Annotated in this window: 53 protein-coding genes and 1 tRNA gene (2 of these 54 running past the window's edge); 31 read left to right on the forward strand and 23 right to left on the reverse strand. The window is 63.9% G+C overall.

All coding sequences use genetic code 11. From position 1 onward, the window contains the following. The 5 genes from trmD to HRU92_RS13460 all read left to right on the forward strand — a co-directional run. Positions 1–347, forward strand: the 3' portion of a protein-coding gene (gene trmD / locus HRU92_RS13440; RefSeq protein ID WP_172121564.1) for a tRNA (guanosine(37)-N1)-methyltransferase TrmD. The gene continues 334 nt to the left of window position 1, outside the view; 347 of the gene's 681 nt are visible here — the last part of the coding sequence; its start codon lies off the left edge, out of view; its stop codon occupies positions 345–347. Between the two features lie 194 nt (positions 348–541). After that, positions 542–1,087 carry a 50S ribosomal protein L19 gene (rplS, locus tag HRU92_RS13445; RefSeq protein WP_173088316.1) on the forward strand — a complete coding sequence of 182 codons (546 nt, stop codon included), beginning with the start codon at positions 542–544 and terminating at the stop codon, positions 1,085–1,087. Between the two features lie 123 nt (positions 1,088–1,210). Then, a complete protein-coding gene (locus HRU92_RS13450; RefSeq protein ID WP_172121566.1) occupies positions 1,211–2,113 on the forward strand; it encodes a polyprenyl synthetase family protein in 903 nt (300 codons plus the stop codon). Between the two features lie 3 nt (positions 2,114–2,116). Next, a complete protein-coding gene (locus HRU92_RS13455) occupies positions 2,117–2,752 on the forward strand; it encodes an MOSC domain-containing protein (protein ID WP_172121567.1) in 636 nt (211 codons plus the stop codon). A 7-nt stretch (positions 2,753–2,759) separates the two neighbouring features. After that, positions 2,760–3,239 (forward strand): YbaK/EbsC family protein, encoded by a 480-nt coding sequence (locus HRU92_RS13460; RefSeq protein ID WP_172121568.1) that lies wholly within the window; start codon positions 2,760–2,762, stop codon positions 3,237–3,239. Here the strand turns inward: HRU92_RS13460 and HRU92_RS13465 are convergent. Together HRU92_RS13465 and ispG are read right to left on the reverse strand one after the other, a co-directional pair. Continuing rightward, entirely contained in the window at positions 3,236–3,373 is a 138-nt protein-coding gene (locus HRU92_RS13465; RefSeq protein WP_164854910.1) for a hypothetical protein, read from the reverse strand. The two genes, HRU92_RS13460 and HRU92_RS13465, sit on opposite strands and share 4 nt — an antisense overlap. Beyond that, entirely contained in the window at positions 3,370–4,611 is a 1,242-nt protein-coding gene (gene ispG / locus HRU92_RS13470; protein ID WP_173088318.1) for a flavodoxin-dependent (E)-4-hydroxy-3-methylbut-2-enyl-diphosphate synthase, read from the reverse strand. The genes HRU92_RS13465 and ispG overlap by 4 nt, the downstream gene beginning before the upstream one ends. Positions 4,612–4,726: 115 nt before the next feature. On the opposite strand from ispG, the gene HRU92_RS20380 reads away from it, so the two are divergent. Then, positions 4,727–5,083, forward strand: coding sequence for a YkvA family protein (locus HRU92_RS20380; RefSeq protein ID WP_206524657.1), 357 nt, complete (start codon positions 4,727–4,729; stop codon positions 5,081–5,083). 70 nt (positions 5,084–5,153) lie between these two features. On the opposite strand, the gene pyc is transcribed toward HRU92_RS20380, so the two are convergent. The 3 genes from pyc to HRU92_RS13490 form a co-directional block, all read right to left on the reverse strand. Beyond that, positions 5,154–8,594 (reverse strand): pyruvate carboxylase, encoded by a 3,441-nt coding sequence (gene pyc, locus HRU92_RS13480; RefSeq protein ID WP_173088320.1) that lies wholly within the window; start codon positions 8,592–8,594, stop codon positions 5,154–5,156. A gap of 93 nt (positions 8,595–8,687) precedes the next feature. Beyond that, entirely contained in the window at positions 8,688–9,104 is a 417-nt protein-coding gene (locus tag HRU92_RS13485; protein ID WP_127754766.1) for a TIGR01244 family sulfur transferase, read from the reverse strand. A gap of 147 nt (positions 9,105–9,251) precedes the next feature. Continuing rightward, positions 9,252–10,277, reverse strand: coding sequence for a glycine betaine ABC transporter substrate-binding protein (locus HRU92_RS13490; protein ID WP_172121571.1), 1,026 nt, complete (start codon positions 10,275–10,277; stop codon positions 9,252–9,254). A gap of 225 nt (positions 10,278–10,502) precedes the next feature. Between HRU92_RS13490 and HRU92_RS13495 the strand changes: the two genes are divergently transcribed. Both HRU92_RS13495 and HRU92_RS13500 read left to right on the forward strand, forming a co-directional pair. Beyond that, on the forward strand, positions 10,503–11,708 hold the full coding sequence (locus tag HRU92_RS13495) for an ABC transporter substrate-binding protein (protein ID WP_127754768.1): 1,206 nt from the start codon (positions 10,503–10,505) through the stop codon (positions 11,706–11,708). A gap of 134 nt (positions 11,709–11,842) precedes the next feature. After that, the gene (locus tag HRU92_RS13500) at positions 11,843–12,772 is read left to right on the forward strand and encodes an oxidoreductase (protein WP_172121572.1); all 930 of its coding nucleotides are present in this window, start codon (positions 11,843–11,845) and stop codon (positions 12,770–12,772) included. Between the two features lie 11 nt (positions 12,773–12,783). Here the strand turns inward: HRU92_RS13500 and HRU92_RS13505 are convergent, their stop codons facing one another. The 6 genes from HRU92_RS13505 to HRU92_RS13530 form a co-directional block, all read right to left on the reverse strand. Next, positions 12,784–13,665, reverse strand: coding sequence for an EamA family transporter (locus HRU92_RS13505; protein ID WP_172121573.1), 882 nt, complete (start codon positions 13,663–13,665; stop codon positions 12,784–12,786). 29 nt (positions 13,666–13,694) lie between these two features. Next, on the reverse strand, positions 13,695–14,981 hold the full coding sequence (locus HRU92_RS13510; protein WP_172121574.1) for a branched-chain amino acid ABC transporter permease: 1,287 nt from the start codon (positions 14,979–14,981) through the stop codon (positions 13,695–13,697). After that, positions 14,978–15,982: a branched-chain amino acid ABC transporter permease gene (locus HRU92_RS13515; RefSeq protein WP_172121575.1), complete on the reverse strand. Its 1,005-nt coding sequence runs from the start codon at positions 15,980–15,982 to the stop codon at positions 14,978–14,980. The genes HRU92_RS13510 and HRU92_RS13515 overlap by 4 nt, the downstream gene beginning before the upstream one ends. A gap of 66 nt (positions 15,983–16,048) precedes the next feature. Beyond that, positions 16,049–16,753, reverse strand: coding sequence for an ABC transporter ATP-binding protein (locus HRU92_RS13520; protein ID WP_172121576.1), 705 nt, complete (start codon positions 16,751–16,753; stop codon positions 16,049–16,051). A 53-nt stretch (positions 16,754–16,806) separates the two neighbouring features. After that, complete coding sequence (locus tag HRU92_RS13525; RefSeq protein WP_172121577.1) at positions 16,807–17,589, reverse strand: ABC transporter ATP-binding protein; 783 nt, start codon at positions 17,587–17,589, stop codon at positions 16,807–16,809. A 106-nt stretch (positions 17,590–17,695) separates the two neighbouring features. Beyond that, complete coding sequence (locus HRU92_RS13530) at positions 17,696–18,058, reverse strand: methylglyoxal synthase (protein WP_172121578.1); 363 nt, start codon at positions 18,056–18,058, stop codon at positions 17,696–17,698. A gap of 145 nt (positions 18,059–18,203) precedes the next feature. Between HRU92_RS13530 and HRU92_RS13535 the strand changes: the two genes are divergently transcribed. Continuing rightward, a complete protein-coding gene (locus HRU92_RS13535; protein ID WP_172121579.1) occupies positions 18,204–19,520 on the forward strand; it encodes an NAD(P)H-dependent oxidoreductase in 1,317 nt (438 codons plus the stop codon). Here HRU92_RS13535 and HRU92_RS13540 read toward each other — a convergent pair. After that, positions 19,517–20,485: a zinc-binding dehydrogenase gene (locus HRU92_RS13540; protein WP_172121580.1), complete on the reverse strand. Its 969-nt coding sequence runs from the start codon at positions 20,483–20,485 to the stop codon at positions 19,517–19,519. The genes HRU92_RS13535 and HRU92_RS13540 overlap by 4 nt on opposite strands. A 120-nt stretch (positions 20,486–20,605) precedes the next feature. On the opposite strand from HRU92_RS13540, the gene HRU92_RS13545 reads away from it, so the two are divergent. Together HRU92_RS13545 and HRU92_RS13550 are read left to right on the forward strand one after the other, a co-directional pair. Then, positions 20,606–21,421: a siderophore-interacting protein gene (locus HRU92_RS13545; protein ID WP_248307144.1), complete on the forward strand. Its 816-nt coding sequence runs from the start codon at positions 20,606–20,608 to the stop codon at positions 21,419–21,421. A gap of 69 nt (positions 21,422–21,490) precedes the next feature. Beyond that, positions 21,491–21,566 (forward strand) — tRNA-Ala (locus tag HRU92_RS13550). Positions 21,567–21,931: 365 nt separating this feature from the next. Here HRU92_RS13550 and HRU92_RS13555 read toward each other — a convergent pair. After that, on the reverse strand, positions 21,932–22,993 hold the full coding sequence (locus HRU92_RS13555) for an SDR family oxidoreductase (protein WP_172121582.1): 1,062 nt from the start codon (positions 22,991–22,993) through the stop codon (positions 21,932–21,934). A 693-nt stretch (positions 22,994–23,686) separates the two neighbouring features. On the opposite strand from HRU92_RS13555, the gene HRU92_RS13560 reads away from it, so the two are divergent. From HRU92_RS13560 to HRU92_RS13575, 4 genes are all read left to right on the forward strand, one after another. Beyond that, on the forward strand, positions 23,687–24,724 hold the full coding sequence (locus HRU92_RS13560; protein WP_172124705.1) for a methionine ABC transporter ATP-binding protein: 1,038 nt from the start codon (positions 23,687–23,689) through the stop codon (positions 24,722–24,724). Beyond that, positions 24,714–25,391 (forward strand): methionine ABC transporter permease, encoded by a 678-nt coding sequence (locus HRU92_RS13565; protein ID WP_172121583.1) that lies wholly within the window; start codon positions 24,714–24,716, stop codon positions 25,389–25,391. Before HRU92_RS13560 ends, HRU92_RS13565 begins: the two co-directional genes overlap by 11 nt. A 20-nt stretch (positions 25,392–25,411) precedes the next feature. Continuing rightward, positions 25,412–26,194, forward strand: a complete 783-nt coding sequence (locus HRU92_RS13570) for a MetQ/NlpA family ABC transporter substrate-binding protein (protein ID WP_172121584.1) — start codon at positions 25,412–25,414, stop codon at positions 26,192–26,194. A 128-nt stretch (positions 26,195–26,322) separates the two neighbouring features. After that, positions 26,323–27,480, forward strand: a complete 1,158-nt coding sequence (locus tag HRU92_RS13575; RefSeq protein ID WP_172121585.1) for an aminotransferase — start codon at positions 26,323–26,325, stop codon at positions 27,478–27,480. Positions 27,481–27,579: 99 nt separating this feature from the next. Here the strand turns inward: HRU92_RS13575 and HRU92_RS13580 are convergent, their stop codons facing one another. Further along, a complete protein-coding gene (locus HRU92_RS13580; RefSeq protein WP_210258475.1) occupies positions 27,580–28,284 on the reverse strand; it encodes a hypothetical protein in 705 nt (234 codons plus the stop codon). A gap of 300 nt (positions 28,285–28,584) precedes the next feature. After that, on the reverse strand, positions 28,585–28,986 hold the full coding sequence (locus HRU92_RS13585; RefSeq protein WP_172121586.1) for a host attachment protein: 402 nt from the start codon (positions 28,984–28,986) through the stop codon (positions 28,585–28,587). Between the two features lie 176 nt (positions 28,987–29,162). On the opposite strand from HRU92_RS13585, the gene HRU92_RS13590 reads away from it, so the two are divergent. Beyond that, on the forward strand, positions 29,163–29,570 hold the full coding sequence (locus HRU92_RS13590) for a VOC family protein (protein WP_172121587.1): 408 nt from the start codon (positions 29,163–29,165) through the stop codon (positions 29,568–29,570). 34 nt (positions 29,571–29,604) lie between these two features. On the opposite strand, the gene HRU92_RS13595 is transcribed toward HRU92_RS13590, so the two are convergent. After that, the gene (locus tag HRU92_RS13595; protein WP_172121588.1) at positions 29,605–30,588 is read right to left on the reverse strand and encodes a linear amide C-N hydrolase; all 984 of its coding nucleotides are present in this window, start codon (positions 30,586–30,588) and stop codon (positions 29,605–29,607) included. 326 nt (positions 30,589–30,914) lie between these two features. Here HRU92_RS13595 and HRU92_RS13600 point away from each other — a divergent pair, with 326 nt between their 5' ends. Beyond that, complete coding sequence (locus HRU92_RS13600; protein WP_173088322.1) at positions 30,915–33,383, forward strand: GGDEF and EAL domain-containing protein; 2,469 nt, start codon at positions 30,915–30,917, stop codon at positions 33,381–33,383. A gap of 60 nt (positions 33,384–33,443) precedes the next feature. Here HRU92_RS13600 and HRU92_RS13605 read toward each other — a convergent pair whose 3' ends face one another. Further along, on the reverse strand, positions 33,444–33,995 hold the full coding sequence (locus tag HRU92_RS13605; RefSeq protein ID WP_173088324.1) for a GXWXG domain-containing protein: 552 nt from the start codon (positions 33,993–33,995) through the stop codon (positions 33,444–33,446). A gap of 260 nt (positions 33,996–34,255) precedes the next feature. On the opposite strand from HRU92_RS13605, the gene HRU92_RS13610 reads away from it, so the two are divergent. The 8 genes from HRU92_RS13610 (at position 34,256) to HRU92_RS13645 (ending at position 42,211) form a co-directional block, all read left to right on the forward strand. Further along, on the forward strand, positions 34,256–35,851 hold the full coding sequence (locus HRU92_RS13610) for a TIGR04028 family ABC transporter substrate-binding protein (protein ID WP_349236650.1): 1,596 nt from the start codon (positions 34,256–34,258) through the stop codon (positions 35,849–35,851). Positions 35,852–35,915: 64 nt separating this feature from the next. Then, complete coding sequence (locus tag HRU92_RS13615) at positions 35,916–36,860, forward strand: ABC transporter permease (RefSeq protein ID WP_173088328.1); 945 nt, start codon at positions 35,916–35,918, stop codon at positions 36,858–36,860. Next, entirely contained in the window at positions 36,857–37,702 is an 846-nt protein-coding gene (locus HRU92_RS13620; RefSeq protein WP_173088330.1) for an ABC transporter permease, read from the forward strand. Before HRU92_RS13615 ends, HRU92_RS13620 begins: the two co-directional genes overlap by 4 nt. Then, positions 37,699–39,360: an ABC transporter ATP-binding protein gene (locus tag HRU92_RS13625; protein ID WP_173088332.1), complete on the forward strand. Its 1,662-nt coding sequence runs from the start codon at positions 37,699–37,701 to the stop codon at positions 39,358–39,360. The genes HRU92_RS13620 and HRU92_RS13625 overlap by 4 nt, the downstream gene beginning before the upstream one ends. Next, entirely contained in the window at positions 39,357–40,391 is a 1,035-nt protein-coding gene (locus HRU92_RS13630) for a putative FMN-dependent luciferase-like monooxygenase (protein WP_173088334.1), read from the forward strand. Before HRU92_RS13625 ends, HRU92_RS13630 begins: the two co-directional genes overlap by 4 nt. 20 nt (positions 40,392–40,411) lie before the next feature. Beyond that, positions 40,412–41,083, forward strand: coding sequence for a CMD domain protein (locus tag HRU92_RS13635; RefSeq protein ID WP_173088336.1), 672 nt, complete (start codon positions 40,412–40,414; stop codon positions 41,081–41,083). Positions 41,084–41,090: 7 nt separating this feature from the next. Continuing rightward, complete coding sequence (locus HRU92_RS13640) at positions 41,091–41,702, forward strand: alkylhydroperoxidase domain protein (protein WP_173088338.1); 612 nt, start codon at positions 41,091–41,093, stop codon at positions 41,700–41,702. Continuing rightward, complete coding sequence (locus HRU92_RS13645; RefSeq protein ID WP_173088340.1) at positions 41,702–42,211, forward strand: flavin reductase family protein; 510 nt, start codon at positions 41,702–41,704, stop codon at positions 42,209–42,211. Before HRU92_RS13640 ends, HRU92_RS13645 begins: the two co-directional genes overlap by 1 nt. A 41-nt stretch (positions 42,212–42,252) precedes the next feature. Here the strand turns inward: HRU92_RS13645 and HRU92_RS13650 are convergent, their stop codons facing one another. Continuing rightward, positions 42,253–43,332 (reverse strand): AI-2E family transporter, encoded by a 1,080-nt coding sequence (locus HRU92_RS13650; RefSeq protein WP_173088342.1) that lies wholly within the window; start codon positions 43,330–43,332, stop codon positions 42,253–42,255. Between the two features lie 189 nt (positions 43,333–43,521). Here HRU92_RS13650 and HRU92_RS13655 point away from each other — a divergent pair, with 189 nt between their 5' ends. Next, positions 43,522–44,100 carry an alpha-ketoglutarate-dependent dioxygenase AlkB gene (locus HRU92_RS13655; protein WP_173088344.1) on the forward strand — a complete coding sequence of 193 codons (579 nt, stop codon included), beginning with the start codon at positions 43,522–43,524 and terminating at the stop codon, positions 44,098–44,100. 49 nt (positions 44,101–44,149) lie between these two features. On the opposite strand, the gene HRU92_RS13660 is transcribed toward HRU92_RS13655, so the two are convergent. Genes HRU92_RS13660 through HRU92_RS13670 form a run of 3 tightly spaced genes read right to left on the reverse strand, consistent with a single transcriptional unit; the run spans position 44,150 to position 49,102 of the window. After that, complete coding sequence (locus tag HRU92_RS13660; RefSeq protein WP_172121601.1) at positions 44,150–47,308, reverse strand: efflux RND transporter permease subunit; 3,159 nt, start codon at positions 47,306–47,308, stop codon at positions 44,150–44,152. A gap of 8 nt (positions 47,309–47,316) precedes the next feature. Next, positions 47,317–48,498 carry an efflux RND transporter periplasmic adaptor subunit gene (locus HRU92_RS13665; RefSeq protein WP_164854919.1) on the reverse strand — a complete coding sequence of 394 codons (1,182 nt, stop codon included), beginning with the start codon at positions 48,496–48,498 and terminating at the stop codon, positions 47,317–47,319. Between the two features lie 40 nt (positions 48,499–48,538). After that, complete coding sequence (locus tag HRU92_RS13670) at positions 48,539–49,102, reverse strand: TetR/AcrR family transcriptional regulator (protein WP_127754854.1); 564 nt, start codon at positions 49,100–49,102, stop codon at positions 48,539–48,541. 339 nt (positions 49,103–49,441) lie between these two features. Between HRU92_RS13670 and HRU92_RS13675 the strand changes: the two genes are divergently transcribed. The 5 genes from HRU92_RS13675 (at position 49,442) to HRU92_RS13695 (ending at position 55,287) form a co-directional block, all read left to right on the forward strand. Continuing rightward, a complete protein-coding gene (locus tag HRU92_RS13675; RefSeq protein WP_349236651.1) occupies positions 49,442–49,636 on the forward strand; it encodes a YtcA family lipoprotein in 195 nt (64 codons plus the stop codon). Beyond that, complete coding sequence (mdtN, locus tag HRU92_RS13680; RefSeq protein WP_172121602.1) at positions 49,636–50,682, forward strand: multidrug transporter subunit MdtN; 1,047 nt, start codon at positions 49,636–49,638, stop codon at positions 50,680–50,682. The genes HRU92_RS13675 and mdtN overlap by 1 nt, the downstream gene beginning before the upstream one ends. After that, on the forward strand, positions 50,663–52,663 hold the full coding sequence (locus tag HRU92_RS13685; protein ID WP_172121603.1) for an FUSC family protein: 2,001 nt from the start codon (positions 50,663–50,665) through the stop codon (positions 52,661–52,663). Before mdtN ends, HRU92_RS13685 begins: the two co-directional genes overlap by 20 nt. Further along, entirely contained in the window at positions 52,663–54,195 is a 1,533-nt protein-coding gene (locus HRU92_RS13690) for a TolC family protein (protein ID WP_172121604.1), read from the forward strand. Before HRU92_RS13685 ends, HRU92_RS13690 begins: the two co-directional genes overlap by 1 nt. Positions 54,196–54,354: 159 nt before the next feature. Beyond that, positions 54,355–55,287, forward strand: coding sequence for a manganese catalase family protein (locus HRU92_RS13695; RefSeq protein ID WP_127754859.1), 933 nt, complete (start codon positions 54,355–54,357; stop codon positions 55,285–55,287). A 39-nt stretch (positions 55,288–55,326) separates the two neighbouring features. Here HRU92_RS13695 and HRU92_RS13700 read toward each other — a convergent pair whose 3' ends face one another. Continuing rightward, entirely contained in the window at positions 55,327–56,028 is a 702-nt protein-coding gene (locus HRU92_RS13700; RefSeq protein WP_172121605.1) for a glutathione S-transferase, read from the reverse strand. A 73-nt stretch (positions 56,029–56,101) separates the two neighbouring features. After that, positions 56,102–56,200, reverse strand: partial view of a LysR family transcriptional regulator gene (locus HRU92_RS13705; protein WP_172121606.1) — the end only. 804 nt of this gene lie beyond the right edge of the window; the window shows 99 of its 903 coding nt (coding positions 805–903); its start codon lies off the right edge, out of view; its stop codon occupies positions 56,102–56,104.

The following is a 56,200-nucleotide window of genomic DNA, read 5'->3' on the forward strand; positions in this document are numbered from 1 at the left end:
TTTGCGGTCGCTTCGAGGGGATCGACCAACGCGTGATCGAGCATCGTCAGCTCGAGGAAATCTCCATCGGCGATTATGTTCTCGCGGGCGGGGAAGTTGCGGCCATGGTGCTGCTCGAAGCCGTGGTGCGCCTGATCCCAGGCGTGCTCGGCGGGGCGGACAGTCATGCCGAGGAAAGCTTTGAAAACGGGCTCCTCGAATATCCCCAATATACCCGCCCGCAGAGCTGGGAAGGATCCGAAATCCCATCCGTTCTGCTGTCGGGCGACCACAAGCGCATTCGCGAATGGCGGCACGCGCAAAGCCTGGAGCTGACCCGGGCGCGGCGCCCGGACCTGCTGGATTGAACGGGGTGCCGGATGTGCCCGGGACGACTGGACTTTGTGGCAAAAATCCCCTATAGCGCCGCCACGACTGGACGGTGGGCTATCGGACCCGCTGCCGACGACAACAAGAAGACCAAACTCTCCGTTGTAACCAAGACCGGGCATCGCGCCGCAAGGCTCGAACAACTGCCCCAGTGAAAAGATCAGGACGGATCATGAATATCATCCAGCAGCTCAATGCTGAGCATGTTGAGCAGCTCGCCGCCAAGCGCACTCTTCCCGAATTCACCCATGGCGATACCGTCAAGGTGTGGGTCAAGATCCGCGAAGGCGAAAAAGAGCGTCTGCAGGCCTACGAAGGCGTCGTTATCGCTCTCAACGGTGGCGGCCTGACCGCCAGCTTCACCGTGCGCAAGATTTCCTATGGTGAAGGCGTGGAACGCGTGTTCCCGCTTTATTCGCCCAATATCGCTTCGGTTGAAGTGCTCAAGCGCGGCAAGGTGCGTCGCGCCAAGCTTTATTACCTGCGCGATCGTCGCGGCAAGTCGGCCCGTATTTTCGAATCGACCAACGCCCGCACCAAGAAGATCGAGGCTGAAGAGCGTACGGCGGCCCAGGCTGCTCGCGATGCGCGTGACGCCGAAAAGGTCGCCGCTGCCGAGGCTTTTGCCGCCGAGCAGGCTGCCAAGGACGCGGAAGCTGCAGCCGCTGCTGCTGCTGCCGAGCAGGAAGCCGCTGCTGCCGAGACCAAGAGCGAATAAGCTCACGACCTCCTCCCCATTTCTGCAAAGGCCCGGCCACCAGCCGGGCCTTTGTTTTGCCGGGTGCGCCTCGCATCCCCCGCCCCCTTGCCGCTTGGGCGGCGAACGGCTAGCAACAAACCCATGTACGATTTTGCCGCCGACATTGCCGATTGTGCGCTTGCCGTGGAAACCGCGCTGGATCGGGCGCTCGGTGCGACCCGCCTTTCGGGCCCCGGCCCGGCTCCCGAGCGCTTGATCGCTGCCATGCGCCACGGCAGCCTCGCCGGCGGCAAGCGGCTGCGGCCCCTGCTCGTGCGCCAGGCCTCGGCGGTGTTCAATGTGCCACCTGCCCAATCGCTGATGGCGGGCCTCGCGGTGGAACTGGTGCATTGCTATTCCCTGGTGCATGACGATCTTCCAGCCATGGATGACGATGATCTGCGCCGCGGCCGCCCCACCGTGCACAAGGCCTATGACGACGCCACCGCGATCCTTGCGGGAGATGCGCTCCTCACCCATGCTTTTGGGCTCCTTTCCAGCCCCGAATGCCATCCCGATCCTGCGGTGCGCATTGCCCTGGTTGGGGAGCTCGTTGCCGGGAGCGGCGCTGGGGGCATGGTTGGGGGGCAAATGCGCGACATTGCCGGCGAAGGCGCTTCCCTGACCCCTACCGAAATTGCCACTATGCAGGCGATGAAAACCGGCGCCCTGATCCGCGCCAGCGTGCGGATCGGAGCCCTGCTCGGCACGACCGATGGCCGCGCCCTTTCGGCCCTCACCGCTTATGCCGAAGCGGCCGGTCGCGCCTTCCAGCTCGCCGACGATATTCTCGATGTCACCGCCTCGCCCGAAATCATGGGCAAGGCCACCGGCAAGGATGCCGAGGCGGGCAAGCAGACCCTTGTGGCCTCGCTTGGACTTGATGGGGCTCGCACGGCCCTGTCGCGCACCGTCAACGAGGCTTTGCTGGCCCTGCGCACCTTCGGCCCCAAAGCCGACGGCTTGCGCGCCACGGCCCGCTATTTCGCCAGCCGGGAGCATTAGCGGGTGCCCCAGTTGCTTGCCGTCTGCTGCGGAACGCCCCAGCCGATCCCGGGCAAGAAGGCCAAGACCGGCATCTTCAAGACCGCGGTGGAGGACCCTGTCGCCATCGACACGCTCGGCTTGGCCGGCGATGCGGTGATGGACCGCAAGCATCATGGTGGCGTCGATCAGGCGGTCTACCTTTATTTCGCCGACGATTATCGCTGGTGGGCCGGAGAACTGGGCGATGAGCCCCTGCCCGGTACCTTCGGCGAAAACCTGCTGCTCGAGGGCTTCGAAGGTCGCGCCATCGCCGTCGGTGATCGCTTCGGCCTCGGGGCGGTGGAGCTCGAAGTCACCTCCCACCGCACGCCCTGCCTGACCTTCAGCGCCCGCATGGGCGATCCGCGCTGGGCCAAGCGCTTTCATCGCGCCAACCGCCCCGGCGCCTATTGCCGCGTGCTGGCGACTGGCGAAGTCGCCGCGGGAATGGCGGTCACCTACACCCCCTTTGCCGGGGCCCGCATCACCGTCGCCGAACTGATGGCGCTGGACGGGGTGCGCGATCCCAATCCATCCATCCTGCGCCGCGCGCTTGCGGCGCCCCTGCACCACAAGCTGCGCGACGATTTCGCCTCGCGGCTCGCCCGCCTGTTCTGAGGATTTCATGACCCTGCAATCTGTCCGCGCCGACCTGGCGCTGCGTGCCCCCGACCTGCCCATCATCGAAACGACCGAGGCGACCTCAACGGTCGATCTGGCGGCGGCGGTGCATGGCTGCGCGCCCGGACAGATCGCCAAGACGCTGTGCATCCGGGTGAGGGGGGAAGTGCTGCTACTCGTGACGCGTGGCGATGCGCGGCTCGACAACACCAAGGCCAAAACCGCGCTCGGCGGCCGCCCCCGCATGCTGGGAGCCGAGGAGGTGGAGCAGCTCACGAGCCACAAGGTGGGCGGCGTTTGCCCCTTCGGCCTGCCCCAGCCGCTGCCGATTTTCCTCGATCAATCGCTCAAGATCTATGACGAAGTCATTCCGGCCGGCGGGGACACCCATTCCTCGGTGCGCCTCAGCGTCGAGCGGCTGGCCGAACTCTGCGGCAACCAATGGGTGGATGCCTGCCTTGTCCCCGAGGCGGTCACGCCCTAGTCGAGCACTCCCAGCGCCTTGAGCACGAGCAGCGCCACGATCAGGGCACCGATATAGATCCAGCGCCGCTTGTTGCCATAAAGCAGCTGCAGGGCGCTGCGGCGCCCTTGCCGCTCCTCAGACTCTTCAGTCATTCCGCCGCCGTTTGCTGGCCGGCACCGAATTTGCGCTCGATATAATCGGCCACCATCACCTTGAACTGGTCGGCGACATCGGCTCCGCGCAGCGTCGCAACCTTCTGGCCATCGACGAAGACGGGCGCCGCCGGGGTTTCCCCGGTGCCGGGCAGCGAGATGCCGATATTGGCGTGCTTGGATTCACCCGGGCCATTGACGATGCAGCCCATCACCGCGACCGACATGGTTTCAACGCCGGGATAGCGTTCCTTCCATTCGGGCATGGAGGCGGAGAGGTGATCCTGGATGTCCTTGGCCAGCGTTTGGAACGTGGTGGAGGTGGTGCGCCCGCAGCCCGGGCACGCAGCCACCACCGGCAGAAACTGGCGGAACCCCATGGTCTGCAGCAGCTCCTGGGCCACCTTGACCTCGGTGGTGCGATCCCCACCCGGCTCGGGGGTCAGCGAAATGCGGATCGTGTCGCCAATCCCCTGCTGGAGGAGAATGCCAAGCGCGGCCGAGGAGGCCACAATGCCCTTGGAGCCCATGCCTGCCTCGGTCAGCCCGAGATGGAGCGCATAATCGCAGCGTGCCGCCAGATCCTGATAGACGGCGATCAGATGCTGCACATCACTGACTTTGGTGGAGAGGATGATCTTGTCGCGCCCGAGCCCAATTTCCTCGGCGCGGCGCGCCGACAGCAGGGCCGACTGGATAATCGCCTCGCGCTGCACGGCGGCGGCCGAAATCGGCGCCGCTGAAATCGCGTTTTCGTCCATCAGCCGCGTGAGCAGCTCTTCATCGAGCGAGCCCCAATTGACCCCGATCCGCACCGGCTTGTTGTAGCGAATGGCGAGCTCGATCAGCGTCGAGAACTGCGTGTCGCGCTTGGCCTTGAAGCCCACATTGCCCGGATTGATGCGGTATTTCGCCAGCGCCTCGGCGCAGGCCGGGTGATCCGTAAGAAGCTTGTGGCCGATATAGTGGAAGTCACCCACCAGCGGCACGTCATAGCCCATGAAGGCCAGGCGGTCGCGAATATGCGGTACGGCCGCCGCCGACTCGTCGCGGTCCACGGTGATCCGAACGATTTCGGAGCCCGCTCGCGCCAGCTGCATCACCTGCCGCACGGTCGCATCGATATCGGCGGTATCGGTATTGGTCATGGATTGCACCACGACCGGTGCGCCCCCGCCGACCAGGACCCCGCCAACATTGACTCCAACCGATTGCCTGCGCAGTGCCGGGCCCGACATGAAACACCTCTTTGCTGAGCCACAAATAAGGCGAGCAGCCTACAAGCGCAATCCGACGCTTACGTGAACGGGGAGGTCTTGAACTAAAGCGAGCCAGGGCCATTTAAGAGCTATGATGAAAAACCTCTTCTCGCCCCTCAATTTGCTCGGTCGCTTCACCGTGGGCCGGTTCTTTATCTTCCGCAAGGAACTGCTGCTGCTTTGGCGCGGCTTCCGGCACGCGGAAACGCCGCTGGCGCTCAAATTCGCCATGCTGCTGGTGCCGCTGTACCTGATCAGTCCGGTCGACCTGATCCCCGACGTGCTGCCCTTCCTTGGCATCGTCGATGACATGGTCATCGTGCCCCTGCTGGTAAGCTGGATCGTCGGTATGCTGCCGCTCGAAGTGCGCGGCGAAAAGGCCCGGGCCGGTGCCCGCGCCGCTCGTCCTACTCAGGGCAATGTCATCGACGGCAAGGCCCGCCGGCTTTGACCCACTGGCCCGGTTCAAGCCGGGACAGCGGCAGAAGTAGCTCCATCGAGCCGCGGGATCGCTTCCGCGGCTACTCCATGCGCACCAGCAGGTCCTTGGCGTCGATCTGATCTCCCGGCTTGACCAGCACTTCGGCGACGACGCCATCGGCTTCGGCATGAATGGCGGTTTCCATCTTCATGGCTTCGATGGAACACAGCACATCCCCGGCAAACACCGACTGCCCTTCCTTGACCGCGAGGGTCGAGATCACCCCGGGCATGGGCGCACCGACCTGCTTGCTATCCCCCAGCGCCGCCTTGGCGCGCAGCTTGACCTCGCCGGCCTTGAGGCGATCGGGCACGGTGATGGTGCGCGGCTGACCATTGAGGTCAAAGAACACCCGCACTTCGCCCTTCTCGTTGGTTTCCGCGCGGCCGAGATAGTTGACCACCAGCGTCTTGCCCTTTTCGATGTCGACGAGCAGTTCCTGGCCCTCAACCAGCCCATAGAAGTACACCGGGGTGGGCAGCACTGCGGTGGGACCGTAGCGGTCCTGGGTCTTGGCGAAGTCGGCAAAGACTTTCGGATACATCAGCGCTGACGCCAGGCGATAATCATCGACCTCGTGCCCCACTTCCTCGGCAATGCGGGTCCGCTCGGCTTCCAGATCCACCGGGGGCAGATAGGAGCCCGGCCGTTCGGTCAGCGGCTCGCGGCCCTTCAGCACCTTTTTCTGCAAGGCAGGCGGAAAGCCGCCGGGCGGCTGGCCGAGATCGCCGGCAAAGAACCCCACCACCGAATCGGGGAAGGCGATGTCGCGCCTGGGGTCTTCCACCTCGGCGCGCGTGAGGCCGGCCGAGACCATGGCAAGAGCCATGTCGCCCACGACCTTGGAGCTGGGCGTGACCTTGACGATATCGCCGAACATCTGGTTGACGTCGGCATAGGTCTGGGCGACCTCGTGCCAGCGGGTTTCGAGGCCAAGTGAGCGGGCCTGTTCCTTGAGATTGGTGAACTGCCCGCCCGGCATTTCATGCAGATAGACTTCCGAAGCCCCCGCGCGCAGATCGCTTTCAAAGGCACGATACTGCGTGCGCACGGCTTCCCAGTAAAACGAGATCTGCCGGATGGCCTTGGCGTCGAGCTCGCTGTCGCGCTCGCCATCCGCCAGCGCTGCCGCGAGCGAGCCGAGTGTGGGCTGCGAGGTCGTGCCACTCAGGGCATCCATCGCCGCATCCACCGCATCAACGCCTGCTTCCACCGCCGCCAGCACCGTCGCGGCGGCTGCACCGGAGGTGTCGTGGGTGTGGAGGTGAATGGGCAGACCCACTTCGTCCTTCAGAGTTGCCACGAGCTTGCGCGCGGCGGCGGGCTTGAGCACGCCAGCCATGTCCTTGATGCCCAGCACATGGCTGCCGGCCGCTTCCAATTCCTTGGCCAGCGCCACATAGTATTTGAGGTCATATTTGGACCGGTCGGGGTCCAGCATGTCCCCGGTATAGCAGAGCACGCCTTCGCAGACCTTGTCGGCCTCGAGCACCGCGTCCATGGCGACGCGCATATTGTCGACCCAGTTGAGGCAATCAAAGACGCGGAACACATCCACGCCCCCCTTGGCGGCCTGCTGCACAAAGAAGCGCACCACATTGTCGGGGTAATTGGTGTAGCCCACGCCGTTGGAGCCGCGCAGCAGCATCTGCGTCAGGATTTTGGGGGCGCCATCGCGCACTTGCGCCAGCCGCTCCCAGGGGTCTTCATTGAGGAAGCGCATGGCGACATCAAAGGTCGCCCCGCCCCAGCACTCCAGCGAAAACAGGTTCGGCAGCCCATTGGCATAGGCCTGCGCCACCCGCGTGATGTCGAACGAGCGCATCCGCGTGGCGAGCAGGCTTTGATGCGCATCGCGCATCGTGGTGTCGGTGAAGAGGACGCGTTTCTGCCCTTTCATCCACTCGGCAAGGCCCTTTGGCCCTTCGCGCTCCAGCACCTGGCGGCTGCCTTCGGCTGCGGCAGGCGGCGCGAACTGCGGCACGACAGGGGCCGCTGCATCGGCGGGCGGACGCGGGCGGTCGCGCACTTCGGGATGCCCGTTGATCGTCACATCGGCGATGTAGCTGAGGAGCTTGGTCGCCCGGTCCTTGCGGCGGGCAATGTCGAACAGCGCCGGCGTCGTGTCGATGAAGCGCGTCGTATAGCGGTTCTCGACGAAATCTGGGTGGGTGATGATGTTTTCGAGAAAGGCCAGGTTAGTCGATACGCCCCGGATACGGAACTCGCGCAGGGCGCGATGCATGCGGGCAATGGCTTCCTTGGGCGTCGGGGCCCAGCAGGTGACCTTTTCCAGCAGCGGGTCGTAGTAGCGGGTGATCACCGCCCCCGCATAAGCCGTGCCGCCATCGAGGCGCACGCCAAAGCCGGTGGCACCGCGATAAGCGGTGATCCGGCCATAATCGGGAATGAAGTTCTGCTCGGGATCTTCCGTCGTCACCCGGCACTGGATGGCATTGCCATGCAGCTTGATGTCGGCCTGGAGGGGCACGCCTGATTCCGGGGTGCCGATCACCGCCCCGTCGAGCAGCTTGATCTGCGCCTTGACGATGTCGATGCCCGTCACTTCCTCGGTGACCGTATGCTCCACCTGGATGCGGGGATTGACCTCGATGAAGTAGAACTCATCGGTGTCGGCATCCATCAGGAACTCGACCGTGCCCGCGCCGCGATAGCGAGCGGCATTGCCCAGCCGCAGCGCCGCATCGGTGAGCTTGGTGCGCACCTCTTCCGATAGGTACGGGGCGGGCGCGCGCTCCACCACTTTCTGGTTGCGCCGCTGCACCGAGCAGTCGCGCTCGAAAAGATGCACGAGATTGCCGTGATCATCCCCCACGAGTTGCACCTCGACATGGCGGGCCCGTTCGACGAGCTTTTCAAGATACATCTCGTCCTTGCCAAAGGCCGCCTTGGCTTCGCGCTTGCCTTCCGAGACCTCGGCCAGCAGCGTTGATTCATCCATGATCCGGCGCATGCCGCGCCCGCCCCCGCCCCAGCTGGCTTTCAGCATCAGCGGATAACCGATCTCGGCCGCTATGGCCTTGATTGCACCGAGGTCGTCGGGCAGCGCGTCGGTGGCCGGCACCACCGGCACTCCGGCGGCGATCGCCATGTTGCGGGCGGCAACCTTGTTGCCGAGATCACGCATGGTCTGCGCCTTGGGGCCGATGAAAACGATCCCGGCCGCCTCGCAGGCATCGGCGAATTCCGGGCTTTCCGAGAGGAGCCCATAGCCGGGGTGGATGGCATCGGCGCCCGACAGGCGCGCCACCCGGATATATTCGTCGATCTGCAGATAGGCCTCGACGGGCCCCTTGCCCACCCCGATCAGATAGGCCTCGTCGGCCTTGAAGCGATGCAGCGCCAGTTTGTCTTCTTCGGCAAACACCGCAACGGTCTTGAGCCCGAGTTCATTGGCGGCCCGGAACACGCGAATGGCGATCTCGCTGCGATTGGCAACAAGGATTTTCTTGATTGGCATCGATTTAAATTCCCGGCCAGAGGGGATTGGGGCGCAACAACGCGGCTCAGAAATGCAAAGGGGCCCCGGTTGAACCGGGACCCCAATGCGCAATCACTTGCTGTTCAGATGTCCGGCGAGGTGGGACATGTCATAGCCCGCTTCCCCGGCCTGGCGGATGATCTCGCCCGCATCCTGTTGACCGGCTTGGGACAGCGCCCACAGCGTCGTCGAACGCGTGCCCGAGCGGCAAAAGGCGAAAACGGGACCGGGGCTGGCGGCAATCGCGGCCTGGGTCTGTTCCACCATGTCGGGCGACACGCCTTCGCGCCCAAGGGGAATGGCGTGATAGACGAGGCCGGCAGCCTCGGCGGCGGCGGCGATGGCGGCGCCTTCCGGCTGGTCGGGCGATTCCCCATCCGGGCGGTTATTGATGATGGTGGTGAACCCCGCGGCCTTGAGCGCTGCTACATCTTCGGGATTGATCTGGCCCGATACGGTAATGCGATCGTTGATCCGCTTCAAATCCAAGGCTCTGCTCCTGCTGGCGCCCGACTAGGGGCATGGGCGAACTATATCCGCCCCGGCAAGCCATGCAACCAAGACGGAAGGATAAGGGCCATGCACCGCGCTGGGGGGTGGGGCAGGCCCAGCGCCGGGGCGCGGGCGGGCCCAGCGCTAGGGCGCGGGCGGCGTGCCAACCCAATCGCGCCACAGCTCGCCTCGCTCGGCCACAAACCGGTCGGCCACCGCTTCTACCGTGGCGCCGGGTTCGTTGATCTGGGCGAGGAGAGTGTTCATCTCCGACACCGGCATGCTGGCCCGACTGAAATAGGCGGCAATCTGGGGTGCTTCGGTGAACACCCATTCGGCCAGAGCTCCCACCACGACGTCAGGCACGAAGGCCGACGGCTTGGGTTCGGGGCACTGGAGTCGCGCCAGGCATTGCGCCGCCGCCTCGTCATAGGCGCCCATGTCGAGCCCGGCGAAGTCAAACTGCGCCAAAACGGCATTGGGCTGCCAATAATAGAATACGAAGGGCTCCTTGGCGCTCACCGCCGAGGCGATCAGGGTATCCATTTCGAACCGGTTGGCCGGCTCGACCACTTCGAGCAGGTCCTCGAGGCCCAGCGCCCGGATCAAATTGCGGTTGATCAGGGCACAGGCCCAGTCGGCTGGACAGGAGATAAACTTGACCGGACCATCGCCCCCCAAGGCAGGCAGCGCTTCGGCGAGGCCCGCCGCACTTTCCAGCTCAGGACGGCTCGCAGCCACGTAATCTGGGATGAACCAGCCCTCGAACGCTTCCTCCCCATAGGTGTCACCGGCGGCGCGCAGCTTTTGCGCTTCCAATCCGGTGTTCCACACTTCGGCGATGCGCGTGACCCACATCTCGGGCGCAATGGCCGGCTGCCCGGTTGAACCCATGGACGAGCCCACATTGGCCATGTCGCCGGGCAGCACCTGGCTTTGGCAGCCAAAGGCGTCGCGCAACACCCGCGCATGGATCTCGGCCAGCAGCGCCGCCGAAGGCCAGCTCATGCGGGCAATCGTCATGGGCTGGCTGCCGCAGGTGGATGGCGCCGGTGCCTGGGCGGATGCGGTCCCGCCCGGGGTCTCAAGCGTTGTGACCTGCGCTAATGCGGGATTGGTGCCCAACACCACCGTCGCCGCCAGGAGCGCACTCGTCCACCACTGTTTCATGCTGCTGTTTCTCCTGCGGCGCCCGCTTTTCTATGCGCAAGGGCCGCGCGTTAAGCAACACTTCGCAGGGGCTTGCCGCTTCACCAATTGCGGATGACTCGGGGCGGGCAGATGTGCAACAGTCGCGCCCGAGGGGCATGCTTTGTGCCCCCGATTGTCGTTGTTCCACCACAAAAAGCCGCCACCAAGGCTGCTGGGCGGCGCAACCCAAGCAGAGGGATCACAATGCAGAATTTCAAGAAGACCCTGACCCTGGCCGTGGCCGCTTCGACGCTCCTCGTTGCAGCGCCCGCCATTGCTCAGGAAACCGGCGCCAAGATCGGTTTCGTCGGCGGGTTCACGGGACCCATCGAAAGCCTGACCCCGCCAATTTTTGCCGGCGCCGAACTCGTGGTCAAGCAGGTCAACGAACAAGGCGGCATCCTGGACGGTGAACTGTCCCTCGTTTCGGCGGACGGCGCTTGCGACGCCACCGCTGCTGCCGGCGCCGCCGACCGCCTGATCAACACGGAAAACGTCGTTGGTGTCGTGGGCGCGTTGTGCACCGGCGAAACCATCGGCGCCTTCAATGGCTCGGGCCTGTCGGGCAATGTCGTGTTTATCTCGCCCGCGTCTTCCGCGCCGGCGCTGACCACGCTCGAGGACAACGACCTCGTGTTCCGCACCACCCCGTCGGACGCCATGCAGGGCGTCAAGATGGCCGACCTGCTGATCAGCAAGGGCATCAACGACATCGCCATCACCTATGTGAACAATGACTACGGCAAGGGCCTGGCCGACGCGCTTGCGGCCGCCTATACCGCCGCGGGCGGCACCGTTGCTGCCAACCTCGCCCATGAAGAAGGCAAGGCCGACTATCGCGCCGAGCTGGGCAATCTCGTCGCCTCGCAGAACCTGGTCGTGCTGGCCTATGCCAATGCCTCGGGCAACACCATCCTGCGCCAGGCCGTGGAATCGGGCAACTTCACCCTCTTCGTGGGCGGCGACGGCATGGTCGGCGACGACCTGCTGACCGGCATAGATGCCGGCTCGGTCGAGGGCATGATCGCCACCCGCGCCGGTGCTCCGGCTGGCGAAGCCACCACGACCTATGTGGACCTGGCGACCGCGGCGGGCCTCGAAGCCAACGCCACCTATGCTCCCCAGGCCTATGATGCCGCCTTCCTTTTGGCGCTCGCCATCGAAAAGAACGGCTCCACCGACCGCGAAGGCCTCGTGGGCGCGCTGCGCGAAGTGGCCTCCGCTCCTGGCGAAAAGATCCTCCCCGGCGAATGGGAAAAGGCCAAGGCGCTGATCGCCGAAGGCAAGGACATCGATTACGAGGGCGCCGGCGGCGCGCTCGACTTTGATGAAGCTGGCGACGTGGACGGCATCATCGTGGAACTGGCGGTGGAAAACGGCGCTTTCGTTGAAAAGGGCGAGATCGAGTAAGCTCGGTTTTCAGCGCTCCTTCCGAAGGCCCGGGATCACCCCGGGCCTTTTTCTTTGGGAACCTGCCGACATCAAGCGGTTTCCTGTTGGCGAGACTGGCGCGCCCTTGCCGCCCTGACCCCGGAGCACTCACCATGCAGATCAGCAGCGAAGCCGATATTCCCAGCCAAACCGGCAAGGTCGCCCTTGTCACCGGCGCCACGGGCGGTCTGGGGCTCGAAACCGCACGCATGCTGGCCGGTGCCGGCGCGACAGTGATCATCGCGGGCCGCAACGGCGAAAAAGGCGCCGCGGCCATCCGCACCATCGCTGCTACGTCCCCCCGCGGCAAACTCGATTTCGAGCAGCTGGATCTGGCGGACCTTGCCAGCGTTGCCGCCTGCGCGGCACGGGTGCTAGCCCAATATGCCCGGCTCGATATTCTCATCAACAATGCCGGGGTGATGATGCCGCCCGAGCGGCAGACCACGGTGGACGGATTCGAACTGCAGTTCGGCACCAATCACCTCGGCCATTTCGCGCTGACCGGTCACCTGCTGCCGCTGTTGCTGAAAACCGATGGTGCGCGGGTGGTGGCAGTGTCCAGCAATGCCGCCCGGCACGCCAAGATGAACTTCGATGACCTGCAAAGCGACCAGAACTACCAGCCCATGGCTGCTTACGGGCAATCCAAGTTGGCCAACCTCCTGTGGGCGCGCCATCTGCAAAAGCTGAGCGATAGCGAGAGCTGGAACTTGCGCGTTACGGTGGCCCATCCTGGCTTTGCCAATACCGGCCTCTTCGCCAATATCACGGGCAAACGCGGCATCGGTCGGGTCACGGGCCTTTTTACTGGCATCTTGAGCCAATCGGCGGCCGCCGGTGCGCTGCCCAGCGTGGCCGCCGCGGTGGAAGACGATCTGCCGCCCTTGGCCTTTGTGGGCCCGGCGGGGCTGGGCGGCTGGCGCGGCAAGCCGGCGCTGGTGCAATGGCCCAAGCTTGGCGAAGACGAAGAAGCGGCCGAGCGCCTATGGGCTGAATCGCAGAACGCCACCAATGTGGTCTATGGCTCGGGCACGCTCTAGGCGCTAGCGCCCTAGCTGTTGAGCAGCAACAGCAGCAGCCCCACGACCAGCACCGCCATGCCCAAGAGGTCGCGCCGCTCAGGCACCGCCCGGCTGGTGACCCAGGCAAAAGCCTGCGCAAACAGGATCTCGACCAGCGCCAGGGTGCGCACATTGGCGGCGCTCGTCAGCGCAAAGCCGATAAACCAGAATTGGGAAGCGGCGGCACCGGCAAAACCGGCCGGCAGCGACTGGCGCCAGGCACCCGCGACCTTGCGCAGGGTAGCGCGATCCAACAGCAGCATCCAGCCCACCAGCAGCGCCGATTGCAGCCCGAGGCCCAGCACCAGCACGACGCTCGAACGCAGCACCGGGGAGCCCGATGGCAGCTCAAGGATCGCGGCACGGAACCCCACGGCGGAAAGCGCAAAGAATGCAGCGGCCAAAATCCCGGTCAGCACCGATTTGGGTCCCGCCGCTTGCGCCCCACCCAGCCGCGACAACAGCAGCACGCCGAGCGTCGCGACGACAATCCCGAACAGGGCCAGGGGCGGCAGCACTTCGCCCAGGAGCAGCAGGCCCGCCAGCGCCACCAGCACCGGTTCGGTCTTGATGATGGCGGTGGTAACGGCAAAGGAGCGGCTTTTCATCGTCCACAGCATCAGTGCCGTGGCGAGGATCTGCGACAGCCCCGCGCCGAGGGCAAACAGCACGGCCCAGCCGCCGATGGCAGGGAGCGGCTCGCCGCTACCCAGTGCCACGAGGAGGAGGAACAGGATGGCAAAGGGCAGGCCATAAAGGAAGCGCACATAGGTGGCGCCCATCGTGCCCAGCGTGCCGGTCAGGCCCCGCTGCACGCCATTGCGCACGGTCTGCAGGGCCGCAGCCGTCAGCGTCGCCGCAATCCAGAACACCGCGCTTCTCCCCTTGTCGCCGCGCCCGCCTAGGCGTCGCGGCGCACGGTTTCGGGGATCAGGCCCTTGGGCGCAAAGCGCAGGGCAATGGTGATCACAAGGCCAAGCACGAAGACGCGCATCTGCGCCGAACGCGACTCGATATCGGGAATGGCGCCCCAGCCGACCGAGCTCGACCAATAGCTGACAAAGTCGAACACGGCGCGCGCCAGGGGTTCGCTCACCACCCAGATGAGCCAGATCAGCACGGCGCCAAACAGCGCCCCCCAATTGTTGCCGGCGCCACCGACGATCACCATCACCCAGATCAGGAAAGTGTGGTTGATGGGCTGGTAGGAGGAGGGATCAAAAATCTGCACGAAGGAAACGAGCATGGCCCCGCCAATGCCCATCAGCACCGAGCCGAGGATAAAGATCTCGAGCTGGCGCCCGGTGACATCCTTGCCCATGGAAGCCGCGGCAATATAGTTGTCGCGGATGGCGCGCATCATCCGGCCCCAGGGCCCCGCGTAAGCGCGCGACACCAGCCACATGACGACTGCGAGCACAAGGATCGCCAGCAGCAGGAAGCCGCCGCGCGCCAGCAGCAGCGCCGACGTACCGTCCCAGCCCTCAGCCTGGTAATATTGCGGCAGCGGCACCGGCCATGGAATGGGAGAGACGGTCAACGTGCCGCGCGTCAGCCAGTCCATGTTCTTGATCAGCGCACGGATGATTTCGGAAATGCCGATCGTGGCGATGGCCAGGTAATCCGAGCGCAGGCCAAGGCAGATCTTGCCGATGACAAAGGCCACGCCCGCTGCCAGCACACCGCCAAAAGCCCAGCCCAGCACGGGATGGAGCCCCAGCCCACCGACAAAGCCATTGCCGGTCGCCTCGATATAGGCGGCGGCCGGATCGATCTGGCTGCGGTAAACGCAATAGGCCACAAACCAGGCAAGAACGATCAGCACCATCTTGGCACGACCGCGCACGCCCAGATGATGGGACTGCTGCGCCCCGATCACCAGCAGCGCGCCCGCGGCAAAGGCGAGGAGCGCGCGCCCCAGCAGCATCGGCCCTTCGGAGGCCCAGAACGCCGGGTCATGGGGATAGGAGATAAAGGTGACGGCCGCGCCCCCCAGCATCAAAAAGCCCATGATGCCGAAATTGAACAGACCGCCATAGCCCCACTGGATGTTGAGCCCGAGCGCGATCAGCGCATAGGCGGCCGCCTCCACGAGGCGGCTCGAGGTGAAGGGCGCGCCGAGCACCCAGCCCACCAGCAGGATGAGGACAAAGAGGCCGCCAAACAGCGCAGCCGAACGCGCGATCATGAGGAAGCTCCCTTGAAGATACCGGTGGGGCGCACCAGCAGCGTAACCACGAGGATCACGAAGGCCACGGTCAGCTTGTATTCGGTGGGCACCAGCGCCAGCGTGGCGGGCAGCTGCAGCCAGTCGGGCAGGATGGCGTTGAGCGGGCGCAGCACCATGGTCCAGTTGAAAACGGCGAGCGTTTCGGCAAAGCCGATCAGGAGGCCCCCGGCAATGGCGCCATAAGCCTGACCCAGCCCGCCCACAATGGCGGCGGCAAAGATGGGCAGGATGATGTTGAAGGCGAGGTCGGGCTTGAGCGTCACATCGAGCGCCAGCATGGTGCCGGCCATGGTCGCCAGCGCCCCTGCGATCACCCAGGTCACCCGGACGACCAGCGCGGTGTTGATGCCCGAAACCTGCGCGAGATCCGCATTGTCGGCCATGGCGCGCATCGCCTTGCCGAGGCGCGAGCGGGTGAGGAACAGGTGCAGCGCAATCACCGAAATGGCGGTGACGACAATCATCAGCGCCTGCGGCTCGGTGATCACCAGCGGCCGCGTCGAGCCCAAGGCCGACATGTCGATGCGGAACACTTCCTTGGTTTCGGTTTCAAAAAAGGAATAGGAGCCGGCGCCGAAAAACAGCCGGATCAGGCCCTGCACCATCAGCGTCACACCGATGGAAGCGATCAGCAGCGTCACCGGCCGGGCCCCGCGCTTGCGCAGCGGCGCATAGAACCCCTTGTCGATCCCCAGCGCGAAGAGCGCCCCTAGCACCATGGCGATGGGCAGCACCACAAAGCCGGTGGGGATGGGCGTGACGATCCCCCAGGCGGCAAAGGCCCCCGCCAGCAAAAAGGCGATAAAGGCCCCCGAGGTCATCAGCTCGGAATGGGCGAAATGGGCAAAGCGCAAAATTCCAAAGATCAGCGTGATGCCGATCGCCCCCAGCGCATAGATCGAGCCCAGCACCGCGCCGGCGATCACCACCTGGTTGATAAAGAAAACAAGTTCGGTCATGCGGGCTGCCAGCACTCGATGAGGGGGTGGATGGTGGAGCGATGATCGGCGGAGGGGAGGTCCATCTCAGCCGCCCAAAAAGCTTTTGGCGACTTCGGGATCGGCGATAAGTTCGGGGCCGGTGCCGCTGAAGCGATTCTGCCCGCCTGCCAACACAAAGCCTCTGGTGGCAAAGGCCAGCGCCTGGCGCGCATTCTGCTCCACCATCAAGATGCCGACGCCTTCCTTGTTGACGCGCACAATGGTCTCGAAGATCTCGATCACATAGCGCGGCGACAGGCCCGCCGAGGGCTCGTCGAGCATCAAGAGCTTGGGCTGGCTCATCAGGGCGCGGCCCATGGCCACCATCTGGCGCTGCCCGCCCGACAATTCCCCCGCCGGCTGGCGCCGCTTTTCGGCCAGCACCGGGAACATCCCGTAGACCCACTCCATGGTGGAGCGGAAATCATCCCGACGGGTAAAGGCCCCCATTTCGAGATTTTCCTCGACACTCATCGAGGTAAAGACGTTCTTTTCCTGGGGCACGAAGCTGAGCCCCTTGGGCACGAGCTTGTCGGGCAGGGAATTGGCGATGTTCTCGCCGCCGAATTCAATGCTGCCGCCCGTGACCTTCAAGAGGCCGAAAATGGCCTTGAGCGTCGTCGATTTGCCCGCCCCGTTTGGCCCGACAATGACGCCGATATCGTGGGGCTCGATGCTCAGATCCACCCCGTTGAGGATCGGTGCGCCGCCATAGCCGCCCACCACATGCTTGAGTTCGATCAATGCCATAGCCGGCTCTCCCCGCGGGCTTGCAGCCGGGTATTCACACGCAAAAGCTCCATTCAAACCGCCTCCACCGGCGTGCCGAAATAGGCTTCCACGATCGCGGGATTGGCCCGGATCTGCGCCATCGGGCCTTCGGCGATCTTTTCGCCCTGCGCCATCACGATCACCGGATCGCACAGCCGCCCGATCAGATCCATGTCGTGCTCGATCACAAAGAAAGTGTAGTCGAGCTCGCGGTTCATCCGCTCGATATTGGCGGCCAGATCATTGAGCAGCGTCTTGTTGACGCCCGCCGCCACTTCGTCGAGCAACACCACTTCGGCATCCACCATCATGGTGCGCCCCAGCTCGAGCAGCTTTTTCTGTCCACCCGAAAGATTGCCCGCCAGCTCGTTGCGCACATGCCCAAGCTTGAGGAAGTCGATCACATCGAGCGCCTTTTGGCGCACCTCCTGCTCGCGCGAGCGCACCAGGCCGGGCCGGAACCAGCTGTTAAAGAGGCTCTCCCCCGGCTGATCGCCCGGCACCATCATCAGGTTCTCGAGCGCCGTCATCTGCCCGAATTCATGGGCGATCTGGAAGGTGCGCAACATGCCGGTGCGAAACAGCTGATGCGGCTTGAGGCCCGTCACATCCTTGCCATCAAAGATCACCGAACCACTATCGGGGACAATATTGCCCGCCACGATATTGAACAGGGTCGACTTGCCCGCGCCATTGGGCCCGATCAGGCCCGTGATGGAGCCTCGCTCCACCTGGAGCGAGCAGTTTCTAACGGCCTGAAGACCGCCAAAGCTTTTGGAGACGTTACGAACGTCAATCACTGCGTCAACGGACACGCGGTTCTGACCCTTGATCACTGGATAGCCAATTGCCCCGCGAACCGGGGCCGTTTGGCCGCATCTGCGCACAAGCTTGCGGACCGGTCAACCGCGCCGGGGGGCGCTAAAGCGCCGCCAGAACCGCGTCTGCGGTAGATTTATTGGGCGCAAAGGGAACATCGTAAAGCGTCGCCAACCGCGTCAGCGCCTTCACGTCAACGTCATGCGGCTGGGCCGAGAGCGGATCGATGAAAAAGATCAGCACATCGAGCTGGCCTTCGGCAATCATCGCGCCCAGCTGCTGATCGCCACCCAAGGGCCCGCTTTTGAGCAGTGCCACCGGCAAGCCGGTTTCCCGCATCACCCTTCCGCCCGTCGTGCCCGTACCCCAGAGCTCGTGCTGGCTGAGCTTGGCCCGGTGGGCATGGGCCCAGGCGGCCATCTCGTCCTTTTTGTCGTCATGGGCCACCAAACCGATCCGCGCCATCGCCTTTGCCTCCAGTTGCCGGCCCACAAAGCATGATGCCGCCCTGCCAGCAAGCGCACGCGCTTCCGCACCCCGACGGGTCACCGCTGTTTCAAACTGCTCCTGCCGATGCTAGGGGAGATCAACACTTTTTGGACCTGAACCCATGACCGCTTCCATCACCCTCACCGGCATTGCTCGTGACCTCCAGGCGCGAGCCGAAAGCGGCAAGCCCATCCGCGTCGGGGTGATCGGCTCGGGGGAAATGGGCACCGATCTTGTGACCCAGATGTCGCTGATGCAGGGCATCGAAATGGCGGCCATCGCCACCCGTCGCCCCCATACCGCGCTTGCCGCCATGCAGATCGCCTATGGCGAAGACAGCAAGGGGCGCACCGCCGACAGTCCCGCCCAGGCCACCGCCGCCATCGAAGCGGGCAAGATCGCCATCACCTCGGCCGAAACCCTCGTCACCACCCCCAATATCGATGTGGTGATCGACGCCACCGGCAAGCCCGGCGTCGCCGCCGATTACGACCTCTTGGCCATGGAGCATGGCAAGCATCTGGTGATGATGAATGTGGAAGCCGATGTCACCATCGGCCCCTATCTCAAGGCGCAGGCCGACCGGCTCGGCGTTGTGTATTCCGTGGGCGCGGGAGACGAGCCGTCCTCCTGCATGGAGCTGATCGAGTTCGTTTCCGCGCTGGGCCTGCCCATCGTCGCCGCCGGCAAGGGCAAGAACAATCCCCTCCGCCACGATGCCATCCCCGACGAGTACCGGGAAGAAGCCGAGCGCCGCAACATGAACCCCCGCATGCTGGTGGAGTTCGTCGATGGCTCCAAGACCATGGTGGAAATGTGCGCCATCGCCAATGCCACCGGCCTCGTGCCCGATGTGCCGGGCATGCACGGCCCCAAGGCCGATCGCGACGACATGGCCAAGATTTTGATCCCGCGCGAAGACGGGGGGATCCTCCACAAGATGGGGGTCGTCGATTTCACCGTCGGCAAGGGCGTGGCGCCTGGCGTTTTCGTGATCGTCAAGGCCGAGCATCCCCGCATCATCGAGCGCATGGATGATCTCCATATCGGCCACGGACCCTATTACAGCTTCTTCCGGCCCTATCACCTGACGAGCCTTGAAGTGCCGCTGACCTGCGCGCGCATCATGCTGCATGGCAAGCCCGACATGGTGCCCCTGCCCCAGCCCGTGGCCGAGGTTTGCGCCGTGGCGAAGCGCGACCTCGCCGTGGGCGAAACCTTCGATGCAATCGGGGAAACCTGCTACCGCTCCTTCACCATGACCATCACCGATAGCCGCGCCAAAGGGGCCGTGCCGGTGGGGCTGCTCGAAGGCGGCAAGGTGACCGCGCCGGTCAAGAAGGGGGAGCTGCTGACTTCAGCCAACAGCCAGCCGGACACCTCCACCCGCCTGTTCGCGCTGCGTCGCGAGCAGGACCGGATGCTGGGCCTCGTTTAAGGCCGCAGCACCACCTTGCCCTTGCGCCCGGGCTCGCCGCTGGCCTTGACCGCCGCGGCGATCTCCTCAAGCGGATAAATACCATCCACCGGCAGGGTGAGCTTGCCATTGGCGGCATCGGCGACAAGCTCGCCGATCATCCGCGCGATCTCGGCCACCGGCGTCTTGGGCTTGGCGGCCCAGAACCCCTTGATCGTCATCTGCCGGAACAGCAGCAGCGCCGGGGTAATGCGCAGCGGCCGGCCGGTCATGGCGCCAAAATTGGTGATCGTGCCGCCATCAGCCATAACCTCCGCCAGATCAGCCGGCCCATCGCCACCCAGCGAATCGATGCCGTGCAGCGCCTTGCCTTCCCCGATCATCGCCCGGGCCTTGTCCTGCCAGCCTTCGCTGGCGATTGAAACGGCATGCTCAATGCCCAGCGCCTTGAGCTCGGCGACCGCCTCGTCGCGCCGGACCAGGCTGATGACGCCAATCCCCTGCTCGGCCCCGAACCGCGCCACGAGCTTGCCCACCGCGCCATTGGCGGCATTCTGCACCAGCCAGTCCCCGCGCTTGAGCCCGAGCTCATGGATGATCATCTTGGCTGAAAGCGGCATCGACACGAGCTGACAGGCGGTTTCGTCGTCGACACTGTCGGGCACCGGCACCAGCCGGGCCGCGTCGCCCAGAAAATACTCGGCCCACGTCGCCTGCCCGCCCCCGGTGACGCGCTGCCCCACCTGCAGAGTGGTGACGCCCTCCCCCAAGGCATCCACCACCCCAAGTGCCTCCGTGCCGCCTGTCGCGGGCAGTTCCGGCTTGAAGCCATAGCTCCCGGCCGCGGTCATCAGGTCGTGATTGTGGATGGGCGACAGCACCATGCGCAACCGCACCTGCCCGGGGCCCGGCTCGGGCTTGGGGCGATCGCCCAGTTGGAGCACCTGCTCGGGCACGCCAAAGCTGTCGTAGATGATGCTGCGCATGATGTTTCTCCTGCATCTGGGGGGTGATCGAAACCACGTCTCCCCATCAGAACGGCGCAAGGCTTGCCCAGGGTTCCCGAGCGGAGTAAATCCTGACCGAACTATTCAGGAATGACTGCGATGTCCGACACTGCCCCCACCAGCGATCCCCGCGCCCCAATTCGTGTTCGCCACGAGACCCGGATGCGCCTGCTCGATGTGGTTGGGGTCACCGACATCACCCCGCGCATGCGCCGGATTTCGCTGCGCGGGGACCTGACCGGATTTGCTTCGCTTGGCCATGCCGATCACATCAAGGCGTTCTTTTTCCCGGACGGGGTCGAGCCCTACACCGCCCCGATCGGGGAGCGGGGTGCTGAATTCCTCCCCGGCAAGCGCCCTGAAATGCGCGACTATACCCCACGCTATTTCGACGTGGCGGCAGGCACGCTCGAGCTCGATTTCGTGCTCCATGGTGATGGCCCCGCCTCGAGCTGGGCCGCCAAGGTGAAGCTGGGCGACAAACTCGTGATCGGTGGCCCGCGCGGCTCTTTGGTTGTACCCGACGCCTTTGACTGGTATTTGCTGGTGGGCGATGAAACCGCCCTGCCCGCACTTGGCCGCCGCATCGAAGAACTCCCTGCCGGCGCCCGGGTGATCGCGGTGATCGAAGTGGCCGACGCTGCCGAAGAGCAGCGCTTCACCACCCAGGCGGACCTGACCCTTCACTACGTGCATCGCAACGGCCAGCCCGCCGGCACGACGAGCCTGCTGCTCGATGCCGTGGCGGCGCTCGAATTCCCGGCCGGCGAGGCTTACGCCTATATCGCGGGCGAAACCAGCATGAGCAAAGCCGTGCGCGCGCACCTCACCGACGAGCGTGGCTGGAACCCCGAATACATCAAGGCCGCCGGCTATTGGCTCCTCGGCACCGCGGACGCCAAGGAGCCCCACTGAGCCGCTGCCGAGCCACGCAATCCTCTTGCTCTGCGGCCCGATCTTGGTGCATATCAACCCGGTCGGAACGGGGCTGTAGCTCAGTTGGGAGAGCGCGTCGTTCGCAATGACGAGGTCAGCGGTTCGATCCCGCTCAGCTCCACCATTTTCCGGCGACGCATGAAAGCCCTGCAACTTCAGGGAGTAGCAGGCCCGCAAAATCAGTCGCGTACCCCAACACGTACCCCATTTGCGTACCCCGTAGAATTAGCCCCAGTATCCATTTTCAGCACCAGGGACTGTGGCCCTTCCGGGTCGCTCATTTCCTGCGCTGATCGGCCGGCGCAAGATGCCTTCCGACCGAGATGTCGGGCAGTCGCCGGGAGTGCTCGCGCTTGGCCGCAATCCTGCCCTGCGGCGAACATGCCCAGCTCGGGGAGCGCTTCATGCACCAGTTCAGGGTCCAGAGCAGGTGCCGTGACATGCTTCTGCTCCTGGCTGACCCCAAACAGCAAATTGGTCCGGTTGCATCTATGGGATCAGGCGATCAGCGCGCAACTGGGTGAACAGGTCATAAAAGGCCTGATCGGTTGGCTGATAGCGGGTAAAGCCCAAACTGCGGCTCTTGCCCATGTCGGTGACGACCTCGATCGGGCGCCCCAAATCGGCGTCGGTATGCCAGGGGGAAGACAGCCGCGAAAGCTCCGGCTCGACCAAGCCGTGGCGCTCGGCTAGCTGCTTCCAGATGGGGGCGTCGCCTTGCATCTGCTGCTCCAGCGTCAACACTGTGCCGTCGAACGGCGCGGGCTCTAGGCCGAACCACTCAGCAATCCGAGCCCACATCCAGCTCCACCGGAACACGTCACCATTGACAATGTTGAACGCCTGATTGGCGGCGGCCGGGGTGGTTGCGGCCCACAGCAGCTGGTGCGCGAGCTGGCGCGCATCCGTCATGTCCGTCAGTCCGTTCCATTGCGCCGCTGATCCCGGGAAGCGGAAAGGACGTCCGAGTTCGCGGCAGAGCGAGGCGTAAACAGCCAGGGTCGTTCCCATGTTCATGGCATTACCGACAGCTTTGCCGATGACGGTATGCGGGCGATGAACGCTCCAGGTGAAGCCGTCGCGCGCGGCGGCGGCAAACACTTCATCTTCCTGTGCATAATAAAAATTAGCGACGTCCAGCCTGCCTTGATCTTCCCGGAACGGGGTTTGTGGCAGCACACCTTTGCCATACGACTCAAAGGGGCCAAGATAGTGCTTGAGCCCGGTGACGAGCGCCACATGGCGGGTACTGTTGCTTGACCGCAATCCGTCCAGCAGATTGCGCACCATGGCTGAATTGACGCGGATATTCTCCGCCTCGCTGTCTTGGCGCAGCCACGTGGTGATGAAAACCGCATCCACTTTGAGGTCTTTCAAGGCTGCCGCCGTCCCTCCGGCGTCCTGCAGATCCGCAGTAACGGGTGTAACCCCCGCCTGTGCAAGGGGACGCCGGGCCAGCCCGTAGACTGTCCAACCCTCCGAAACCAGCAGAGCGGTTGTCGCGCTTCCCACGATACCGCTTGCGCCAACCACCAATGCCGTTTTGGCCATAATCTTCTCCATCATGAAAGGTCGAATTCAGGTCGGGTGCAACTCCCCAGCACAAGCAATGGCGGTGCGAAGTGACCTTCGCACCCCTCTTTCTTCAAGCTGCGCTAGCGGATTGGTCGGTTAAGCCGTTGCTGTCCCAAGGAGCGGAACAAGGAACGCGATCAGCCAGGCGACCGAAATGCTCCGCTGTCAACTGCTGGTATCGCCGGTGCTTGTCCAAACCCACACGGCAAGGTTGGGGTTCCGGACTTCCTACGCTGTCCCAAAGGTGGCGGACCGCATTCTGCGCCGTTGGGCCGAGCAGCAGACCCGGCATGAAGTCCATCCAGGCTGGCTCAGCTTTAGCCATCGATTAGGCTCCGCAAACCGCCTTTGATACCCAGTTAGGCCGACGCATTCCGCCGGCGTGATCGCCTGCGGCACCGTGGTTATGCAAGCACGGGGGCAAACTCTGGTTGGCACAAGCCTGCCCAGCGCTATATGCACCAGAGCTGGACACAGCCGCAGGAATGCCGAACTAAGAATTAGGGCGTGGTGCCAACGAAGTTTTCCTGCCGGCTCGATGCAAAGCAAGCCTTGGCTCGACTCTGAGGTGCCGAGTCGCCAATCTACGCCCTGATTCCAGGATACCCAGTGAACCTTCATCTACACCTACAACCCGCCCCATCCGCTGCGGAAAACGCCGCACCCCTTATTGCGCTGCGGGACGTCGAAAAGACCTATCCGGCGCGCTCCGGCGGCGGTGCCGTCAGTGCTCTGGAAGCCATCACGCTTGAAGTGCCCAAAGGCTCGATCCTTGGGGTGATCGGGCGCTCCGGGGCCGGCAAATCCACCTTGATCCGGCTGGTCAACGGGCTCGAACGCCCAAGCCGCGGACAGGTCGTCGTGGACGGCGTTGAAATTTCCGCCCTGCCCGAACACGCCCTGCGCGAGCAGCGCCGCTCCATCGGCATGATCTTCCAGCATTTCAATCTGCTGGCGCGCCGCACCGCCTATGACAACATCGCGCTGCCGCTCGAGATTGCCGGCGTGCCCTCAGCCCAGATCAAGGCGCGGATCACCCCGTTACTCGAGCTTGTAGGGCTGGCCGACAAGGCGCGGCGCTATCCCGCCGAACTGTCCGGCGGCCAAAAGCAGCGCGTCGGCATTGCCCGTGCCCTCGCGACCAATCCCAAGGTGCTGCTGTCGGACGAAGCGACCTCGGCGCTTGACCCGGAAACCACCGAACAAATCCTGGCGCTGCTGCGCCGCGTCAATGCCGAACTGTCCCTGACCGTGCTGCTGATCACCCATGAAATGTCCGTCATCAAGTCGGTGGCCGATCGGGTGGCGGTGATCGATGGCGGCCGGATTGTGGAGGAAAGGTCGACCTTTGACCTCTTTACCCGGCCAAGGCACCCAACAACGCGCAACTTTGTCGCCAGCCTCACGGGCACCGAACTGCCGGCCCATCTCGCCAGCAAGCTTGCCTCAGATCCCGCAGGCGCGTCGCAGGCGCTGGTGCGCCTGACCTTTACCGGTGGCGACGCGGCCCAGCCCTTTCTGTCCGTATTGACCCGGCAACTCGATCTGGATCTGGGGATTATCCAGGCCAAGGTCGATCACATCGCCGGGCAACCCTTTGGCACCTTGATCGTGGGAGTCCCCGCCGTGCCCACCCAGGTCGCGGCCCTCAGCGAAGCGGCGCAAAAGCTGGGTCTGGATGTGGAGGTGCTTGGCTATGTGGCCTGAAGTTTTCTCCCCCCAGATCCTCAAGCTGCTGTTCTCCTCGATTGGCCAGACCCTTTACATGGTTGGGGTGGCTGGGCTGATCGGCACCCTGATCGGCCTGCCGCTCGGCGTGTTCCTCGCCACCAGTCGGCGTGGCGAACTCTTTGCCGCCCCGGCGATCAACAACGCGATCGGGCTCGTGGTCAATGCGGCCCGTTCCACCCCCTTCATCATCCTCGTGGTCGCCATCGTCCCCCTCACGCGGCTGATTGCCGGCACTTCCATCGGCACCAGCGCCGCCATCGTGCCGCTGACCATTGCTGCCGCGCCCTTTATTGCCCGCGTCATCGAAGCGGCCATTCGCGGCGTAGACCAAGGCTTGATCGAGGCCGCCCGCGCCATGGGCGCGACCCCGCTTCAGATCGTGCAAAAAGTGCTGCTGCCGGAGGCACTGCCCGCCATCGTCTCCGCCCTGACGCTCACCGTCGTCAGCCTGATCGGCTACTCGGCCATGGTCGGGGCTGTGGGGGGTGGCGGCCTCGGGGATCTCGGCATTCGCTTTGGCTACCAGCGCTTCATGCCCGACGTCATGCTCGTCGTGGTGCTGGTGCTGATTGTTCTCGTCCAGGGCGTGCAAAGCCTTGGCGACTTCCTCGCGCGCCGGCTCGACAAGCGCGCCCGCTTCTGACTTTCAACAAGGATGCCTCTATGACCAAGACCTTCCTGCCTGCCCTCGCGCTTGCCCTGACGCTCTCGGCAGCGCCGGCCTTTGCCGAAACCTACAAGATCGGCGTCACGCCCGGCCCACACGCCCAGATCCTCGAAGCGGTTCAGGAAGTGCTGGCCCCCAAAGGCATCGAACTCGAGATCACCGAGTTCTCCGACTACGTTGTGCCCAACGAAGCGCTCGCTTCGGGTGAACTCGATGCCAATTCGTTCCAGCACCAGCCCTATCTCGACAACCAAATCAAGGACCGTGGCTACGACATCGTCTCAGTCGCTACCACCGTGAATTTCCCCATCGGCATCTATTCCGAAAAGCTGAAGTCCATTGAGGACCTGCCCGAAGGCGGCTCGATCGCCATTCCCAACGATCCCACCAATGGCGGCCGCGTGCTGCTGCTGCTCCAGGAAAACGGGGTAATCAAGCTCAAGGACGGCGTCGGTACCGCAGCAAGTGTCGCTGATATCGTCGACAATCCCAAGAACCTGCAGATCCTCGAGATCGACGCCGCCCAACTGCCCCGGACCCTGCCCGATGTCGACGCGGCTGGCATCAACACCAACTATGCCGAGCAGGCTGGGCTTGATCCAGTGAACGGCGCCATCCTGCGCGAAAGCCCCAAGGGCCCTTACGTCAACATCATTGCTGTGCGCAGCGAGGACAAGGACGCCGAATGGGTCAAGGCGCTGGTTGAAGCCTACCACTCCGATGAGATCAAAGAGTTCGTCGACACCACCTTCAACGGCGCCGTCCTGGCGAGCTGGTAAGCCGAACAAAGGGGTGTCGCCGGGCTTGCTCGGCGACGGCCTCTTCCCCTTGCGGCCAAGCCGGAGTCCATGGCAGGGGTGCGTAGCGTCCCTCAAAAGCCGCCGCACCCGGCATCCGGATCCCGTTCATGAACGAAGTTTTCTCCCAACTCGGCGTCTCCATCTTCGAGACTATGTCGCGCCTCGCGGCCGAGCATGACGCGATCAATCTCGGGCAAGGCTTTCCCGAAGACCTGGAGCCGCGTGAAGTGGTCGAGGTCGCCGCCCAGGCCATGCTGGCCGGCCCGCACCAATACCCGCCCATGCGCGGGCTCCCGGCGCTGCGCCAGGCCGTGGCCGAGAACGCTCAGCGGCACTTCGGGCTCGAGGTCGATTGGCAGGCCGAGGTGATCGTCACTTCTGGCGCTACCGAGGCCCTGGCCGCCGCCTTTCTGGCGCTGCTTAACCCCGGCGACGAAGTCATCCTGCTGGAGCCCGCCTACGACTCCTACCGCCCGCTGGTGCAGCGCGCCGGCGCCAATGTGGTGCCGGTCACCCTCGAAGCGCCGCACTGGACCTTGCCGCGCGAGGCGCTTGAAGCCGCCGTAACCGCCAAAACCCGCGCCATTGTACTCAACACGCCGATGAACCCGACCGGCCACCTCATGGGGCTCGATGACCTCCAATTCATCAGCGAGCTGATCAACCGGCACGATCTGGTTGCGATCTGTGACGAGGTCTACGAACACCTGACCTTCGACGGCCGCCGGCATACTCCGCTGATGAGCCTGCCGGAGGCCCGTGCGCGTTGCGTGCGCATCGGCTCGGCCGGCAAGTCGTTTTCCGTCACCGGCTGGAAGGTCGGCTATGTCACCGCCGATGCTCGCCTGCTCGGCCCCATTGCCAACGCCCATCAATACCTGACCTTCACCACCCCGCCTGCTTTGCAGACGGCGGTTGCTTACGGCCTGCGGCTGGACGCTGACTATTTCGACGGATTGCGTAGCAAGCTGCAGCAGCGGCGCGACCTGATGGCCGGATCGCTCCGGCAAGCCGGGTTCACCGTGCTGGATGCCCAGGGCACTTATTTCCTCAACATCGATATTTCGGCCTATGATCCCGCCGGGGACGATGTCGCATTCGCGCAACGGCTGGTGCGGGAAGCCGGCGTCGCCGCCATCCCCTTATCGGCCTTCCACAGCGACGGCCGCTCCAGCGGCCTCTTGCGCCTGTGCTTTGCCAAGACGCCGCAAACCATCCTCGCCGGCGTCGATCGCCTGCGTGATTGGCGCGCAAACAAGAACTGATCGACATCCCGGGCTGGCTGGTCCAAGCAAGCCAGTCCGCCTGCGCGTTTGGGGCCGTTCCAGTCCAGGCCGAAATCCCGGCAGAATGAGATCGGCTCGTCAAAGCCGGCCAGGAGGGTGACCTTGATTGCCCTCAAACTCGTCGTCTCCCCAGTCTCGGGGAGGACTGCTGCCAAGCTCGTCCCCTCTGTGACCAGCGCTCTCATCAACCATGGGAACAAACCCGGCGGCCAAGGCAAGCACCGTTCCCCATGGCGTCAAGACCTCGACGCTGTCGCGAGGCAGGCTGTGGGTGTCGCCGTAGCCCAGAAAAGACCAGGATTTCATTCCGGCACCCCAGATCAGGAACGGCTGCCCCTCGAGGGTTATCATTGTTCCTTGCGGCAGTGACGCAGCCGGCGCCCTGCGTGTAAGCTTTTGCCGCTTGGGCGAAACCCGTTCGGCATGGAGTTTGGCGTCCAGTTCCTTTGCGGTAGGCGGCTGGTCAAGGCCATGCCCCTTCGCCCAAGCTGCAAGGAAGCGCTTATAGTCTTTGTTGCGGCATTGCGCACAAGGTCGATGCCCGGCCGACAAGGCGGTCGCCTCATCCAGGAAAAAGAGCTCGGTATAGCTGTCGGGGGCCATCAGCTGACGGCGCCGAGTGCCAAAGCAAAGCACACAGGTGACCCAATTGGGGTGACGCCATCGTGCAGTCCCGAGTTCCCTGCCGTCCTTGTGCAGTATTCCACGGTTTCCCATCAAAGCACCCCTTGATGGATCAACGACGATTTCCCCATAGGGCGTAACGCGGTTCTGAAGGGGCATGAGACTCCATGACCAATCGGCAGAGTTGAGGTCCTCGACGTGGGCCGCTAGCTCCGGAGGAGCCTGTGGGCCTGCTCCATGGATTCAATGGAAAAACTCGTCTGCAGCGTCCGCCCGGCCGTAGCATTTTCACCCTGAACCAATCGGGCAACGAGCCCGGCGCTGACGGCGAGCACATGGGGCGCGCACCTCGGCACGCACCCCTTCAGGAGCCTCAAAGAACTCCGCTCCAGCCACTCCGTCTAACTTCGGCTCGCCTGCCAACCATTAATGCCGAAGCTGAACCAGGCGTCCCGGGGTCTAGTGAGCGCCCACAGCCGCTTCTACTTCTGCCAGACTGTGTCCGGTCAGGTCCTTGTCGAGCTCGCCGAGCAGGATGGCTGACAGGGACTTGTGGTATCGCTTGCGGAACTCGCCCAAGGAACGGGGAGCCGCAACAATAACCATGTTTTTGGCGGCGCCACTCAGCGCCATGCCGTTGAGCACGTCGACAACGCCGGCGGAAAATCCGTCTTCTGCCTGCTGACCGTTGTCTGGGTTGGACGAGCTGCTTTGATGTCCACCCGAGCCGGAGCCGCTTGCATCCACGGGCGCCTTTGGCTCGGCGGCCAGCTGCAGGCGGCCTTCATCTCCTGTGTTCCGGAACAGGTTTAGTTTCTCGCCGTCAGCAACGGCAACAATCGTGCCATGGGGCAACTGCATATTATTCTCCTTGGGGGGTCCCACACTAACAAGTGAAACTGCATCCCGTTCCTTGCCCGTAGCAACTGGCCGGCCTCGTTCGTCGTGGATTGCATGAGCAGACCATCGCGGACAGCACAGTCACATCCGTGTTCAGATGGCCTTGCTAAGGTCGTCACCGAAAGGAGGAACATGCCATGAAAGTCGTTGCCAACATTGATTTCGACGGGAATTGCCGAGAAGCCTTCACCGCCTATGCGAGCATTCTTGGTGGCGAGATCCGCGCCATGATCAGTCACCGCGACATGCCCGAACTTGCGCCGGGCATCTCCGAGGACCGTCTTGACCGGATCGTGCATGCATGGATCGATATCGGCGATCAGGCTCTGATGGGCCAGGACCTGCAGGATTTTTCAGACCGCAGCGGCTACAGCGTCACCATTGCCGCCGATTCCGTCGAGCAAGCCCGCCGCATCTTTGGGGCGCTGTCCGAGGGAGGAACGTCGCTCATGCCCTTCGAGCCGCAGCCATGGTCACCGGGCTTTGGCATGACGATGGATCGCTTTGGTGTCACCTGGGTCATCGACTCGCCGGCCGCAGACTGATCAGGCGCCCTGTACCCAGCCCCCTCGCAAGGGGCTAGGGAAGGCCAGCGAACTGAAACGGTTCGGCGGGCTGGAATTGATTGTTGGCCCTGTCCGAATAGATGTTCATCTCGTTGGGGCCCAGATCAAGCTTCATCACCTTGCCACTGGCTGAAAGATCGAGCTTGGCTATATCGACCCAGAAGATATTGGGCGTCATTGCCGATTCAAAGAAGTAGCGCTTGCGCTTGTGGTCCGAAACCGTGCGCCAGCGCGTCGAGGAAATATTGGGCTGATCGGGCGTGCTGATGCCAAAGGGCACCGACACATTGCGGATCACGCTGAAGGCAGCCGCGATGGTTTGCACCGGATCGTCGGTCTTGGGAATGGCCTGCACGTAAAAGGAAGCGCGCGCGAAGCGGTCCGACGCCCGGTTCGTGCCGGGCAGAAACACGGTGCCGCCGATCTGCTCCCAATATTCCTCCATCGCCAGCTGCTTTTCGAAGATCGGTGAATTGGTCATCACCTGATAATCGCGGCTGTGGTGGATGACCTGCTTGCCACCGACATATTCGATGATCGCGCTGTCTCCACTGGCATCCGACAAGGCCAGGTGCAGGGTGGCCATCCTGTCGTCGCCCGGCACTTTGTCCGTGACGATGACAAAGGGCTCTTGCGCCAGCGCCTCGACCGCTACCTGCACCGACGCAAAATTGTCGAGCACATACTGCGTCCAGGCGGCGATAGTCAGGCCTGGCCGCGTGCCGTCATAATCGGGATAGGTGGATTCGGCCAGCCACAGCAGATTGGCAACGAGGCCCGCCTCGTTCATCCCGTCCGTAGTCGAGTTGTCATGGGCCGAAGCGACAACGCTGCCATAGCGGGAGGTCCACTGGATCGAATTGGGCCCTGCCTGGCCCGAGCGCTGCATTGCCTGCGGGAACGCCCAAAGATCGGTGGCGATATCGGTTTTCCAGTCCATGGAGCGTCCGGTCACGACCTGATCGTCTCCCCCCAGATAAACAAACCGCGTGCACATGCTGGCCTCCACACAGATGGAGCCGGTTCATTACACCCGTGCCGTTTGACCACTCATAATCGCCGGCAAGCAAATCTACTCGATTGCCGGATACTTGCTTCCTTGATAGGGCCAAGCCGTCCGGCGGCTTCCCCGCATGGTTCCCTTTTGCGGACATCAGCACCTGTATCAGCAGTGTTGGTCCTGAATTGTTCACGTGAAACAGCAACAAGGTGACACGGGCAATCAACAAAATTACCGATAAAATGTACGTTTTGTTCGTACATGGAGCCTACTGGGACAGCAGTCTCCGATTGGAAACGGCACCTCCCCTATAGGCGATGACCATGTCGACTGAGTTGAACGCTGAGCTGTCCGAAATTGCCGAAGCACAAAGGATGGCCAAGCTGGGCTTTTGGTCCTGGGAGCCTCACACCGGCAAGTTCTCCTGCTCGGAGGAGGTTTTTCACCTGCTGGGACGTGACCCCGCCACGTTCCAGGTCACGCTGCAAAGCAGTTTGGAGTGCATCCATCCCGATGACCGGGAGGCCGTCCGGGAGAACCTGCGGGCAACAATCGACAAACGGCAGCCGCACAGCACCCAGGCACGGGTTGTTCTGGGTGACGGTCAGTTCCTGCACTTGTGGTCCAGGACCCAACCTGTCCTGGGCACCAACGGAGAGGTCATCGAGGTCAAGGGGATCTGCCAGGACGTCACTGCCCGGGTGCTCGCCGAGGCTGCCCTGCGCGAAAGCGAGGACCATTACCGCCATGCGATTGAACTGAGCCCGCAAATCCCCTGGACCGCCGACGTTGACGGCAACCTGCTGGAAATCGGCCCCCGCTGGCCCAGACTCATTGGCATGACCCGCGAAGAAACGCTGGGGAAAGGCTGGTCCAGGGCACTTCACCCGGACGACGTGGACGCAGCGGTGGCATCCTGGCAGTCCGCAGTAACCTCAGGGCAACCGCTCGACATCGAGTATCGCGTCCGCCGCCGCGATGGCAACCACACCTGGATCCGCGTCCGGGCTGCCGCTCGGCGCGACTCGGAAGGTCGCGTGGTGCGTTGGTATGGTACCGCCGAAGATGTCCAGGCCTACAAGGCGGCGGCCAGCGCACTCAAGGAGAGCGAAGCGCGTCTCGCAGCATTGCTTGAAAGTACCGGCAACTGTGTGGTCGTTGTCGACGAGAACTGGCGCGTGACCTATCGCAACCAGCGGGCGCTCAATGCCACGGGTAAACCGGAAAACTTGCGGCTCGGCCAAACCCTGTGGAAGGCGCTGACGCTTGATCCCGACAGCGAGTTTCGCGAGCGCCTGCAAGCCGTAGCCGAGATCAGACAGCCGGCGGAATTCGAGACCTTCGTTCCAGGGCTCGATGTCTGGTTCGAGGTTTATGTCAGCCCCTATGGGGACGGACTGTCGATCTTCTTCCGGGACATCACCGAGGTGAGGACGGCGAGAGACAGGATCGCCCATCTCGCCCACCACGACGCCCTCACTGGATTGTCGAACCGGGCGCATTTCCTGCAGCGCCTCGACAGCGACCTCGATGCTGCTGTCCGCAACGGCGGAAGCGTGGCTGTGGTTTATCTAGATCTGGACGACTTCAAGGACATCAACGACACCCTTGGGCATGCCGCGGGCGACGCTCTGCTCACGACCGTGGCTAAACGGCTTGAAGCCGTTGTCCCAGGATGCGTGGCTCGTATCGGTGGGGACGAATTTGCCGTTCTGCAAACCGCCGATGTCAGCGAAACTACCCTGGCTGAGTTGACCTTGAGGATGCGGGACGTGCTGGCAGAGCCCGTTTCCTACCTGGGCGCCGAGCTATCATGCAAAGCCAGCTTCGGCATTGCCATGTATCCCCAGAGCGACCCGCAGCCGGCCGAGCTGATGAAGAACGCCGACATGGCCTTGTATGACGCGAAAAATTCCGGCGGCAACCGTCTGGCTTTTTTCAACCCAGCCGCCAGGCACCGGCTCCAACAGCGTGTGTCGGCGCTGTCATGCGCCCGAGACGCGCTTGAGCGCGACGCCGTCTTCCCTTTTTATCAACCCAAGGTGTCGCTGAGTACCGGCGAGTTGTGCGGGTTTGAAGCCCTGCTGCGCTGGAGTTCGCCCCGCCACGGCGTCCAGCCACCGGGCCTGATCAAGGAAGCCTTCGACGATCCGCTGCTTTCGGTCGCCTTGGGCAAGCGCATGCTCCAACGGGTCGTTGCCGATATGAAGCTCTGGCGGGATCAAGGCATCGATTTTGGCAGCGTCGCCATCAATGTTTCGGCCCAGCAATTCTTCCGGATGGACCTGGCGACCACCATTCTGAAATCGCTCCAGACAGCTGGACTTCCGGCGAGTTGCTTTGAGATCGAAGTGACCGAAACGGTGTTCCTCGAAGACGACTCAGGGACAGTCGCTCGTTCCCTGCAGCGTCTGCAGGAAGGCGGCGTGAGCATTTCTCTGGACGATTTCGGCACCGGATACGCGTCCCTGACCCATCTGAACAAGTTCCCGGTGAGCTGGCTCAAGATCGACCAGTCCTTTGTCAAAAATCTCGGCGTGGATCCCAACGCAACGGCCATCGTCAAGGCAGTCATCGGCTTGGCCCATGCGCTTGGCATCAAGGTCGTTGCCGAAGGCGTGGAAACGACTGAGCACTGGGACATCCTGCGCACCAACAGCTGTGATGTTGCTCAGGGATATTTGTTGGCAAGGCCGATGGCCGCGGAGCGCGTGCCCTATTACGTCAGGCACTTAGTAAGCTCCATGGAACTCGAAGCAACCTACGACCGCTCGAGTGCAAGTTCCGCCTGACCCCGCGCGAGTTGCACATGGGGTGTGGCCTATCGAGGAGGTAACGGGGTAACCCCGGTTTTACCGGGCCCCGACCCTGCCGCCCTTGTCCCGGTGCAACGCAAAAAACAGCGGCTCAAAGCCCCGGCAATCCATCATGCCGAGCAGGAGGTCAGGGGTGACCCTCCGGAAGGAGTCAATAATGGGCTGCCGGTCATAGATCATCGACATGGTAGGCACACCCCGGCAGGTAAGCGTCCGCAAGCGCGCAGTGGGTTTATCCGTCGCCATGGCGCGATAGCCCAGCCGGAACAGCAACCGGACGGGGCCCAGCCGTTGCAGGCGGGCTGTAGCATTGTTAAGCGGCAAAAAGCGCGGATTCAGCGCGACAGGCGAGCTGGTTCCAAACAGCAGCGGAAACACCCGTTCTTCGTCCAGAAACGCCTTGCCGTACCACTGAAAGGCTTCCAGCATGCCATCGAGAACATGGCCCGTTGGTATTGAAGCGCCCCTCCACCTGCCGATGATCTCCACCAGGTTTGGCGAAGGCAGGCGGTCAAACTGGTCGAGCGCAGCCTCCAGCGAGCTTCCCTCTTGCTGCGCGCTCGCGATCCAAAGTTCCCTGTCCAGCATAGCGTTACCATCCCAATTCTAAGCAGGGCCGCCACTTCCTGCTCGTCGCGGCAATTCTAAGGGGGCGCGGGCCGCACGAAAAACCGTTGCTCAACACCAGCGCAAAATAGACGACTGAGTTCCTAGGGATTGTTGAGACAAAGCCCCGATCGGCGCAGGCTAGAGACATGGGGGATCCTTGTGGAGCCCGTGTTGAGAAGGAAGCCAACGTGTCTCTTCAACCTTTAGCACTGTTGCAGCGTCCCCTTGGGTGGGGACTTGTGGCCCTGTTGCTGGGCAGCGTTTCGACCGGTGCTGCCCTCGCGCAAGACGCGCCCGTGCAGGGCGGAACGCTGGTCTATCTGGAACAACAGGCGCACACCAATCTCTACCCGCCCGCCGGCGGTTTTTATCCCAATAGCGGCATCCTCAACCAGATCACCGACAAGCTGACTTGGCAGAACCCGGCAACGCTCGAGATCGAACCCTGGCTGGCCGAGAGTTGGCAGATCAACGCGGACGCCACCGAATATACATTCAAGCTGCGCCCGGGCGTCACCTTCTCGGACGGCACGCCATTGGATGCTGCCGCAGTTGCCAAGAACTTTGACACCTTCGGCTTGGGCAACAAGGACCTAGGCTATCCGGTGGCCGAAGCCATCAACAATTATCGAAGCAGCGAGGTCATCGACCCGCTGACCGTCAAGTTCACCTTCAGGGCCTCTGCGCCAGGCTTCCTGCAGGCGACCTCGGTGATCGGCTCGGGCATCGTCGCCCCTTCCGTTCTCGAGCAACCCTATGACGAACTGGGCGACGCCACCAAGATCATCGGCTCGGGCCCCTTCGTGGTGGAAAGCGAAGTGCTGGGCCAAAGCCTCACCCTCAAGGTGCGCGAGGATTATGCCTGGGGCCCACCCGATATCGGGCACACCGGCCGCGCCTATCTCGATGCAATTCAGCTCATCGTCACGCCCGAGGACAGCGTGCGTATCGGCGCGCTACTGTCCGGGCAGGCCGATTTCATTCGCCAGATCCAGGCCTATGATGAAGCCCAGGTGGAAGCTCAGGGTTATCTGATCCACTCCGCCCCAACGCGCGGCGTCAACAACAACGTCACTTTCCGCCCCGAGAACCCGATCGTGGCGGACATCAAGGTGCGTCAGGCGCTGACCGCCGCCACCAATGCCGGCGAGATCGTTTCCACCCTGTTTTCCTCCCATTACCCGCAGGCCACCTCGGTGATCGCCTCGACTGCCGCGGGCTATGTGGACCTCTCCGACAAGCTCGCCTTTGACCCGGAAAAGGCCAAGGCCCTGCTCGATGAGGCCGGCTGGGTTGTGGGTGCCGATGGCATTCGCGAAAAGGACGGGGTCAAGCTCGAACTCAGCGCCTATGAGTCGCTGCCCCAGCCGCAGAACCGCGCCACCCTCCAGCTCCTCAGCCAGCAATGGGCCGGCGTGGGTGCCAAACTCAATGTTCTGGCGGGCGACTCCGGCAGCGCCACCCAGGACAATCTTGATCCCCTTAAGACCCCGCTCCGTCCCGCTATGGTGGGTCGTGCCGATCCGGACGTGATCAAGTCGAACTTTTACCCCACCAACCGGGACTCCCTGCTGCAAAAGGGCGGCACCAACCCCAATGCCACTTGGGAGGATCCCGCGCTCAACGAGTTGCTGCTCGCCATTGCCGCCGAGCCGGACACGAAAAGGCGGCTGGACCTGACTGCCGATGTCCAGGCCTATCTGCTCGACCAGGCCTATGTGATCCCGATCTTTGAAGAGCCGCAGGTCTTTGCCGGAGCGCCCTATGTCCGGGGCATCGGCTTTGACGCAGTCGCCCGCCCCAGCTTTTACAACGTCTGGCTGGCGCCTCGTTGATCCCCCTCGCTGCCCCGGTTGTTCCCTGGCCGGGGCGGCGTTTTTCATCAGCCCGGAGGTCCCCATGACCACCATGATTGCAACGCGCTTCGGCCAGGCCGTCCTGGTTCTCCTGCTTGCCTTCACCGCCTCGTTCCTGCTGCTGCAGGCGCTGCCGGGCGATGCGATCCTGATCAAGTACCAGAACCCCGAAATGGGTCTGTCGCCCGAGCAGATCGCTCAAATCCGTTTGCGCTACGGTGCCGACGCCCCCATCTGGGCCCAATATGGCAACACCCTGGTCAACTTCCTCCAGGGCAGTTTCGGCTATTCCGTACAGGCCGGCGTGCCGGTCAACACGGTCCTTGCCGCCAATGCCTGGCCGACGCTGAAATTGGCCAGCCTTGCTCTCGTCTTTGCCGTGCTGCTTGCTGGCCTTGTAGCCTTTGCTGCGACGCTGGCGCCGTTCAACTGGCTGCGCAACGCACTGCAGATGGTGCCCTCGCTGATGATCTCGGTGCCGGTATTTTGGCTCGGCATCATGCTGATCCAGCTGTTCTCGTTCCGCTTGCGGCTGGTGCCGATCATCAATCCCTCTGAATTCCAGGCCTTGATCTTGCCGGTGGCGACGCTGGCCGTGCCCATCGCCGCCCCCTTGGCGCAGATCCTGATCCGCAGCCTTGATGAGATCGAAACCCAGCCCTTTGTCGCGGTCGCGAGGGCCAAGGGCGCGAGCCGCCCCTTTGTTCTCTGGCACCACGTGCTGCGCAATGCCCTGCTGCCGGTGCTGACCATTGCCGGCGTGTTGTTCGGGGAACTGCTCGCGGGCGCCGTAGTCACGGAAACCGTGTTCGGCATCAATGGGCTGGGGCGGGTGACCGAGCAGGCAGTCAGCAACCAGGATACCGCCGTGCTGCAGGCCATCGTTGTGCTCGCGGCTCTCGGCTTTGTGCTGATCAATCTCCTCGTTGACCTCCTCGCGCCGCTGGTCGACCCCAGGCTCAACCGTCCCGTGGGAGCAAAGGCATGACCACGCTTGACCTGTTCACTCTTGGCGCCGCAACCCCGCGCCAGCACCGGCTGCAACTGCAGCCCACCCTCCTCCTGGCTTGGGCGATCATCGCCATTGCCATCGCCTGGGCCGTTGCTCCGGCACTCTTCACCCACCATAGCGGCACGATCGGCATTGCCGGCAACCAGCTGCGGGCACCCGATGCCTCCCACTGGTTCGGCACGGACGAGATCGGGCGCGACGTGCTGGCCCGGATCATCTACGGCTCGGTCAATTCACTGTCGGGTGCCCTGGTCGCCGTTTTCGTCGGCTTGGTTGGCGGCACCGCGCTGGGGCTGGTCGCCGGATCGATCGGTGGCCGGGTCGACGCCGTGATCATGCGGCTGGTGGATGTCCTCCTCTCCGTCCCCGGCCTGCTGCTCCAGCTCTCCATCATCATCATTCTGGGCTTTGGCACGGTGAACGTGGCGGCGGCAGTGGGTGCGACCACCATCGCGGGTTTTGCCCGGCTGATGCGCTCAGAGGTTATCCGGGTGCGCCACGCCGATTATGTCGAAGCCGCCTTTGGCAGCGGTGGCCGGTTCTGGAGCGTGCTGTGGCGCCATGTCCTGCCCAATGCCATGGGTACGGTGATTGCCTATGCCGCGCTTCAGTTCGGCAGCGCTATCCTCGCGATTTCGACGCTGGGCTTTCTCGGCTATGGCGCGCCCCCGCCCACCCCTGAATGGGGCCTGCTGATCTCCGAGGGCCGCAAATATCTCACGACCTCCTGGTGGCTCACCACCTTTCCCGGCCTTGCGGTCATCCTGGTCGTGCTTGCCGCCAACCGCATCAGCCAGTCGCTGCAGAGGACGCCATGACCACGATCAGCTTTGCGGGACAGCACGAAACGCCAGTGCTCAGCGTCGAAGGACTCAATGTCTCCTATCGGCTTGCCAATGGCTGGCGCCGCGTGGTCCAGAACCTGTCGCTGACCCTGCACAGCGGCGAGGTGGTGGCGCTGGTCGGGGAATCGGGCTCGGGCAAGACCACGACAGCCCAGGCTGTGATTGGCCTCTTGCCCGACAATGGTCGGATCGATGCCGGCTCCATCCGCCTCAACGGCACCGAAATCACCCATTGGTCCGGCCGGCGGCTCGATGCCATTCGCGGCAAGGTGATGAGTCTGGTGCCCCAGGACCCCGGCACCTCGCTCAACCCGGTGCGCACCATCGGCGCGCAGGTCGGCGAAATCCTCAAGGTCCACGGCATGCGCGACCGGCGGGAACGCCAGGAACGTGTCATCGAGCTGCTGACGCGGGTCGGCCTCAGCGAGCCGGCGTTGCGGGTCCACCAATATCCGCACGAACTCTCGGGCGGGATGAAGCAGCGCGTTTTGATCGCGATTGCCGTGGCACTGCGCCCCGCGCTGATCATCGCCGATGAACCGACCAGTGCGCTCGACGTCACGGTGCAGCGCCGCATCCTCGATCTGCTCGACGAGCTGCGCCAGGAAACCGGCACCGGCGTCCTCCTCGTCACCCACGATCTCGGCGTGGCGGCCGATCGCGCCGATCACATCGTCGTCCTCCAGGGCGGCATCGTGCAGGAGCAGGGCCCCGCGAGGTCCCTGCTGGCCAGCCCGCAAAGCGCCTATGCAAGGCAACTCCTCGGCGACGCCCCTTCGCTGCGCCCGGCCCAACCCCGTTCGGCCCCCAGCCTTGCGCCGGCGGTGCTGACCGTTGAGGGTTTGCGGCAGCAATTCAACATCGGCGGGCGACCCTTCCTAGCGGTCGACGATGTTTCCTTCAGCATCGCGGCTGGCACCACCCATGCCTTGGTCGGCGAATCCGGCTCGGGCAAGACCACCACGGCCCGCTGTGTCGTCGGCCTGCAGCGCCCGACCGCCGGACGGATTACCATTGACGGCACCAACTTGTCCGACCTGAGTGGCGAAGCGCTGCGCCAGTTCCGCCGGGACGTGCAACTCGTGTACCAGAACCCGTTCGCCTCACTCGATCCACGCCAAACCATCGGCGAAATTGTCGGCGAGCCGCTGCGCAACTTCGAGCGGGTGAGCAAGGGCGAGCACATCGAGCGCGTTGAGGGCATGCTCGAACGGGTCGGCCTGCCCGCCGACACCATCGGCCGCACTGCCCGGGCCCTCTCCGGGGGGCAGCGCCAGCGAGTCGCCATTGCCCGCGCGCTGATCCTGCAGCCGCGTGTCCTCGTGCTCGATGAAGCCGTTTCCGCTCTCGATGTCACGGTGCAGGCCCAGATAATACGCCTCCTCGAAGAGCTGCAGGGGCAGTTCGGCCTGACCTATCTGTTCGTCACCCACGATCTCGCGGTGGTGCGCCAGATCGCCCACTCGGTGACGGTGATGCAGGCCGGCCGCGCCGTGGAAAGCGGCGCCGTCCTCGATGTCTTCGCCCATCCCCAGGCCGCTTACACCCGCGACCTCCTTGCCGCGATCCCGGGCCGCGGCCTGGCCCCGTCCAGTTCCTTTTCCCCCCTCTACAAGCGAGCTGCAGAATGAGCAAAATCAAACGTCTGGGCTTTTTCTCCCGACTTCTCGACGATGCACCGCCCTCCGAACGCTATCGCCTCGCCACTGAGCAGATCCAGACGGCGGAACGCCACGGCTTTGACTCGGCCTGGGTCGCTCAGCATCATTTCAGCCATGATGAAGGGGGCCTGCCCTCGCCTTTCGTGTTCCTGACTCATGTCGCCGCGCACACCAGCCGCATCCGCCTGGGCACCGGCATCATCACGCTGCCGCTGGAAGCGCCGATCCGCGTCGCCGAAGACGCCGCGGTGCTGGACCTGCTCAGCGGTGGACGGCTCGAGCTTGGGGTCGGCAGCGGCGGAACCCCAAGCTCCTTTGCGCCCTTTGGCCTCGACAGCGCCCAGCGCGGCCCGGTGCATGGCGCCAACCTTACGTTGTTGCGCAAGGCGCTTGCCGGCGAGGCACTGGAGGGCGGCAACCAGCTTTACCCCGGCGGCGGCTCGCTGGCCGGGCGCATCTGGCAGGCGACCTTCTCGGTGGAGGGCGGGCAGCGGGCTGGCGCCGCGGGCGATGGGCTCATGCTGTCGCGCACCCAGCCGCGGCCTAAGGACAATCCCGATGCGAGCCTGGCCGAGCTGCAGCAGCCGATCATCGATGCCTATCTCGCAGCCCTGCCTCCTGGCGCTGAGCCGCGCATCCTGGCCTCACGCACCTTGTTTGTCGCCGATGAGCAGGCCACGGCTCTTGAATGGGCCGATATCGGGCTGCGGCGCATTGCCGAGCGGTTTGTGGCCTCGGGCCACGCCCAGCCCGGCCAAACGCTTCCCGAACTGATCCGCGCCTTTGACACCCATGTCGGCAATACTGCCGAGGTGATCGATAGCCTGGCCCAGGACCCGGTGCTCGATCGCGCCACCGACATCTCCTTCCAGGTGCACTCGGTTGATCCCCCTCATCCTCTGATCCTGCGCTCGCTTGAACTCACCGCCGAGGTGGTGGCGCCCGCCCTTGGCTGGCGTGCCGAACCCCAGGCAGCGCCCCGCATCGCCATTGCCCGCTGACCATTTTTGAGGAAAACACCATGAGCAACCCCGCGCCGGACCTGATCGATCAGGTGCTGTCCATTATCCCGGGCTCCCATCTCGACGCCCTGCGGCGGCACCGCGAAGGGGCCCGGGACAATGTCCAGCAGGCCTATCTCGCCCTCTTCGAGCCGGCCGATGCCAGCCAGGTATCGCTGCTTGAGCGCTTCGCCGTCGCGAGCTTTGTGTCGGGCCTGCAAGGCCAGCCGGTGCTGGCCGACCACTATGCCCATAAGCTCACCCAGCTTGATGGCGGCCCCGCCATCGCCGCGGCGATCAACAACGAGGTCGAGCGCGGCGCGACCACCGGGCCCTATGGCATCTACCCGGCCGGGCCCCTGTCCAGCGAAAACAAGGTGGGGCTCCATTTCGCCGTCTCGCCTGAGGTCCGCCGCCTGCTCGGCGAACGGCTCGCCGCGGCACTCGACCATGCCCATCTTCTGGTGTTCCGCCCCCGCGATTCCAGCAAGGAAGCGCTGCAGGCCCTCCTCGCCTCTGGCTGGAGCACGGCTGGGGTCGTGACCTTGTCCCAGCTGGTTTCCTATCTCGCCTTCCAGCTGCGCCTCGTCGAAGGGCTGTCGGCGCTGGCCGGTGCCGCGGCAATCGAGCCGGCCAATGACACCACCATCACCAGTTTCACCGCGGCCGTTGCGGCCGGCTCCAACCCTTGAGGCTGCCATGAGCCAGATCACCGAACCCACTGCCCAGCTTGCCGCCGTCAACGCCTTCACCCAGGACGAGCTGGGCTGGGCCCCATGGCTCGAGCCGCTCGATGAGGCCGCCCTCACCGACCGCCATTGGGCGGGCCTTGTCGATGCCTCGCGCGCCAAGTCCTCCTACTTCATGCTGCTCGCCCATGATCCTGACGTGCTGGGCGCCCGCACCAGGGCCGACAAGGACATCTTTTATAATCCCAATGGCGGCTTGCCGCGGGCGGAACGGGAATTGTCCGCCACGGCAACCTCCCGCCATAATGGCTGCATCTTTTGCGCGTCCGTCCATTCCCGCTTCGCCTCTACCCATTCCAAGCGCCGGGACGACGTGCAGCGCCTGCTTGATGACGGCACCGGCACCGATCTGGGCGAGCGCTGGAACGCGGTAACGGCGGCCGCCGTAGCCCTGACCGATACACCCACCGCCTTTGGCGATGGCGAGATTGCGCGGCTGCGCGCAGCGGGGCTCGACGACTTCGAGATCACCGACGTGATTTCCACCGCCGCCTTTTTCAACTGGGCGAACCGTTTGATGCTCTCGCTGGGCGAACCCGTTCCAGCCGCGAAGGCTGCGTGATGTTGGATCGTCTCGAAGTCAGCGCCGGCACGGTTGAAGAGGATTTCCGGCTGGCCATGCGGCAACTGGCGGCGGGCATCAGCATCGTCACCGCCGGCACCGACAAAGAACGGGGTGGCTTCACGGCCACCTCGGTGATTTCGCTTTCCGTGGATCCGCCCCGGCTTCTCGTTTCGGTCGACAACCGCTCCAAGACCTGGCCACTGCTGCAAAGCAACAAGGGCTTCTCGGTCAATCTGCTGGCCCATGATCAAGCGCATTTGGCCGAGGTTTTTGCGGGCCGCACCCAGGCTCACGGCAGCGACCGCTTTGCCGGTGCAGCCTGGCGTCGATACCCCGGCGCAGGCTTTGCCCTTGAAGGCGCAATCGCCTCGGTGCATTGCGTTCTCGAGGAAGCCATCGAACGCCATGGCCATGTGCTGGTCATTGGCCGCGTTCTCGCCAGCACCACCGCTCCTGCACCCGCACTGATCCACTGGGATCGTTCCTTCCACAAGCTCGGCAGCTAAGGGCGGCAACCCCGTCCTGGGGTCGTCCATGTCGCCACCGCTCAAACCGTCTCGGCTGTGTCCTCGCTGCTCTCGCTCAGCCGATCATCGGTGAACTGCGACCACACGGCCATGAACAGCGCCGCAACCAGCGGTCCCAGCACAAAGCCGTTTGCCCCGAACAAGGACAAACCCCCGATCGTGGAAATCAGCACCACATAGTCGGGCAGCCTGGTTTCGCGGCCCACAAGCACGGGCCGCAGGAAGTTGTCGATCGTGCTGATCACCAGCGCACCAACAAGGACGAGGATGATTGCCTTGGTGATCTCCCCTGTCAGGCCGAGATAAACAGCAAACGGTGCCCAAACCAGAAAGGCGCCAACCGCCGGCAGCAGCGACAGCACCGCCATCACCACGCCCCAAAGCAGCGGCGCTTCGATGCCAAGCAACCAGAACGTAACCCCACCAATCCCACCTTGGGCAAGGGCGATCAGCACATTGCCCCGCACCGTCGCCTTGACCACCGAAACGAATCTAGCGGCAATGTCGTCGGTCCGCGTGCGGTCAAGGGGAACTGAGTTGCGGATCATCAGCACCAGGGACCGGCCATCCCGGAACAAAAAGAACAAAAGGTAAAGCATGATCGCGAGGCCAATAACGAACTGTAGCGTGCCTTGCCCGATGCCAAGGGCGCCGCTGGCAATGGTTTGGCCGGTGTTGGAAAGGGCTGAAAGCACGCCGTCCTGGATCTCGCGCAGATTGCCCAGATTCATGTCGGCCAGGGCCTTGTTGGCAAAATCCGGTAAAACCGCCTGTACCTGGGTCAAGGCATCGGCGAGGCTAAAATCGCTTTCTTGGAGCCGCCGGATCAAGGACGAGACTTCAATCGAGAAGGACGCAATGACCAGGCTGGCCGGGATCAAAACCACGCATATACAGGCCAGTACGCTGACCACGGCCGCAAGGCTGCGCCGGCCACCGAACCAAACGGTCAAGCGCCGCTGCAGCGGATTAAACAGGATGGCCAGGATCACCGCCCACAAAATGGCGCTGTAATAGGGCAGGAGCAGCCAAACAAAGGCTGCAGTGATCGCGACCACCAAGGCCACGAAGCTGATGTTTTGAATGCCTTGTCTCGACATCGATGGAGCCCTTTTCGGTTCGCCTTCCGCAGCTGCTGCCAAGAGCGTGCGTACTGAACCCCCGAGGCGCCAGCTTCGATCCCCAGCAGTTGAGGTCCTTCACCGCGAGCTGGGCGGCGCGGGGCTTGCTCGCCCGCCCTCATTGTGGCTGCAATGGACGCACACCGCCGTTCCGGGTAGCCTCCGCCCATGATCTCGCAACCCGACCTTTTCGGCTCGCCTGGGCCGATGCTCCCTGAGGGCTTCCGCTATTTCCCCGAGGCCATCCCGCCTGCCATGCAGGAGGAGGTCCTCGGGCAGGTGCGGCAACTGCCGTTCCAGGCCTTCGACTTCCATGGCTTTGAAGGCAAGCGCCGGGTGGTTTCCTTTGGCTGGCGCTATGATTTTTCGACCGAACGGCTGGCGCGGACTGACCCTATTCCCCCTTTCCTTTTGCCGCTGCGCGATCAGGCGGCGGCCTTTGCCGGCATCGAGCCGGACCGGCTGCAACAGGTTCTCGTCACCGAATATGGGCCGGGTGCACCCATCGGCTGGCACAAGGACAAGGCCGTCTTCGGATCGATCGTAGGGGTATCGTTGCTGTCGGCCTGCACCTTCAGGCTCCGGCGCAAGGCGGGCGCCAAATGGGAGCGCGTCTCGATCACCGCCGAGCCCGGCTCGGCCTATCTGCTCTCGGGCGCGGCCCGGACCGAATGGGAGCACTCCATTCCACCCGTGGAGCAAACCCGGTTTTCCCTCACCTTCCGCGAGCTGCGCAACCAGCCCTAGCAGCCCATCGCAACAACAAAGGGGCAGGTCTTGCCTGCCCCTTCCTGTCTTATTCGGCCGCAACAGCCGGCGCGCTGGCGGCGGCGGGCGTAATGGGCTCATCAACCCCGATGCGCTTGGGCTTGGCCCGCACCAGCTTCATGATGAACACAAACAACACCGGCACAAACAGCACGGCCAGCAGCGTGGCGGCGATCATGCCGCCCAGCACCGTCGTGCCGATAGCGTTTTGGCTCGAGGAGCTGGCGCCCGTGGCGATCGCCAGCGGTACCACGCCAAGGGTAAAGGCCAGCGAGGTCATGATGATCGGCCGGAACCGCAGATGGGCCGCCTCGATCGTGGCCTCCAGCAACGGCTTGCCCTCGGCCCAGCTATCCTTGGCGAACTCGATGATCAGGATCGCGTTCTTGGCGGAAAGGCCGATAATGGTGATGAGGCCCACGGTGAAATACACGTCGCTCGCCATGCCGCGCAGCATCACGGCAAGCACCGACCCGATCACCCCCAGCGGCACCACCAGCATCACCGACAGCGGGATCGACCAGCTCTCATAGAGTGCGGCCAGCAGCAGGAACACAAAGGCCACGGTCAGGGCCATGAGGAACATGCTTTGCGAGCCCGACTGGATTTCCTGAAGGGTCTGGCCCGTCCATTCAAAACCAAAGCCGGCCGGCAACTGGGCGGCAAGCCGCTCCATCTCGGCGATGGCAGCGCCCGAGGTAAAGCCCGGGGCCGCCGAGCCCGCGATGCGCACCGCCGGATAGCCATTATAGCCAACGATTTGCGCCGGCCCCAGCCGCCAATCGGCCTTGGCAAAGGTCGACAGCGGCACCATGCCCCCGTTGGAATTGCGCACGGTGAGGTTGAGCAGATCGCTCACATCCATGCGCTGCCCGGCATCGGCCTGCACCGTCACGCGCTGCATGCGCCCCGCATTGGGGAAATCGTTGACATAGGCCGACCCCAGATTGGTGGAGATGGTCGAGCTGATATCGGCAAAGCTCACGCCAAAGGTATTGGCCTTTTCACGATCCACGATCAAATTGATCTGCGCCGTGTTGGGCATGCCCTCGACGCGCAATCCCCGCAGCACCGGGCTTTGCGACGCCAGCCCCATAAGTTGCTGACCGGCGGCGGCAAGCGCCGCCTGTCCCTGCGATCCACGATCCTGCAGGCGGAAGGTGAACCCGTTGGAGGTCCCGAGCCCGGCAATGGGCGGGGGCGACAGCGCAAACGAGATGGAGTCGCGCAGGCCGAACAACTGGCCGTTGACCCGATTGGCGATGGCGTCGGCGGAGTTGTTTTCGTCGCGCTCCTTCCAGTCCTTGAGCGTGATGAAAGCCAGGCCCGCATTGTCGCCGGCGCCCGAAAAGCTGAAGCCGTTGATGGCGATAATGTCTTCCACCGCGTCTTCGGCGAGGAAAATGCCTTCCACCTGCTTGGTGATCTCGGCCATGCGGTTATTGCTGGCCCCTGGAGGCGCCTGCATGTCGGCGATCAAAAAGCCCTGGTCTTCACTGGGCAAAAACGAGGTGGGCAATTGCATATAGGCCCAGCCCAGCCCGACAATCAGCGCCAGGTAGATCACCATGAACCGGCCGGTGCGGCGCACCATCCAGCCCACGCCCTTGGAATAACCGCCCGTTGCGCGATTAAAGGTGCGGTTGAACCAGCCAAAGGGTCCGCGTTTTTCGTGGTGGCCCGGCTTGATCGGCTTGAGCAGCGTCGCGCACAGCGCCGGGGTGAGCGACAAGGCCAGAATGCCCGAAAAGACGATCGAGATCACCATGGTCAGGCTGAACTGCTGGTAGATCACGCCCACCGCGCCTGACGTAAACGCCAGCGGCACGAACACGGCCGACAGCACCAGCGTGATGCCGATAATGGCACCCGAGATCTGCTTCATCGCCTTGCGCGTGGCCTGGAGGGGCGGCAGCCCTTCCTCGGCCATGATGCGCTCGACATTTTCCACCACGACGATCGCGTCGTCCACGAGAATGCCGATGGCGAGCACCATGGCAAACATCGTCAGCACATTGATGGAAAAGCCCGCCGCCAGCATCACCGCGCAGGTGCCCGCCAGCGCCACCGGCACCACCAGGGTCGGGATCAGCGTGTAGCGGAAGCTTTGCAGGAAAATGAACATCACCACAAAGACCAGCGCCATGGCCTCGATCAGGGTGTGGATCACCTTCTCGATCGAGACTTCCACAAAGGGCGCGGTGTTGTAGGGAATGCGGTATTCGACCCCCGGCGGGAAGAACTGGGCGAGCTCCTCCATCTTGTGTTCCACCGCTTCGGCGGTCGCCATGGCATTGCCGCTGGGGGCCAACTGCACGGCAAAGGCCGCCGCCTGCTGGCCGTTGATACGGGTGGAAAAGCCATAGCTTTCCGCCCCGATCTCGATCCGCGCCACATCGCGCAGCCGCACCGAGGAGCCATCAGGATTGGCGCGCAACACGATCGAGCCAAAAGCCTCGGGCGTCGATAATTGCCCGCTCACCAGGACGCTGGCGGAAATCTGCTGCGTCAGCGGATTGGGCTGCGCCCCGATCCGGCCGGCGGCCACCTGGGCGTTCTGGCTGGCAATCGCCGCGGTCACATCGGCCGAGGTCAGGTTCAACCCCAGCATCTTGTCGGGGTCGAGCCAAACGCGCATGGCGCGCTGCGAGGCAAACACCTGCGCCCGGCCAACGCCTTCGATGCGGGCGATTTCGCTGGTCACATTGCGGCTGAGATAATCGCCCAGCCCCACGGCATCCATCTTGCCGTCGGTGGACACGAGCGCCACCATCATCAAAAAGCCCGAACTGGCTTCCTGCACCTGCACGCCCAGCCGGGTCACGATCTGGGGCAGCCGGGATTCCACCCGCCGCACCGCGTTCTGCACGTCAATCGACGCGTTGGCCAGCTCGGTGCCGGTCTCGAAAGTGGCATTGATCGTGATCATGCCCGACGCATCGGACGTCGATTCAAAATAGATCAGCCCCTCGACGCCGTTGAGCTCGTCCTCGAGCGGGCGCGTTACGCTCTGGTAGATTTCCTCGGGCGAAGCGCCGGGATAGGTGGCGTAAACCGAGACTTGGGGCGGCGCCACATTGGGATATTGCGCCACTGGCAGATTGGGGATGGCGAGCACGCCGGCCACCACGATGAAAATCGCGACGACCCAGGCGAAAACCGGCCGCTCAATAAAAAACCCAGCCATATCAGTCCTCAGTTCGCCTTGGCGGCGTCAGCCACCGGCGCTTGCCATTCTTGCGGATTGACCGTCGCGCCCGGCCCGATCTTCTGGAAACCCTCCACTACGACCTTGTCGCCGACCTCAAGACCCTGCGCGATGAGGTAGCGGTTGCCCAGCGAGCGGCCGACCTGCACCACCCGCAGTTGCGCAACATTGTCTTCGCCCACCACGTAAACCTGCGAATTGCCACCGGCATCGCGCAGCAGCGATTGCTGCGGCACGGTGATCGCGTCCTGGTCAAAGGCCTGCTCGATCAGCACCCGCACATAAAGCCCCGGCAGCAGGTCGCCATCGGGATTGGGAATTTCGGCCCGCATCGTGACCTGGCCGGTGCTGGCATCGACAGCCGCTTCCTGGAACAGCAGCTTGCCCTCATGGGGATATTGGCTGCCATCATCGAGCTTGAGCGTGACCCTGGCTGCGTCCTCGCCGGCGCTGACCAGCGTGCCATCTTCCAGCGCGCGGCGCAGGGCGATGAGTTCGCCCGAGGACTGGGTGAAATCGGCATAAACCGGGTCGAACTGCTGAATGGTCGCGAGGCTCTCGGGGCTGTTCGCCGTGACCAGCGCCCCTTCGGTGATCAAGGCCCGCCCGATGCGCCCGCTGATCGGCGCCCGCACTTCGGTATATTCCAGGTTGAGGCGCGCCCCCGCCAGATTGGCTTCGGCCGCCGCCACATTGGCATTGGCCTGCGCCAGGGCAGCCGTTGCGCTTTCCAGCACCTGCTGGCTGGCCACATTTCGCTCGCGCAGCGTATTTTGCCGCTCGGCCTGCTGGCTCGCCTGCAACTGCCCCGCCTTGGCGCTGGCCAGGTTGGCCTCGGCACTCGCGACCTGCACCGCAAAGCTGGCCGGATCGATGCGGTACAGCACATCGCCCCGCTCCACCTGGCTGCCCTGCTCGAACACCCGCTCCACCACGATGCCCGACACCCGCGGCCGCACCTCGGCGATCCGGGTGGGCACGATGCGGCCCGGCAACTCGTTGACCAGCGCCACCCGCTCGGGCTTGACCGTCAAAACGCTCACCCCGGCCGGCGGCATCGCCGGTGGAGCCGCCGCTTCAGATTGTCCATCAGCATCGCTGCAAGCGGCAAGAACGGCTACCAGCCCGATGGCCAAGGCGGCCCCGGATACGCGTTTCACAAAGTTCACGGGAGTTGTAGTCCTGGTTGGTCAGAAGATGGTGGTGGGTTCAGTGGGGGTCGAGATCGTCCAGCTGCGCCAGCTTGCCGATCTCGGCGAGCAGCTCCTGCCGCTCGCCATCGGGCCAGCTATGGGTGCCAAACCATTCGAGCGAGCGCATGCCCTCAAGCGCGAGGAATGCCAGCCGCGCGCCCGCCGTGGCGCCGGGGGCTGAAACCGCCTGGATCTCGCGTTCATAGTGTTCGCTGATGACCTTGGTGAGCTCCAGATCATTGGTCAGCGAGGCGCAAAGATTGCGCGCCACGGCTCGCTGTTCTTGCGGCAGGGCGGCCATTGTCAGTTCCACATGGGCGGCAATGCGCCCTGAGGCGCCCTGGACCGGCTGATCCAGTTCGGCTTGGTCGAGCATGCGCTGCCATTCGTTGAAACGGCGTTTGACAATGAGGCGGATCAGGTCCTGCTTGCTGCCGCAATCGCGCACGACGCTGCCCTTGCTGATCCCCGCCTCCACCGCGACGTCCTCAAGGGTGAAATTGGCCGCGCCATTCTGGGCGATGACGCGCTCGGCCGCGTCGAGGATGGTGTTTTCCTCGATAGTCCTGTGGCGCGCCATGACCAACCCCGATTAATTCCTGAACAGTCAGCTATTATTGCTGGCGGACCCTGTCAAGCGTAGCGCCGCGCGGTTGGTTACCGCGGGCAAAGCAGCGCCACACCACCCCGCTACGCCACCCAGCTCGCACCCGCATTCGCTACGGCGCTTGATTTCCGTCAGCCGCGCCGCTCGCCCTATTGCTAGAAATGAACTGCAATTGGCGTGGTCCGGCCGCTTCCGGCCGTCCTCACCGCGAGCGGAACACGGGAGCTTGGGGTGCAATCGAGGGGGTGGGGCACAGCTGTCATTTTAGCCGTTGCCCTCCCCGGCTGCGCCCGCGTCCCTCACGCCCCATCCGTGCCCATATTCGGCTCCTATTTTCCCGCCTGGGTGATCTGCGCCGTAGCCGGCATCATCATTGCGGTGGTCGTGCGCGCCCTCTTCATTCTTCTCCACATTGATCAAAACCTGCCCGCCCCGCCCCTGGTTTATCTCTGCTTGTCGATCAGCGCCGGCATCGGCTGCTGGCTCCTCTGGTCGGGATATCTGTGATGCTGGCAAAGATCTTCGGCAGATTGGTAGGCTATGCCATCTTCATCCTCACCGCCGGGATGATTTATCTGGCCTGGAGCGAGGGCGCCGCCAATCCAAGCTCGGATTTCGCCGAGATCGATGCGCCCCTCGTGCAGATTTCCCCCAATGTGCCGGGCCGCATCATCGAGATCCCGGTCAGCAACAACGCCGCCGTCAGCAAAGGCGATACCCTGTTCCAGATCGATCCGGAGCCTTACCGGTTGCGACTTGAACAAGCCCAGGCCGAGCTGCGCGCCACTCAATCCGAACTCGCCCAGGGCGAGCGCAACATTTCGGCCGAACAAGCCAATGCCGATGTCACCCAAAAACAGATCGAACGCGCCCAGTACAATTCGGACCTCGCCAAGCAGACCCTTGACCGGCTCGAGCCCCTGCTCAAGCGCGGCTTTGTCACGGCCCAGCAGGTCGATGAAGCCCGCACCGCCTACAACGATTCCCTGGTGAGCCTCGAGCAGGCACTTCAGCAATCCCAAGGCGCCACCGAGGTGATCGGCACGGTGGAAACGCGGCAAGCCCAGGTCGAAACCGCCACCGCCACCGTGGCCCTGGCGGAACGGGACCTCGCCAACACCACCGTGCGCGCGCCCATCGACGGCATCATCTCGGGCCTCACCATGGCGCCGGGCGAATATGTGCTGACCGGCGTGCCCGCCTTTGCCATGATCGACACCTCCAAATGGGAAGCGGTGGCGTTTTTCCGCGAAACCGAACTGCCCAATATCTCCCTCGGCGATGAGGCCGATGTCTACATCATGGCCGATGCCGAGTTGAGTGTGCGCGCCACGGTCACGGCGATCGGTTGGGGCGTCCGCTCCACCGATGAAACCACCATTCTGGGGCTACCCGTGCTGGCCAATTCACTCAACTGGGTAAAGGTGGCCAAGCGTTTCCCGGTTTATCTGGAAATGCATGAGCCACCCTCCTCACTGCTGCGCGTCGGGGCGTCGGCAGTTGTCGTCGTGGACAGACCTTCGGATCGCCGCGATGCTCCCCGTCAGCCCTAGGCCCAAGCTTCGCGACGTCTTGATCGAAGAACTGCGCCCCCATCAAGGGCGGCTTGGCGCGTCCCTGCGCACCGCGCTCTGCTGCGTGATCGTCGTGGTGCTCTCCATGAGCCAACAGGTGCCCGAAGCGGCCTTGTCCTGCTATCTCGTGTTCTTTGCCAGCCGCAACAATGCTGCCAGCGGCATCGTCATTGCCTTGGCCCTCATCATGGCCGCAAGCGTCGGCATCGCGCTCGGCGTCCTGGTGCTCGACATCGCGGCCGACGAACCCATGGTGCGCCTCGCGCTCGTTGCGGCCTTCACCTTTGGCGGCATGTATTTCTCCGTCGCCACCTCCGCCGGCTCCATTGCTGCCACGGTCGGTTTCGTCTTCGCTTTTGTGCTCACCCTTAACGATTTCGTACCCATTCCGGGCCTGCTGGTCCGCGGGCTGAGCTGGATGTGGGTTGTGGTGTTCTTCCCCATGGCGACCCTGGTTCTGGTCAACGCCCTGATCGGTCCCAATCCCAACACCATGACGCGCCACGCCATTGGCAAGCGCCTGCGCACCGGCGCCAGGGCGCTGCGCGGCGAGGCCGGGGCGGGCGCTGCGGCCCTGGCTCTCCTGTCCGAAGAGCCCGAGGAAGGCGATGAACTGGCTTCCCCCATCCAGCTGGCCGCCCTGCTCGGCTATGCCAGCAGGGGTGAAGCCGCGCGCCTTGGTGCGACCCTTCCCGCCAGCGAAACCCTGCTCCTCGCCACGCTCGATGCGCCCCGCGATCCCGCGCTCGCCGCCGATCTCGAGCGCCTCGCGGTCCTGATCGAAGAACGAGCCCCCCACCGGGGCGGCTGGCAACCCAGGGCCTCCTCCCCCGCAACCCAGCCGCTGGCCGAAGCTGCCGACCGGCTGGCGGACCTCTGGAGCGGTCGCACGCCCCTGCCCCCCGGCCCGGGACCCAGCCTCGAGCTAACGGCCGACACCTTCACCAACCCCGCCTATCTGCACTTCGCCCTCAAGACGACGCTCGCAGTCTTTATCACCTACGCCATCTACACCGCCCGTGACTGGTTTGAAGTGCATACCGCCATGATCACCTGCTTCTACGTGGCGCTCGGCACCACCGGCGAAACCCTCCACAAAGCCACCCTGCGCATCATCGGCTGCCTCATTGGCGCCGCCATGGGCGTCGGCAGCATCCTCTTTCTCATGCCGCACATGACCGATATCGGCCAGCTCATGCTGCTGGTGGGCGTCTGCAGCTTCATTGCCGCCTGGGTCGCCAATGGTTCGAGCCTCATTCAATATGCCGGCTGGCAGATGGCGCTGGCCTTTTTTCTCTGCACCCTGCACGGCTTTGGCCCCTCGCTCGATATCGGGGTCGCCACCAACCGGGTGCTCGGCATCCTGATCGGCAATGTCGTGGTGGCCATTGTTTTTCTGTCCTTCTGGCCCACCAGCGTTGCCGGCGTCATCGCCGGCCATCTCTCGCACGCCCTCCAAAGCCTCGCCACGGCTCTCCGGCACCCTTATCCCGGCGCGGCCGAACCCGCCACCGAGATCGCCGAAGCCCACCGCCTCACCCTGATCTCGGTGTTCGAGCCCGAATGGCTGCGCCTCAGCTCGCCCGTCCTGCCCCATGTGGCCGCCATCCTCGGAGCCAGCCAGCACGCCGTGCCCGAGATCGCGCGCTTGCAGCTGCTGCGCCAGACCGGGCGCTTCCTGCATGGCGCCCCCCGCAGTGTCAAAGCAGCAACGCTGGCGCAGGAAGCGTCCGTGGGCGGGTTTTTAAAGACTGCCGCCGATGCTATCCTCGAGCCTGCCCCGGAGGCCCGGACCATGCTCGACCAGTCGTTGCATCAAGCCTTCCAGTCGCTGCATCGCCTCGAGCGGCTGGAGCGCAAGGCGCCTCGCCGGGCCCGCTGGCGCGTCGACCTGGAGGGCGCCATCCACTCCTATCAGAACTTGCTGCTCGGTTTTGCTCGAACGCTCGAGGCGATCTAATGCTTGTGCACCGGCTCCCCCACGTCCTGGCTGTTCTGCTGATGGGGGTGGGGCTGGCCAGCTGCTCCCCCTCCTCCCTCAATCTCGCGCCTGCCAGCGCCACCACGCCTTATAATGGCGTTGCGGGCATGCCGGCGCTGGACAAGGGCACCCGGAACTTCGCCGCCGCGCCCGACCCCAACATGCCCATCGTGGTGACGACGCCCACGCTCAATTCCTCCACCACCTATAGCCTGCCCCAGCTCATTAACATTGCCCAGCTCGCCAGCCCCACCACCCGCGCCGCCTGGCAGCGGGCGCGCGAAGCGGCTGCCGCCACCGGGGTCGCGGAAGCCACCTATCTGCCCGTGCTGTCGGCCGATGTTTTAGCCGGCTTTGCCGCCACCTCCACTACCGCCCCGGGCCTGCAAACCGAGATCCTCGACGTCCCCATCGACATCCCCAACGGCACCATCACCACTTCGGGCGTGCAAGTGGTGCCCGCGCTCGCCATCGAATGGCTCCTGTTCGACTTCGGCTCGCGCGACGCAGCGCTGGCCAGCGCGCAACAGCTGTCCTTTGCCGCCAATCTCGGCTTCACCCTCGCCCACCAGAAGCTGATCTACGATGTCAGCAACGCTTATTACCAATACAACGCCGCCAGGGCGCAGACGCGGATCAATCGCGAAGCCCTCGACAATGTCAAAGTTGTCCTAGCCGCCGCCGAGGCCAAGCTGAAACAGGGCCTCGCCACCACAATGGAGGTCGCTCAGGCCAAGCAGCAGGTGGCCCAGGCCGAGTTCGACCTCACCCAGGCCGTCGGCCAGGAGCGGAGCACGCAATCCATGTTGCTGGGGGCCATGGGCGTGTCGCCCCTCACCAACATCAAGGTGCAGGACATCAGCAACAAGCCGCTGCCGAGCAAGCTGCCCGCCAATCTTGACCGGCTGATCATCGCGTCGCTACAGCGCCGCCCCGATGTCCAGGCAGCCTTTGCCCAGATGAAAGCCAGCGAACAGGGCATCCTCGCCGCCCAGGCCAATTTCATGCCCAAAGTGGCGCTGACGGGCAATCTCAGCGCCGTTCTCGGCAGCTATTCGGTCGATGACAGCCGCTTTGATGCCGATGCCTCGCTCACCGTCGCCCAACCCAATGCGGCCGTGCTGCTGGGCCTCAGCCTGCCCATCTTTGATGGCGGCCTTCGCGACTCCCAACTCCAATCGGCGCAAGCCAATGCCGCCGCTTCCGCAGCAGATTTCAACCGCCTGCAAAGCACCGCCGCCCAGGAGATCGTTGTCGCCTATGACGTGCTGCGCACCAGCCTTTCGGGCTATGCCGCCGCAACTCAGCTCGTCAACGCCGCCCGCACCAACAACGACGCCGCGGTGGAATATTACAGCACTGGCATCGGCACCCTGCCCGAAACCAGCGTGTCCCAGGCGGGGCTGCTCAAGGCGCAATATGCCCAGGCCCAGGCGCGCAGCAATGCGTTTTCCGCCGCCGCGGCCCTCGCCTTTGCCACGGGAACCTTGACCAGCGCGCATGGTCTTTAACGCCGGCGGTGCTCGCTGCCCCGCCTGACGGCGGCCGCTAAAATAAACGACGATTACTCATGCTGTGCCCAAGCAACCGGCAAGACTATTTCCCGTTTATCGGAACGTCCCCGCGGGGCCACCGTTGCTTCTGCTTGGCTAACACAAGGAGTGCCAAGCATGTTCATGCGCGTCGATCGCCTCATAACCGAGCTGCCGCCCCCCAAAAAGCAGGATCCCAATGCTGCGGCCGCACTGCAGGAACTGCTGGGTGGCAAATATGGCGAAATGTCCACCCTCGGGAACTACATGTTCCAAAGCTTCAACTTCCGCAGCAAGGACAAGCTGCGCCCCTTTTATAGCCTTGTCGCCTCGATCACCGCCGAAGAACTCGCCCATGTGGAGCTCGTGAGCAATGGCGTGGCCATGCTCAACAACGGCCCCGAAAAGCCGGGCGGCGATGCCGGCCCTGGTGGCGATATTTCCAAGTCGCCCTTCGAGGCCATGCAGGATATCCGCCTTGCGGCGGCGTTCCTTTCCAATGGCGGTGGCGCCACGCCGGTCAACTCCAATGGCGTTAGCTGGAACAATGATTTCATCACCACCACCGGCAATCTGATCTTTGATCTCTTGCACAATTTCCATCTCGAATGCGGCGCGCGCCTCCACAAGCTGCGCGTATACGAGACCCTGAGCGCTGACGACGCCACGGGCCGGGAAGTGTGCGGCTATCTACTGGTGCGCGGTTCGGTGCACGCTCATTCCTATGCGCTGGCGCTCAAGAAGCTCACCGGCGTCGAGATCGAAAAGATGCTGCCAACGCCTAATATCCCGTTGGCCAAGATCCCGGAATGCCAGAAATACCTGGACGAAGGCTCACATCGCCGCCTCTACACCTGGAGCCAGAACGACTACAAGGACATCTCGGGCATCTGGTCCAATGACGAAGTCGCCCTGCCCGGCGATCCTCCCGGCCCGCTTGAGGTCGTTGAAGGCATGCCCAATGGCGGCAAGATGCAGCAGCTCCAGGGCGTCCCATCGGCTTTCACCCCCGACTATGCCCCCGAGGAATTCTACGAAATCGCCGCCAAGCTCTACCAGGCTTCGCGCTGATCCCATCGGGGCGGCTTCGGCCGCCCCGCTCCCCGCCACTCAGCCATTGAGTATCTTGGCCATGGATTGGCCGATCTGCCCGCCGGCATAAGCATCGCCGTAATCGGCCCGCGCCTTTTCCGCCAGCGCGGCCAGACTGGGCTCCGCCGCCACCCGCCGCGACAGCGCCAACGTCCGCGGCGCCGTCTCTGCCAACAGCGCCTCGATCCGGCTGAACCGGTCCGCTACCGTGGTCCAGAGCGTTGCCGTGATCACATCGGCAATCCCCGGCCCCGCCTCTCCCAGCAGAAAGCCGGCATCCTCGGTCAGGCCATGGCGGCTGCCCAGTTCCTCCCACAGCGTCATCCACTTGGCAAAGCGCGGCACATGCTCCTTCCAGCGCGCTTCGTTCCACATCTCCATGCCCCCTTGCAGGGTCAGCTCGTCGATCACGTCATTGGCGTCGTTGACCACTTTCATGGTCAGGGCGCGCAGTTCGGCCGTCGGCGGCATTAGCCCGAGCGTTTCCCCGAGATAAAGAACAATTGCGGGCATCTGCGACACGGCAAACCCATTGCCATTGTCGATCAACACCGGCGGGCCCATGAACGGCACCGGCATGGCGCTGACCGGCCCCCCCATCAGCCCCGCAATCGCGCCATCATCGGTTTCTGTCCAGCTCTTGCCGGCAAAGGCCAGCACTGCTCGCACGAACTGGCCGCGAAACGGCACCGACCAGTATAGGAGCTCATAATCGGCCACGATCCCTCTCCTCATGCTTGGGAAGGAACCAACGAAGCCGTGCCCGGCGGCGTTCCCGTTTGACCGGTCGCCCCTAGAACTTGCCCGACTTGATGAAATCCACAAAAGCGCGCAGCGGCGCTGGCACCAGCCGACGGCCGGGATAATATAAAAACGGCCCGCTAAAGCTCGA

This window comes from Devosia sp. 1635 (assembly GCF_013185955.1).
Classification (GTDB): domain Bacteria; phylum Pseudomonadota; class Alphaproteobacteria; order Rhizobiales; family Devosiaceae; genus Devosia.

Bases quoted from the DNA above. Each gene is read 5' to 3' on its own strand.
- HRU92_RS13545 (WP_248307144.1), top strand. From the start codon at position 20,606: ATGTCCGACACTGCCCCCACCAGCGATCCCCGCGCCCCAATTCGTGTT.
- HRU92_RS13585 (WP_172121586.1), bottom strand. From the start codon at position 28,986: ATGCAGTTGCCCCATGGCACGATTGTTGCCGTTGCTGACGGCGAGAAA.
- HRU92_RS13515 (WP_172121575.1), bottom strand. From the start codon at position 15,982: ATGACCGAACTTGTTTTCTTTATCAACCAGGTGGTGATCGCCGGCGCG.
- HRU92_RS13595 (WP_172121588.1), bottom strand. From the start codon at position 30,588: ATGTGCACGCGGTTTGTTTATCTGGGGGGAGACGATCAGGTCGTGACC.
- HRU92_RS13605 (WP_173088324.1), bottom strand. From the start codon at position 33,995: ATGCTGGACAGGGAACTTTGGATCGCGAGCGCGCAGCAAGAGGGAAGC.
- HRU92_RS13695 (WP_127754859.1), top strand. From the start codon at position 54,355: ATGTTCATGCGCGTCGATCGCCTCATAACCGAGCTGCCGCCCCCCAAA.
- HRU92_RS13615 (WP_173088328.1), top strand. From the start codon at position 35,916: ATGACCACCATGATTGCAACGCGCTTCGGCCAGGCCGTCCTGGTTCTC.
- HRU92_RS13685 (WP_172121603.1), top strand. From the start codon at position 50,663: ATGCTCCCCGTCAGCCCTAGGCCCAAGCTTCGCGACGTCTTGATCGAA.
- HRU92_RS13510 (WP_172121574.1), bottom strand. From the start codon at position 14,981: ATGATCGCGCGTTCGGCTGCGCTGTTTGGCGGCCTCTTTGTCCTCATC.
- HRU92_RS13640 (WP_173088338.1), top strand. From the start codon at position 41,091: ATGAGCCAGATCACCGAACCCACTGCCCAGCTTGCCGCCGTCAACGCC.
- HRU92_RS13655 (WP_173088344.1), top strand. From the start codon at position 43,522: ATGATCTCGCAACCCGACCTTTTCGGCTCGCCTGGGCCGATGCTCCCT.
- HRU92_RS13465 (WP_164854910.1), bottom strand. From the start codon at position 3,373: ATGACTGAAGAGTCTGAGGAGCGGCAAGGGCGCCGCAGCGCCCTGCAG.
- HRU92_RS13580 (WP_210258475.1), bottom strand. From the start codon at position 28,284: ATGCCCCTTCAGAACCGCGTTACGCCCTATGGGGAAATCGTCGTTGAT.
- HRU92_RS13630 (WP_173088334.1), top strand. From the start codon at position 39,357: ATGAGCAAAATCAAACGTCTGGGCTTTTTCTCCCGACTTCTCGACGAT.
- pyc (WP_173088320.1), bottom strand. From the start codon at position 8,594: ATGCCAATCAAGAAAATCCTTGTTGCCAATCGCAGCGAGATCGCCATT.
- HRU92_RS13625 (WP_173088332.1), top strand. From the start codon at position 37,699: ATGACCACGATCAGCTTTGCGGGACAGCACGAAACGCCAGTGCTCAGC.
- HRU92_RS20380 (WP_206524657.1), top strand. From the start codon at position 4,727: ATGAAAAACCTCTTCTCGCCCCTCAATTTGCTCGGTCGCTTCACCGTG.
- HRU92_RS13590 (WP_172121587.1), top strand. From the start codon at position 29,163: ATGAAAGTCGTTGCCAACATTGATTTCGACGGGAATTGCCGAGAAGCC.
- HRU92_RS13575 (WP_172121585.1), top strand. From the start codon at position 26,323: ATGAACGAAGTTTTCTCCCAACTCGGCGTCTCCATCTTCGAGACTATG.
- HRU92_RS13540 (WP_172121580.1), bottom strand. From the start codon at position 20,485: ATGCGCAGCATCATCTACGACAGCTTTGGCGTGCCCGAGCAGGTGCTC.
- HRU92_RS13570 (WP_172121584.1), top strand. From the start codon at position 25,412: ATGACCAAGACCTTCCTGCCTGCCCTCGCGCTTGCCCTGACGCTCTCG.
- HRU92_RS13460 (WP_172121568.1), top strand. From the start codon at position 2,760: ATGACCCTGCAATCTGTCCGCGCCGACCTGGCGCTGCGTGCCCCCGAC.
- HRU92_RS13690 (WP_172121604.1), top strand. From the start codon at position 52,663: ATGCTTGTGCACCGGCTCCCCCACGTCCTGGCTGTTCTGCTGATGGGG.
- rplS (WP_173088316.1), top strand. From the start codon at position 542: ATGAATATCATCCAGCAGCTCAATGCTGAGCATGTTGAGCAGCTCGCC.
- HRU92_RS13520 (WP_172121576.1), bottom strand. From the start codon at position 16,753: ATGGCATTGATCGAACTCAAGCATGTGGTGGGCGGCTATGGCGGCGCA.
- mdtN (WP_172121602.1), top strand. From the start codon at position 49,636: ATGCTGGCAAAGATCTTCGGCAGATTGGTAGGCTATGCCATCTTCATC.
- HRU92_RS13450 (WP_172121566.1), top strand. From the start codon at position 1,211: ATGTACGATTTTGCCGCCGACATTGCCGATTGTGCGCTTGCCGTGGAA.
- HRU92_RS13530 (WP_172121578.1), bottom strand. From the start codon at position 18,058: ATGGCGCGGATCGGTTTGGTGGCCCATGACGACAAAAAGGACGAGATG.
- HRU92_RS13555 (WP_172121582.1), bottom strand. From the start codon at position 22,993: ATGGCCAAAACGGCATTGGTGGTTGGCGCAAGCGGTATCGTGGGAAGC.
- HRU92_RS13490 (WP_172121571.1), bottom strand. From the start codon at position 10,277: ATGAAACAGTGGTGGACGAGTGCGCTCCTGGCGGCGACGGTGGTGTTG.
- HRU92_RS13600 (WP_173088322.1), top strand. From the start codon at position 30,915: ATGTCGACTGAGTTGAACGCTGAGCTGTCCGAAATTGCCGAAGCACAA.
- HRU92_RS13565 (WP_172121583.1), top strand. From the start codon at position 24,714: ATGTGGCCTGAAGTTTTCTCCCCCCAGATCCTCAAGCTGCTGTTCTCC.
- ispG (WP_173088318.1), bottom strand. From the start codon at position 4,611: ATGTCGGGCCCGGCACTGCGCAGGCAATCGGTTGGAGTCAATGTTGGC.
- HRU92_RS13670 (WP_127754854.1), bottom strand. From the start codon at position 49,102: ATGGCGCGCCACAGGACTATCGAGGAAAACACCATCCTCGACGCGGCC.
- HRU92_RS13500 (WP_172121572.1), top strand. From the start codon at position 11,843: ATGCAGATCAGCAGCGAAGCCGATATTCCCAGCCAAACCGGCAAGGTC.
- HRU92_RS13650 (WP_173088342.1), bottom strand. From the start codon at position 43,332: ATGTCGAGACAAGGCATTCAAAACATCAGCTTCGTGGCCTTGGTGGTC.
- HRU92_RS13635 (WP_173088336.1), top strand. From the start codon at position 40,412: ATGAGCAACCCCGCGCCGGACCTGATCGATCAGGTGCTGTCCATTATC.
- HRU92_RS13535 (WP_172121579.1), top strand. From the start codon at position 18,204: ATGACCGCTTCCATCACCCTCACCGGCATTGCTCGTGACCTCCAGGCG.
- HRU92_RS13645 (WP_173088340.1), top strand. From the start codon at position 41,702: ATGTTGGATCGTCTCGAAGTCAGCGCCGGCACGGTTGAAGAGGATTTC.
- HRU92_RS13495 (WP_127754768.1), top strand. From the start codon at position 10,503: ATGCAGAATTTCAAGAAGACCCTGACCCTGGCCGTGGCCGCTTCGACG.
- HRU92_RS13620 (WP_173088330.1), top strand. From the start codon at position 36,857: ATGACCACGCTTGACCTGTTCACTCTTGGCGCCGCAACCCCGCGCCAG.
- HRU92_RS13660 (WP_172121601.1), bottom strand. From the start codon at position 47,308: ATGGCTGGGTTTTTTATTGAGCGGCCGGTTTTCGCCTGGGTCGTCGCG.